Origin of the sequence: Pseudomonas mandelii (assembly GCF_006438925.1) — a bacterium.
Taxonomy (GTDB): Bacteria; Pseudomonadota; Gammaproteobacteria; order Pseudomonadales; family Pseudomonadaceae; genus Aquipseudomonas; species Aquipseudomonas mandelii_C.
Window position 1 is genome coordinate 1 of sequence record NZ_RCZA01000023.1, and the last position, 44,704, is coordinate 44,704.

The 44,704-nt window shown below is 58.8% G+C and carries 46 protein-coding genes and 4 pseudogenes; 25 read left to right on the top strand and 25 right to left on the bottom strand.

Annotation, left to right across the window (positions count from 1 at the left end; all coding sequences use genetic code 11):
- Positions 1-261, top strand: a 261-nt coding sequence (locus EAH74_RS31235; protein WP_140678765.1) for an integrase core domain-containing protein, incomplete at its 5' end; no start/stop codon positions are given.
- 222 nt (positions 262-483) lie between these two features.
- Here the strand turns inward: EAH74_RS31235 and EAH74_RS31240 are convergent.
- The 5 genes from EAH74_RS31240 to EAH74_RS31260 form a co-directional block, all read right to left on the bottom strand.
- Positions 484-975, bottom strand: a complete 492-nt coding sequence (locus tag EAH74_RS31240; protein ID WP_240050592.1) for an ester cyclase — start codon at positions 973-975, stop codon at positions 484-486.
- A gap of 255 nt (positions 976-1,230) precedes the next feature.
- Positions 1,231-1,443, bottom strand: coding sequence for a nuclear transport factor 2 family protein (locus EAH74_RS33535; protein ID WP_240050593.1), 213 nt, complete (start codon positions 1,441-1,443; stop codon positions 1,231-1,233).
- A gap of 63 nt (positions 1,444-1,506) precedes the next feature.
- Positions 1,507-2,127 (bottom strand): NADPH-dependent F420 reductase, encoded by a 621-nt coding sequence (locus EAH74_RS31250; protein ID WP_140684078.1) that lies wholly within the window; start codon positions 2,125-2,127, stop codon positions 1,507-1,509.
- A gap of 197 nt (positions 2,128-2,324) precedes the next feature.
- Entirely contained in the window at positions 2,325-3,266 is a 942-nt protein-coding gene (locus EAH74_RS31255) for an SDR family oxidoreductase (RefSeq protein ID WP_140684079.1), read from the bottom strand.
- A gap of 52 nt (positions 3,267-3,318) precedes the next feature.
- A complete protein-coding gene (locus EAH74_RS31260; RefSeq protein WP_140684081.1) occupies positions 3,319-3,954 on the bottom strand; it encodes an NADPH-dependent F420 reductase in 636 nt (211 codons plus the stop codon).
- 160 nt (positions 3,955-4,114) lie between these two features.
- On the opposite strand from EAH74_RS31260, the gene EAH74_RS31265 reads away from it, so the two are divergent.
- Positions 4,115-4,567 (top strand): winged helix-turn-helix transcriptional regulator, encoded by a 453-nt coding sequence (locus EAH74_RS31265; protein WP_140684083.1) that lies wholly within the window; start codon positions 4,115-4,117, stop codon positions 4,565-4,567.
- 60 nt (positions 4,568-4,627) lie between these two features.
- Here the strand turns inward: EAH74_RS31265 and EAH74_RS31270 are convergent, their stop codons facing one another.
- The 4 genes from EAH74_RS31270 to EAH74_RS31285 all read right to left on the bottom strand — a co-directional run bounded on the left by EAH74_RS31270 (position 4,628) and on the right by EAH74_RS31285 (position 7,008).
- Positions 4,628-5,041 (bottom strand): nuclear transport factor 2 family protein, encoded by a 414-nt coding sequence (locus EAH74_RS31270; protein ID WP_140684085.1) that lies wholly within the window; start codon positions 5,039-5,041, stop codon positions 4,628-4,630.
- A gap of 47 nt (positions 5,042-5,088) precedes the next feature.
- Positions 5,089-5,520 carry a nuclear transport factor 2 family protein gene (locus EAH74_RS31275; protein ID WP_240050594.1) on the bottom strand — a complete coding sequence of 144 codons (432 nt, stop codon included), beginning with the start codon at positions 5,518-5,520 and terminating at the stop codon, positions 5,089-5,091.
- 81 nt (positions 5,521-5,601) lie between these two features.
- A complete protein-coding gene (locus EAH74_RS31280; RefSeq protein ID WP_140684087.1) occupies positions 5,602-6,201 on the bottom strand; it encodes an NADPH-dependent F420 reductase in 600 nt (199 codons plus the stop codon).
- Positions 6,202-6,273: 72 nt separating this feature from the next.
- Entirely contained in the window at positions 6,274-7,008 is a 735-nt protein-coding gene (locus EAH74_RS31285; RefSeq protein ID WP_140684089.1) for an SDR family NAD(P)-dependent oxidoreductase, read from the bottom strand.
- Between the two features lie 112 nt (positions 7,009-7,120).
- Between EAH74_RS31285 and EAH74_RS31290 the strand changes: the two genes are divergently transcribed.
- From EAH74_RS31290 to EAH74_RS31320, 7 genes and pseudogenes are all read left to right on the top strand, one after another.
- Positions 7,121-7,483 (top strand): winged helix-turn-helix transcriptional regulator, encoded by a 363-nt coding sequence (locus EAH74_RS31290; protein WP_140684091.1) that lies wholly within the window; start codon positions 7,121-7,123, stop codon positions 7,481-7,483.
- 125 nt (positions 7,484-7,608) lie between these two features.
- A pseudogene (locus tag EAH74_RS31295) lies at positions 7,609-8,746 on the top strand (IS1182 family transposase); the annotation flags it as partial.
- Positions 8,747-9,273: 527 nt separating this feature from the next.
- Positions 9,274-10,125 (top strand): sugar phosphate isomerase/epimerase family protein, encoded by an 852-nt coding sequence (locus tag EAH74_RS31300; protein ID WP_140684093.1) that lies wholly within the window; start codon positions 9,274-9,276, stop codon positions 10,123-10,125.
- Between the two features lie 14 nt (positions 10,126-10,139).
- Positions 10,140-11,210, top strand: a complete 1,071-nt coding sequence (locus EAH74_RS31305) for an isopenicillin N synthase family dioxygenase (protein ID WP_140684095.1) — start codon at positions 10,140-10,142, stop codon at positions 11,208-11,210.
- A 45-nt stretch (positions 11,211-11,255) separates the two neighbouring features.
- Positions 11,256-12,050, top strand: coding sequence for an ABC transporter substrate-binding protein (locus tag EAH74_RS31310; protein WP_140684097.1), 795 nt, complete (start codon positions 11,256-11,258; stop codon positions 12,048-12,050).
- Between the two features lie 64 nt (positions 12,051-12,114).
- Positions 12,115-13,662, top strand: a complete 1,548-nt coding sequence (locus EAH74_RS31315) for an amino acid ABC transporter permease/ATP-binding protein (RefSeq protein WP_140684099.1) — start codon at positions 12,115-12,117, stop codon at positions 13,660-13,662.
- Between the two features lie 59 nt (positions 13,663-13,721).
- Positions 13,722-14,510: an SDR family oxidoreductase gene (locus EAH74_RS31320; RefSeq protein WP_140684101.1), complete on the top strand. Its 789-nt coding sequence runs from the start codon at positions 13,722-13,724 to the stop codon at positions 14,508-14,510.
- A 78-nt stretch (positions 14,511-14,588) separates the two neighbouring features.
- Here the strand turns inward: EAH74_RS31320 and EAH74_RS33540 are convergent.
- The 11 genes and pseudogenes from EAH74_RS33540 to EAH74_RS31375 form a co-directional block, all read right to left on the bottom strand.
- Positions 14,589-14,695 (bottom strand): annotated as a pseudogene (locus EAH74_RS33540) (Na+/H+ antiporter NhaA); the annotation flags it as partial.
- Positions 14,696-14,749: 54 nt separating this feature from the next.
- A complete protein-coding gene (arsJ, locus tag EAH74_RS31330; protein WP_140684103.1) occupies positions 14,750-15,976 on the bottom strand; it encodes an organoarsenical effux MFS transporter ArsJ in 1,227 nt (408 codons plus the stop codon).
- A gap of 9 nt (positions 15,977-15,985) precedes the next feature.
- Positions 15,986-16,990: an ArsJ-associated glyceraldehyde-3-phosphate dehydrogenase gene (locus tag EAH74_RS31335; RefSeq protein WP_140684105.1), complete on the bottom strand. Its 1,005-nt coding sequence runs from the start codon at positions 16,988-16,990 to the stop codon at positions 15,986-15,988.
- A gap of 235 nt (positions 16,991-17,225) precedes the next feature.
- Positions 17,226-17,921 (bottom strand): annotated as a pseudogene (locus EAH74_RS31345) (MBL fold metallo-hydrolase RNA specificity domain-containing protein); the annotation flags it as partial.
- Positions 17,922-17,947: 26 nt separating this feature from the next.
- The gene (locus EAH74_RS33190; RefSeq protein WP_193560163.1) at positions 17,948-18,061 is read right to left on the bottom strand and encodes a PAAR domain-containing protein; all 114 of its coding nucleotides are present in this window, start codon (positions 18,059-18,061) and stop codon (positions 17,948-17,950) included.
- A gap of 72 nt (positions 18,062-18,133) precedes the next feature.
- Positions 18,134-19,465 carry a dicarboxylate/amino acid:cation symporter gene (locus EAH74_RS31350; protein ID WP_140684107.1) on the bottom strand — a complete coding sequence of 444 codons (1,332 nt, stop codon included), beginning with the start codon at positions 19,463-19,465 and terminating at the stop codon, positions 18,134-18,136.
- A 96-nt stretch (positions 19,466-19,561) separates the two neighbouring features.
- On the bottom strand, positions 19,562-19,702 hold the full coding sequence (locus tag EAH74_RS33545) for a hypothetical protein (protein ID WP_240050595.1): 141 nt from the start codon (positions 19,700-19,702) through the stop codon (positions 19,562-19,564).
- Positions 19,703-19,733: 31 nt separating this feature from the next.
- The gene (locus EAH74_RS31360; protein WP_140684109.1) at positions 19,734-20,675 is read right to left on the bottom strand and encodes a D-2-hydroxyacid dehydrogenase; all 942 of its coding nucleotides are present in this window, start codon (positions 20,673-20,675) and stop codon (positions 19,734-19,736) included.
- On the bottom strand, positions 20,672-21,067 hold the full coding sequence (locus EAH74_RS31365) for a VOC family protein (protein WP_140684111.1): 396 nt from the start codon (positions 21,065-21,067) through the stop codon (positions 20,672-20,674). The genes EAH74_RS31360 and EAH74_RS31365 overlap by 4 nt, the downstream gene beginning before the upstream one ends.
- The gene (locus tag EAH74_RS31370; protein ID WP_140684113.1) at positions 21,064-22,032 is read right to left on the bottom strand and encodes a hydroxymethylglutaryl-CoA lyase; all 969 of its coding nucleotides are present in this window, start codon (positions 22,030-22,032) and stop codon (positions 21,064-21,066) included. The genes EAH74_RS31365 and EAH74_RS31370 overlap by 4 nt, the downstream gene beginning before the upstream one ends.
- Before the next feature lie 14 nt (positions 22,033-22,046).
- Positions 22,047-23,237 (bottom strand): CaiB/BaiF CoA transferase family protein, encoded by a 1,191-nt coding sequence (locus EAH74_RS31375; RefSeq protein ID WP_140684115.1) that lies wholly within the window; start codon positions 23,235-23,237, stop codon positions 22,047-22,049.
- Positions 23,238-23,354: 117 nt separating this feature from the next.
- Between EAH74_RS31375 and EAH74_RS31380 the strand changes: the two genes are divergently transcribed.
- Positions 23,355-24,257: a LysR family transcriptional regulator gene (locus tag EAH74_RS31380; protein ID WP_140684117.1), complete on the top strand. Its 903-nt coding sequence runs from the start codon at positions 23,355-23,357 to the stop codon at positions 24,255-24,257.
- Between the two features lie 28 nt (positions 24,258-24,285).
- Here EAH74_RS31380 and EAH74_RS31385 read toward each other — a convergent pair whose 3' ends face one another.
- Together EAH74_RS31385 and EAH74_RS31390 are read right to left on the bottom strand one after the other, a co-directional pair.
- Positions 24,286-25,395, bottom strand: coding sequence for an MFS transporter (locus EAH74_RS31385; RefSeq protein WP_140684119.1), 1,110 nt, complete (start codon positions 25,393-25,395; stop codon positions 24,286-24,288).
- A gap of 136 nt (positions 25,396-25,531) precedes the next feature.
- Positions 25,532-26,473 (bottom strand): LysR family transcriptional regulator, encoded by a 942-nt coding sequence (locus EAH74_RS31390; protein WP_193560164.1) that lies wholly within the window; start codon positions 26,471-26,473, stop codon positions 25,532-25,534.
- A 497-nt stretch (positions 26,474-26,970) separates the two neighbouring features.
- Between EAH74_RS31390 and EAH74_RS31395 the strand changes: the two genes are divergently transcribed.
- Complete coding sequence (locus tag EAH74_RS31395; RefSeq protein WP_140684121.1) at positions 26,971-28,347, top strand: MFS family transporter; 1,377 nt, start codon at positions 26,971-26,973, stop codon at positions 28,345-28,347.
- A gap of 47 nt (positions 28,348-28,394) precedes the next feature.
- Here the strand turns inward: EAH74_RS31395 and EAH74_RS31400 are convergent.
- Both EAH74_RS31400 and EAH74_RS31405 read right to left on the bottom strand, forming a co-directional pair.
- A pseudogene (locus EAH74_RS31400) lies at positions 28,395-29,208 on the bottom strand (alpha/beta fold hydrolase).
- Positions 29,209-29,314: 106 nt separating this feature from the next.
- Positions 29,315-30,208 carry a LysR family transcriptional regulator gene (locus EAH74_RS31405; protein ID WP_140684123.1) on the bottom strand — a complete coding sequence of 298 codons (894 nt, stop codon included), beginning with the start codon at positions 30,206-30,208 and terminating at the stop codon, positions 29,315-29,317.
- A 105-nt stretch (positions 30,209-30,313) separates the two neighbouring features.
- On the opposite strand from EAH74_RS31405, the gene EAH74_RS31410 reads away from it, so the two are divergent.
- The 8 genes from EAH74_RS31410 to EAH74_RS31445 all read left to right on the top strand — a co-directional run bounded on the left by EAH74_RS31410 (position 30,314) and on the right by EAH74_RS31445 (position 37,597).
- On the top strand, positions 30,314-30,979 hold the full coding sequence (locus EAH74_RS31410) for an RraA family protein (protein ID WP_140684125.1): 666 nt from the start codon (positions 30,314-30,316) through the stop codon (positions 30,977-30,979).
- Positions 30,979-31,656, top strand: a complete 678-nt coding sequence (locus EAH74_RS31415) for an RraA family protein (RefSeq protein WP_140684127.1) — start codon at positions 30,979-30,981, stop codon at positions 31,654-31,656. Before EAH74_RS31410 ends, EAH74_RS31415 begins: the two co-directional genes overlap by 1 nt.
- Entirely contained in the window at positions 31,656-32,300 is a 645-nt protein-coding gene (locus EAH74_RS31420; protein WP_140684129.1) for an RraA family protein, read from the top strand. The genes EAH74_RS31415 and EAH74_RS31420 overlap by 1 nt, the downstream gene beginning before the upstream one ends.
- Positions 32,297-33,511 (top strand): pyridoxal phosphate-dependent aminotransferase, encoded by a 1,215-nt coding sequence (locus EAH74_RS31425; RefSeq protein ID WP_140684131.1) that lies wholly within the window; start codon positions 32,297-32,299, stop codon positions 33,509-33,511. Before EAH74_RS31420 ends, EAH74_RS31425 begins: the two co-directional genes overlap by 4 nt.
- Positions 33,512-33,623: 112 nt before the next feature.
- Positions 33,624-34,520 (top strand): LysR family transcriptional regulator, encoded by an 897-nt coding sequence (locus tag EAH74_RS31430; protein WP_140684133.1) that lies wholly within the window; start codon positions 33,624-33,626, stop codon positions 34,518-34,520.
- 120 nt (positions 34,521-34,640) lie between these two features.
- Positions 34,641-35,306: an RraA family protein gene (locus EAH74_RS31435; RefSeq protein ID WP_046048618.1), complete on the top strand. Its 666-nt coding sequence runs from the start codon at positions 34,641-34,643 to the stop codon at positions 35,304-35,306.
- 200 nt (positions 35,307-35,506) lie between these two features.
- On the top strand, positions 35,507-36,853 hold the full coding sequence (locus tag EAH74_RS31440; RefSeq protein WP_240050596.1) for an MFS transporter: 1,347 nt from the start codon (positions 35,507-35,509) through the stop codon (positions 36,851-36,853).
- 81 nt (positions 36,854-36,934) lie between these two features.
- A complete protein-coding gene (locus EAH74_RS31445; protein ID WP_140684135.1) occupies positions 36,935-37,597 on the top strand; it encodes an RraA family protein in 663 nt (220 codons plus the stop codon).
- Between the two features lie 168 nt (positions 37,598-37,765).
- Here EAH74_RS31445 and EAH74_RS31450 read toward each other — a convergent pair whose 3' ends face one another.
- Entirely contained in the window at positions 37,766-39,070 is a 1,305-nt protein-coding gene (locus EAH74_RS31450) for a dicarboxylate/amino acid:cation symporter (RefSeq protein ID WP_140684137.1), read from the bottom strand.
- Positions 39,071-39,635: 565 nt separating this feature from the next.
- Here EAH74_RS31450 and EAH74_RS31455 point away from each other — a divergent pair.
- The 6 genes from EAH74_RS31455 to EAH74_RS31480 form a co-directional block, all read left to right on the top strand.
- Positions 39,636-40,175, top strand: coding sequence for a thiamine pyrophosphate-binding protein (locus tag EAH74_RS31455; RefSeq protein WP_046048622.1), 540 nt, complete (start codon positions 39,636-39,638; stop codon positions 40,173-40,175).
- Positions 40,163-40,759 carry a thiamine pyrophosphate-dependent enzyme gene (locus tag EAH74_RS31460; protein ID WP_140684139.1) on the top strand — a complete coding sequence of 199 codons (597 nt, stop codon included), beginning with the start codon at positions 40,163-40,165 and terminating at the stop codon, positions 40,757-40,759. The genes EAH74_RS31455 and EAH74_RS31460 overlap by 13 nt, the downstream gene beginning before the upstream one ends.
- Before the next feature lie 66 nt (positions 40,760-40,825).
- The gene (locus EAH74_RS31465; RefSeq protein WP_140684141.1) at positions 40,826-41,989 is read left to right on the top strand and encodes an acyl-CoA dehydrogenase family protein; all 1,164 of its coding nucleotides are present in this window, start codon (positions 40,826-40,828) and stop codon (positions 41,987-41,989) included.
- Between the two features lie 19 nt (positions 41,990-42,008).
- On the top strand, positions 42,009-43,211 hold the full coding sequence (locus EAH74_RS31470) for a CaiB/BaiF CoA transferase family protein (protein ID WP_140684143.1): 1,203 nt from the start codon (positions 42,009-42,011) through the stop codon (positions 43,209-43,211).
- Positions 43,212-43,248: 37 nt separating this feature from the next.
- Positions 43,249-43,998: an electron transfer flavoprotein subunit beta/FixA family protein gene (locus tag EAH74_RS31475; RefSeq protein WP_140684145.1), complete on the top strand. Its 750-nt coding sequence runs from the start codon at positions 43,249-43,251 to the stop codon at positions 43,996-43,998.
- Positions 43,999-44,704, top strand: a 706-nt coding sequence (locus EAH74_RS31480) for an electron transfer flavoprotein subunit alpha/FixB family protein (protein ID WP_140684147.1), incomplete at its 3' end; no start/stop codon positions are given.

A 44,704-nucleotide genomic window follows, 5' to 3' on the forward strand; every position in this document is an offset into this window, starting at 1 on the left:
CAGACACGCCTGTTTGCTCGGCAGATCGGTTTGCAGCCGGTAACCACACCTGTGCGCAGCCCGCAGAGCAACGGCATGGCCGAGAGCTTTGTGAAGACGATCAAGCGTGATTACGTGGCGCACATGCCTAAGCCGGATCGCGAAACGGCACTGCGCAACTTGGCCATTGCCTTCGAGCATTACAACGAGCAGCATCCGCACAGCGCCTTGAACTATCGCTCACCGAGGGAGTTCAGGCGCTTGGCGGCAGCATCAATTTAACGGGGAGTTGGTGTCCGGTTTGGTAGGGGCAAGTCCACAGGCGGATGGAGACATCGACCAATCACACGGCCATATGAAGCCGCCGATTGCCATCCCCCACCAAAGATCCATAGTTCGCAGATGACCACGCTGCATGCGCTTCCTTGGCGAAGCCCTTCAACGTGTTGATGACGGTGGCGACATAGGTGAGGAAGAGCTTGATGCAGTCCCCAGCGCCGCTCATCAGCTGCTGGCAAGGCCAAGTTGCTGCTGCATTACGGAAGCCGCGTTGTAGCAATTAAAGGATATGACCTTGCCACGCTCCAGGTGAAAAACGTCACAGCACGGAACATCTATTGCCTTGCCCGTTGGAGCGACAGTCCCTGAGGCAAGTGTCAGCTCACCTTTATGCGTCCCCCGAATTGCGAGCTCGACGACTACGACATTCTCCGCGACATAGATGTTGAATAGCTCGCGGTGAACATCAGGAAATGCACTTGCGAAGGCGTCGATAGCGTCGCCAATAGCCTGCCCATGCAATTTCAATCCGGTAGGAATGTCGCACATATATCCTTCTTCCGAGAAGAAGGAGACAAACTTCGCGATGTCTTTCCCGCTTCCCTCCCCGGCGGCGTACAGTTCTCTGACGATTTCTTTATTGTTAAGCATCATCAATCCTCCGCGTAGTTGGTTACCGACTATTTGGCGCATCGGCAAGGCTTTGTCGCTGTTCAAACGTATTCGCTGACTTTGTGAATAGTTTCGTGTGTTATCGATCTCGATGGGTCAGGGCCTGGAGCCCGCGTCCATCTCGCAGGCCCGCGCCAGTGCTTGCGTATCGATATGCTCTCGGATGTTCGTCGCCTTTCCATTTCGCACAGTAATGGCGAAGACCCAATCGTCCTCCCACGTCCTGTTCGTAGCTTTAATTCTCCCCCTGGCGAAGCCGACGACCAGAACCCGGTCTCCCTGCGCTACGAATTCGCGGGGTTACATGAGTGAAGTTTCCATCGTTTCGGATTGCGTCTGAAACAAATCCGCCAATCCTGCGTGCCCGCGGCGTGTGCCGGCCAGCGGCCATTTCTCGCCCGGAATGATCCACTCGATATCTTCGGCAGACAACGCCAGCAGACCTTGCATATCGCCGCGGCCGATTGCTGCAAACGCATCCTTCACAATCTGGACATTCTCTTGCGCGTTCATCGAAATCTCTCCGTTTCTCTCATTTCTGATCGCGACGCTATGGTCCTGACGGGTATCGGCGATTCAGCCGATATCGACGTTCAGGGCGATGTCCCAAGTGCCGGCGCCGTTTTTCGCCAGGCCGATCATCATCAGGCCGAGCGCCTCGAGCGTCTGGGCCATGTGCAGGCCGCCGACATCCAACGGGCGCAGCCCGAGACTCTCGATGAACGTCGAGACGCGCGCCTTGGCCTCCGGATCGTCGGCGGCGATGAACGCGTCGAGGCGCCCACCCTTGGCAAGGACGTGGCCGAAGAGGGTGTTGAACGCCTTCACGATATGCGCGCTGGCGGGGGCGATCTTGGCGATCTCCTGCGCGCCAGAACTTCCGGCGGGAGAGACGAGGCCCGTGAGGTCCGGAGAGGCCGTATTGGTGATGTCGATGATCACCTTGCCGTCAAGCGCGTCCCCGTAATCGGCCACCACCGACGCCGCACCGGTGTACGGCACGGCGAGGATGACGATGTCGCCGGCCGGCGCGGCCCCGTACGTCCCTGTGGTCGCTCCGGATGCGAGCTTGTCGGCCAACGCCTGCGCCTTGGCGGGGTCGCGGCTGATCACCTCAACGGTATGTCCAGCTTTGGCGGTACGACCGGCGATCGCTGCGGCCATGCCTCCTGAACCGATGATGCTGATAGTACTCATGTGCAGTTTCCTCGTGAATTAGGGTATTTTTCGTTGCTTCAACGGGCATCCCACGGTCATATCGCGTGAGTGCCGGGCCGCGTGCGTCATCCCTCATGCCATCTCTGAATCGGCAGAATCTTTACCCGAACGGATCACGCATCGCGACATTGCTGTCCGCCGGGCTCGTTGCGCCCCGGCGCCCTCCTCAACTCAACTCAGCCGGCAGGGAAGTAATGGCCGTTGTCCAGGTCCTCGAGCAGGCCGGGCTGAGCAGGCTCCCAGCCGAGGGTCTGGCGGGTGATCAGGTTGGACGCCGGGAGGTCCAGCGTGACCAGATTCGCGAGGAACCCAAAGTATCCCGGCAGCATCAGTACGTCCGCGGGAATGCTCACGGCCGGCAGGCCCAGACGACTGCCAATGGCCTCAGCGATCTCGCGGAACGAAATAGCCTCGTCGGCAACCGCGTGCCAATTTTTGCCGGCAGGGCCCTTCTCCAGTGCCAGACGGAACACGGCGGCGAGGTCGCGGGCGTGTACGGCCGACCAGTTGTTCTTGCCGTCACCGGGATAGCCTACGACGCCTTTCTCCTTCGCAAGTCCGATCAGCAGCGGGAGGAAGCCGGCGTTGTCGGTCGTGCTGTGCATGATGGTAGGAATCCGCACGACCGAGGACCGCACGCCTTGCTTGGCGAGACCGAGTACGGTCGTTTCCACGATGTTACGAACTCGCAAGGTGCCCTTGAACTTCTCGCCGCCAGAGAGGGGGGGATCCTCCTCGGTTGCTGGACGGCCGAGATGTTCCCAGCCCGGCGAGCCGATGCTCCCAGACGTGACCAGCGGCTTTCCGGTCCCCTTCAGTGCCTCGCCGTATGCGAGCATGATCGCCTGCTCCGCGGCAGCCACCGCGTCGAGGCCTCCGGTGGGAAGCAGGTCTTGCCTGTGCGCGACGTGAATGACACCGTCGGAATCCGCCGCCGCCGCTTTTAGCCCGTCGAGATCATCGAGGTCGCCGCGACGCACCTTGGCGCCAAGCGCAGACACCGCCTCTGCGGACTTGTCCGACCGGGCAAGCGCAGTGACCTCGTGACCGGCTGCAATGAGGTCGGAAATGATATATGGACCGGAATGGCCGGTCCCTCCAGTGACGAAAACGTGCATGTTAATGCTCCTTGTGAGTGATGTGATGCGAGAAGTGGTACTACGGGAACGCTCAGCCGAGATGGCTGACGCCGATTGAGAAGTTGGTGTGCTTGACGGAGTGGGCGATCAGGCCCAGCGACAGCAGGCAGACGTGCTCCAGCGTCCGGGCCATGAGCAGCGGCCCCGAGTCCATCGGGCGCAGGCCGAGGCTCTCGATGAACGCCGAGACGCGTTCTTTCGCCAGCGCGTCGTCCCCGGCGATGAACACGTCCAACGGGTGCCCCTCGACTGAACCGGCAGCCAGGACGTGGGAGAAGTGGGTGTTGAACGCCTTGACGACTTCGGCGTCGGCAGGGGCGGCTTTGGCGATCTCCTGTGCGCCGAAACTGTCCTCAGGGGTCACAAAGCTCGTGAAGTCGGGGGCGACGGGGTTGGTGATGTCGACAAGAAGCTTGCCGGCCAGTGCTTCGCCGTACTGCTTCACCACGTCGAGAACGGCGGAGTAGGGAACCGCCAGGATGACAATGCCCCCAGCCGGGGCGGCGCCGAAAGTTCCTGTCGTGGCGCCGGCTCCGACCTGCTCGGCCAGCGCCCGCGCCTTGACGGCATCGCGACTCATCAACTCGACGGTGTATCCGGCCTTGGCGGCAAGGCCGCCGATCGCTGCGGCCATGTCACCTGAGCCGATAATGCTGATAGTGCTCATGCGCAGTGTCCTTGCAGGTATGGGGTTGATCATTCCAAGGCTGCTGGTGCGATCCGGCGAACTTATTCAACGTACGATCCATGCTGGACGCATCACTTGCAAAACGCAAGTGATCTATAGGTTTTTACTTGCGTCATGCAAGCGATGCTAAGATCCAGCCATGAAGACAACTTTTAAAGAAGACTTTCGGTCCCATTGCGCGGTGAACTACGGCGTGGAGATTTTCGGCGACCGGTGGTCGCTCTTGATCATTCGCGACATCGTTTTTGTTGGAAAGAAGACGTATGGCGATTTCCTGAAATCGGAAGAGGGAATCGCGACCAATGTCCTTGCTTCCCGACTGGCCTTTCTTGAGAAGCAAGGCGTTCTCTCGAAGGCGCCCAGCCCCGACGACAGGCGCAAGGACTTCTACACCTTGACCGAGAAGGGTCTGGACCTCATTCCTATTGTGATCAACATTGTGCTCTGGAGCGCGAAGCATGATTCGGAGTCGTACGTGCGGCGCCACGAGGATTTGGTTGCTCGATTCAGTCAAAACCCCATGCAGGCGAGCGAGGAAGTGAGGGCGCTGGTCCGCAATGGCGGTTGCCTCTTTCCTGAGAGTGGGAGATGAACAAGGCGGCGAACGCGCCTTTTCACGGCGCGCAAATGAGTTGGTATCGGTCCTGATGACTCAGGACCTTGGGCTCGCGACCCTTTCTGAGGCCCGCGCCAATGCTTGAGTGTCGACATACTCGCGGATGTTCGTCAGCTTGCCATTGCGAACAGTGATGGCGAAGACAAAATAGTCCTCAAACGTCCGGTTCGTGGCTTTTACTTTCCCCGTCGCAAAGCCAACGACCAGAACCCGGTCGCCCTGCGCTACAAACTCGGGGGGCTCCATGGATGTTTCCAGTTCTGCGGAAGCCTTCTGAAGCACGTCCGCCAATCCCGCGTGCCCGCGGTGCTTGCCAGCCAGCGGCCAATCCTCCCCCGGAATGATCCACTCGAAATCTTCGGCACACAACGCCAGCAGACCTTGCCTATCGCCGCCGCCCATTGCTGCAAAAAAGTCCTTCACAACCTGGATATTCTCTTGAATGCTCATAAAGACGTCTCCATTGCGCTTGCATCGGATCGCGTGGTGTCGGTCATTCAGCCGGGGACGAGGCCAAGTTGTTGCTGCATCGCGGAAGCCTCGTTGTAGCAATGGAAAGAGATGACCTTCCCGCCTTCGAGGTGGAAAACATCGCATGACGGAACATCTATCTTCTTGCCCGTGGGAGCCAGCGTCCCTGAAGGAAGAGGCAGATCACCTTTGTGCGTGCCGCGAATCGCGAGTTCGACAACGACGACGTCTCCCGCGACATGGATGTTAAATATCTCACGGTGGACGTCGGGGAACGCACTGACCATACCCGCGATAGACTCACCAATGGCATTCCCGCGAAACTTCATGCCGGATGCCATATCCCACATGTACCCTTCCTCAGAGAACATGGAAACAAACTTCTCGATATCCGTTCCTTGCCCCTCCGCGGCGGCGCAGAGCTCTCTGACTATTTTTTCATTATCAAGCATCATCATTCCTCTCCTTCATTATTGAGCACTTACCTGGTCACATAAGTTGTGGCCAGGACCGCCCTCAAAATTAGCGATCGAGATTTATCAGTCGAACTTGACCAAGTCCTTGAAGATCAGTTGACCCCAGCTATTTCCGCGCGCCTGCACCAGCAGTCCACCTTCCGAAAGCCCGCCCAGTTTGATCGGCGAGAAACCGAGATTTTCCGCAAGCGCACCGATCTCCGCTGCGGCGCCGTCATCATCGCTCGCCAGGAAAACGACTCTCCTGCCACCCTTTACGGCCGGGTCCTGGCCAAGGACGGCAGCGCCCAAATGGTTGAAGCCCTTGACCAGTCGTCCACCAGTAAAGGCCTGCGCAACGACTCTGGAAGAAGGCTCTCCTCCCAGTTCCTCAGGGGACACGCCGTAGGCATTGGTCACATCGATCATGGTCTTCCCCTTCCAGGTCGGCAACGCCTTCGCGACGTCCGGGTACGACTCGAAACGGACAGCCAGAAAGACGATGTCCGCCTTGACCGCGTCCGCCAGTGTTTTGGGAATGATCTGAGGTCCGATCGCTGCTGCGGCGGATGCAAAGCTTTCTGGGTCGCGCGTGGTTGCAACGGATACTTCGATGCCGTTGCGGGCAAACGCCTTGGCCAAGGCCTGACCGATATTGCCGAAGCCGATAATTGCGTAGCTCATATATTCTCCTGAGGTTTACCGAGTTCTACGGCGCTCCTAACGATCGAATGGAGCGCCGTAGGGCGTAGCGCATCAGATTTGCGCTAGGCCGCCGTCGACGGCGACCTCGCTGGCGGTCATGAAGCTGCTGTCCTGCGACGCGAGAAAGGCAGCCACCGCTCCGATCTCCGTCGGATCGGCCATGCGCTGGAGCGGATTCATCGAGGCGAAGACCTTCATGCCCTCCTCGCCTAGCGCTGCCTTCGCGAGTTCAGTCGCCGTCGGCCCGGGCGACAGCACGTTTACCCGGATGCCGGTGCCCTTCAGGTCCTCCGCCCAGGTCCGCGCGAGGTTGCGCACTGCCGCCTTGCTCGCGCTGTAGACGCTGAATGCCGGGGCGCCCGTGGTGCCGGCGCTCGATCCGGTCAGGATGATCGAACCGCCCTGCCCCATCAGCGGCAGCGCCTTCTGGACTGTGAAGATCGTACCCTTCACATTGGTGTCGAAGGTTTCGTCAATGTGCTCGGCGGTGATCTTGCCGAGCGCAAGCGGGCCTCCCGCCCCGGCATTGGCGAAAACGATGTCGAGGGTTCCGCGCTCGGCCTTCACCGCCGCGTAGAGTCGGTCGAGGTCGGCCAGATCGGAGACAGAGCCCTTCACCGCGCGGGCATTGGGCCCGAGTTCGGCTACAGCGGCATCGAGCGCTTCCTGCCGGCGGCCGAAGATGAAGACGAAGGCGCCCTCCTCGATGAAGCGCTTTGCAGCGGCGAGGCCGATGCCCGTAGCGCCGCCGGTGATCACGGCGGTTTTTCCATTCAGTCTGGTCATGGCGTTCATTTTTCCTTGGAGTGCACGGAAGCAGGGAACTGCTTGCTTGAGACCAAGGATGCGGGCCTAATAACCTAAGGACAAGTATGCACTTTTAGGTAAGTATCAAAAAATGACGACGACTTCTGAAATCTGCGGCACCGGCTGCGGGCTCAACGCCACGCTGCGCATCATCTCGGGCAAGTGGAAACCGCTGGTCCTGTTTTTCCTGCGCGACGGCCCGAAGCGCTACGGCGAACTCAAGCGCTTGGTCCAAGGCGTCAGTGACAAGGTGCTGATCCAGCAATTGAAGGATTTGGAGGCCGATCACGTGCTGGCGCGGACCGACTACAAGGAAGTGCCGCCGCGCGTGGACTACGCGCTGACCCCGCTCGGCCGCAGCCTGGCTGACGCGATCGTCCCGCTGTGCACCTGGGGAACCGAGAACGCGGCGGAAATGGCAAGCATCTTCGCCAAGCGCGACACGTTGCCCTAGCGGGATGCTGAAGAACCGATGCGTCGGACGACCCTGCGCGTTGGTTGGAGGGCGGCAAGTCGAATTCCTCCGATCAGACCGTCAGGATGCGCGGTTGGGCGCTCTGGCCCATGTTTGTGGTGAAACGAGAACGGCGGTTGGGCGAAGAGGCCCATTTGAACCTGGCGTATCGCTGGTTCTGCCGGTTGAGCCTTGAAGATGAAGTCCCCAACCACTCGACCTTTTCCAAAAATCGACACGGCCGTTTTCGGGACAGTGATCTATTTCGTTGGTTGTTCAATGAAGTGCTGCGTCACTGCATGGACGCAGGTCTGGTTAAAGGCGAAGGATTTGCCGTGGGCGCCAGCATCATCAAAGCGGATGCGAGTCGGCAGCGCGGCGTACCGGGTGATGAACCGGTCAACTGGAGCGATCCGTCCCTGAGCACCCGCGCCGTGCGTGAGTACCTTGAGGCACTCGATGAAGAGGCTCTGGCCGAAACGCTACCGAAGCGCCTGTCGCTACCGGATCCTCAAGCCCGCTGGACCGCTGCTCCAGGCGGCCGAGCTTTCTACGCTTACTCCACGGATTATCTGATCGATACCGAGCACAGCGTGATCATGGATGTGGAACCCACCCAGGCTCATCGAACCGCAGAAGTAGAGAGCACCAAGACGATGATCAATCGGGTCGAAGCGCAGTTCGACATCAAGCCAGAGCGCCTCATTGGCGACACCGCTTACGGCACAGCGCCGATGCTGGCCTGGATGGTGGAGGAAAAAGACATCGAACCGCATGTGCCGGTGTGGGACAAAACTGAGCGCAAGAACGACAGCTTTTCGAGTAACGATTTCCACTGGAATGAAGAGGCTGAGGAATACCGCTGCCCAGCCGGCAATGTATTACGCAGCGAATGGCGAGCGTTCGCACGTCACAAAAGCCAACACCATCATCTTCCGATCCAGACAGACCGACTGCGCGACATGTCCGATGAAAGCCAAGTGCTGCCCGAACACTGCGATTCGCAAGATCGTCCGCAGCGTCCATGAAGCCGCTCGTGATGTGGCTCGACGCATCGCGGCGACGCCGGAGTACGTGCGCTCTCGCCACGAACGTAAGAAGGTCGAAATGTTGTTTGCCCACCTCAAGCGCATCCTGAAACTGGATCGCTTGCGACTACGTGGCCTGAGTGGCGCGTCCGATGAGTTCACGCTGGCGGCCGCGGTACAGAACCTGCGACGTCTGGCCAAACTTGCATTTCAAGGGCCACCTTCTACGGGATAGGTGCGCCTGCACGAAGCAAAAAACCTCAAACTAACCCATTAACAGAGCAGCAAAGGTCAACGAAGGGCCGAGAAACCACTCAATGTGGTGAGTAGGTTCTCCGGTGGTGGTCGCGCCTGAGTTCAGGCGAGCTGAAAATCCGACTTTTTCAACAGAATCGGCCAGAAGCAAACCATCAACGCCCCCGTATCGCTTGGGACTCTTCAAAATGATGCCGTAACAATGGCACCCCTCGCTAATAGCCAGCGTAGACACCTACTCGCCCATAAAACCCTTCTTCAAAACCGCGATAAATAGCTAGCTATTTGTTGACAAAAGTCTGAAGTATTCATTTGAACTTTCAGATTCTTTCACCCCGCCGCCTATGCCTAACATCGGCCCCACAGCGAACTAGCCACGGCAGCGCTTAGTGGGACCATCAGGCAGAGCCCCGGCTCAAAAATCCTCTGTCGTTGCTGGCCCTTGATCGCCGACTGGTTTTGTCGAAGTGCTTTTGCAGTAGGCCTAAGGATTTTTGAGGATCACCGATGAAGCTGGAAATTTTCCGCACGCTGTGGGGTTACACCGCCAGCAAGGCCCAGGCGCTTGAAGAGCTGCTGCAGGCGGGCTTTGATGGAATGGAAGCACGTTTGCCGCTGGACGCCCGTGAACGGGCTGAGTTTGCCGCCTTTCTCCAGGCTAATCGCCTGGGTTATATCAGCACAGTCTTCACGGCGTACGATGTGCTGCCGGAGCAGTCGGCGACCCCTGCCGTTCACCTCAATGACCTCAATCAGAAACTTGCGTGGGCCGGCGAGCTCGGCCCACGTTTCGTCAACGTGCTGGCGGGCAATGATCGCTGGTCCTTGCCACAACAAGTGGAGTTCTTCGGTCAGGCACTGGAGCTGGCGCGCAAGCACGGCCAGGTCTGCAGTTTCGAAACTCACCGCTCGCGTTCACTGTTCAACCCCTGGGTGACCCTGGAGTTGATCCGTCAACTGCCCGATCTGTTGTTCACCAGTGACATCAGCCATTGGGTCGTAACCTGCGAGCGTCTGTTGAATGATCCGGCCGATGATCTGAGCGCTTTCAACGAGCGGGTTCACCATATCCAGGCACGGGTCGGTTACGACCAGGGCCCGCAGGTTCCGCACCCGGCGGCTCCCGAATATGCAAAAGAACTGGCTTTCCATCAGCAGCACTGGGAAAGCATCTGGCGCTCGCAGCAAGCCCGCGGTTACCAGGTCAGCACCCTGACCCCGGAATTCGGCGCCGACGGCTACCTGCATCATTTGCCCTTCACTAACGTCCCGGTCGCCGACCTATGGTCATTGAACGTGTGGATGGGCCAGACCGAGCGCGAACACTTCGAGCGTTTCCACCACTCAAACAATCCTTAGGGAGCCGATGCGTCATGCCTGACAATAAAAACAACAGCGCCAGCACGGACACACACAAAGCCAACTTCAATAGCATCCCGGTGGTCAACATCGCCGGTCTGTTCAGCTTCGAACTGGAACACCGCCTGGCCGTGGCCGAACAATTGGGGCGTGCCGCCAGCGAAGTCGGGTTCCTCTACATCACCGATCACGGTATCGACCCGCAACTGATCGTCAACCTGCGCAAGGCTGCCAAGGACTTTTTCGACCAGCCCCTCGACACCAAGATGCGGCACTACATCGGCACCTCGCAAACCCACAAGGGCTTTGTACCCGAAGGCGAAGAGGTCTATTCCAAAGGCAAGCCGGACCACAAGGAAGCCTTCGACGTCGGCTTCGAAGTCCCGGCCGATGACCCGCTGGTGCTGGCCAATACCCCGTTGCTGGGGCCCAACGACTGGCCGCAGCTGCAGGGTTTCAAGGCGTCGGTGCAGGCTTACTATGAAGCGATCTTCGCCTTGGGCCGGCGCCTGTTCGGCGGCTTTGCCCTGACCCTGGGCCTGGAAGAAAACTATTTCGACAGCCTGGTCACCCGCCCGCCGTCAAAGCTGCGCCTGATCCACTACCCCTTCGACGGTGCCGCCCATGACGCACCGGGTCTTGGCGCCCATACTGATTATGAGTGCTTCACCATCCTCCTGGCCGACAAACCAGGCCTTGAGGTGATGAACAACCTTGGACAATGGATCGATGCACCACCGATTGCCGATGCCTTTGTGGTCAACATCGGCGACATGCTGGAAGTGATGACGGCAGGCGCATTCGTTGCCACTGCGCACCGGGTGCGGAGCGTGAAGGAAGAGCGTTATTCCTTTCCACTGTTTTATGCCTGCGACTATCACACCCAGATCAAACCGCTGCCCGGGTTCGCCCAGGGAGGCAACGACTACGAAGAAATCACGATCGGCGAACACATGTATGGCCAGGCGCTGCAGACCTATCAGTATCTGCGCCAGAGGGTGGCCAATGGGGACGTTCAACTGCCAGGCAAGGCACGTAAGCCCGCCAGTTTCGGACATTTGAAAAATCAGGCTCAACCGTCCTGATTGAAGTTTTCAGTTACCCCTTACCTACGCCGGAGTCAGTAAAAAATGAAAAACAATAAAAAACACCTGTTGAGCTTGGCTGTATTGGCAGCCGGTATGCTCGGTGCCTCGTTGAGCATGGCCGCATCAGACACGTTCAAGGTCGGCATGGAAGTCACCTACCCGCCCTTCGAGTCCTATGACAAGGACAAAAACGTGGTGGGCTCGGACCCGGAACTGGCAACAGCCCTGGCCAAGCACATGAACGCCAAGGTGGAGTTCGTCGACACCAAGTTCCCGAGCCTGATCCTGGGCCTGAACTCCGCCAAATACGACGCGGTCATTTCCGGCATGTACATCACACCGGAGCGCCAGACTCAGGCCCAAACCATCGCCTATGCCAACACCGGTGCCGCGGTCATGGTGCCCAAGGGCAGCGAGATCAATGCGAAAAAACCTGAAGACCTGTGCGGCTTGAAACTGGGCCTGGAACAGGGCACCACCTGGGTCAAGGAATTCAAGAAGCTCTCCGATGACTACTGCGTGCCGAACAACAAAGGCGCCATCACCGTCAGCGAGTACCCCTCTGCACCCGAAGTGACCCAGGCCCTGTTGTCCAAAAACATTCAGGCCCAGGTTGAAATCGCTGGCGCTGCAAAAATGATCGCGGAAAAGACCAATGGCCGGGTAGTGATCACCACCGAACACCCGATCTATCAGCAAACCCTGGGTATCTTCGTCAAGAAAGGTAACGACGAAACATTCCAGGCGGTGCAAAAAGCCTTCGAGGAGACCAAAAAGAGCGGTGAATACGCCGCTATTCTTAAGAAATATGGCTTGGAAGAACCGACTGCCCACTAAGAACGTGTCCTTGTAGTCTGGTCATCTGCCGCCCCTGCACCGGGTCGGCAGATCGAGGTGCCCTATGCAATTCGATTGGTCGTATTTCTTCTCCCTGTTCTCCCTGCCGGACTTCTGGAAGGCCTGCGTCACCGTGGTCCAGCTCAGTGCCCTGGCCTGGTTCCTCGGCATGCTGCTGGGTTTTGGCCTGGCCACGGCCAAGCTGTCCCAGTCGCCCTTACTGCGCATTCCCGCGGCGGTCTACATCTGGTTCTTCCGCAGCATCCCGTTGCTGGTGCTGGTGGTCTTCGTCTACAACTTGCCCCAATTGTTTCCCGGTAGCGGACCCATTCTGTCAAACCCCTTCTACTCCGGCTTGCTGGCCCTGGTGGTCACGGAAGCGGCTTACATGGCAGAGATCCACCGTGGTGGCCTGATCTCCGTGGCCAAGGGCCAGAAGGAAGCAGGCCGCGCGTTGGGTGTCGGCCTGTTCGGCATGCAGCGCTTGATCGTGATCCCCCAGGCATTCCGTATCTCGCTGCCTACGTTGATCAATGAATACATCACGGTGGTCAAGCTGACGTCGTTGGTCTCGGTCATCTCCCTGACCGAAATCCTCACGGTCGGCCAACGCCTCTATGCCACCAACTTTCTGGTCATGGAAACCCTGGCGGCAGTGGGCGTGTACTACGTACTGATCGTCACCGTGTTCGGCTATTTCCTGCAGCGTCTGGAGCGCTACCTGGACCTGAACTTCCGCAAGCCGCATACACTCGATGCCGCCGCCGTGGTCAAGCTCAAGGCCTGCGCCGAAGCCTTGCCCGACAATGCGCGTAAAGCCGCGGGCAGCAACACGACGCCAATTCTGCAACTGAAGAACATCCAGAAGAGCTATGGCACGCACCAAGTGCTGATGGGTATCGATCTGAATGTCGAATACGGCCAGGTGATCTCGATCATTGGCCCCTCCGGTTCCGGCAAAACGTCGCTGATCCGCACGGTCAACGGTCTGGAAAGCATCGATACAGGCGACATTCTGTTGTTCGGTGAAAAATTCATCGAAGCGTCGGACAAACCCAACAGCGCCCGTCTGCGCAAAGGCGTACGGCACATTGGCATGGTGTTCCAGAACTTCAACCTGTTCCCGCACCGCACCATTCTCGACAACGTCACGCTGGCGCCGCGTTACCACGGCATCCCGGGCGAGCTGAGTGAACATCGTGCTTATGCGCTGCTGGACAAGGTCGGCCTGCTCGCCCACGCCCACAAGTACCCGCACCAGCTTTCCGGCGGACAGCAACAGCGCGTGGCGATCGCGCGTGCGTTGGCCATGGAACCGGACATCATGCTGTTCGACGAGCCTACGTCAGCACTCGATCCAGAGCTGGTGGGCGATGTGCTGAACGTCATACGCGACCTTGCCAGTGAAGGCATGACCATGATTATTGTCACCCACGAAATGGACTTTGCCATGTCGATATCCGACAGGGTCGTCTTCATGGAGAACGGTAATATCCAACTGGATGCTGCGCCTGAAACCATACGCTGCGATGCCGAAGGAGAGAGAGTGCGGCGCTTTATGGGTATCAGTACTCGATCGCCAAACCTGCCTATAACTGCGAATCATGCGTGAGCAGGGTGCTGCAGTAGGCAAGCACTTTCTTTGAACTTACTTCTTTCAGGAAAACACGCATGAATCTTGGAATAGCAGGACGCTGGGCGCTAGTGTGCGCGGCCAGCAAAGGCCTGGGTAAAGCCTGCGCACAGGCACTCGTCAGCGAAGGTGTGAACGTGGTGATCACCGCCCGAGGCGAACAGACGCTGAATGAAACGGCCCGTCAGCTCAGAGCGATAAATCCTGAAGTGACTGTCATCGCCGTCGCCGGAGACATTTCGACGCCTGAGGGTCGCGCGGCAGCCCTCATGGCCCATGAGCATTTCGATATTTTGATCAACAACGCTGGAGGCCCTCCTCCCGGGGACTTCCGCGAATGGAACCGCGACGCCTGGCTCAAGGCGCTGGATACCAACATGCTCACCCCTATCGAGTTGATCAAGGCAACGGTAGACGGTATGGCGACCCGCGGATTTGGCCGAATCATCAACATCACCTCGAGTGCCGTGAAGTCCCCGATCGAAAGCCTGGGTCTGTCCAATGGCGCGCGCAGTGGTCTGACTGGATTTATCGCAGGGCTTGCCCGGCAAGAAAACATTGCCAGCCGGAATGTGACGATCAACAACCTGCAACCGGGCTCATTCGACACCGATCGACTGCGTGACAACCTGGTCGCTGCCGCCGAAGAGTCAGGGCAAGACAGTGAGGCATTCCTCGGCGAATGCCGTAGCGAAATTCCGGCTAAACGCTTCGGCTCACCCGAGGAGTTCGGCGCTCTGTGCGCTTTCGTTTGCAGCAGTCATGCGGGCTACCTGACGGGGCAGAACCTGTTGATTGATGGAGGGGCCATTCGCTCCAGCCAATAAAGACGGCAGGCGCAAGTGGAGCGGATGGCATGGCAGACTCAACGCATCACAAGCCGCGCTGATCAGACGATAGCCATTCGCCAACCTGGCATGGACACCCGACTGCAACACGAAGAGCCACAACACGCCCCGACCAGGAGATACGGCAGCACTCGTCTTACACCCAGTCGATTCATTGCGATAAGAATGACCAAGATTGCAAGCGAGGCCTGCCACTTCCGCATGGATGTCCGCGTAGCTCATGTTTGTATCGAATTGACATGCCGAGGTAAAGCGATAGAAATCAGGGCGGCCAGCGACACGAATGCGCTCGCAATCCACAAACACGCGCCCAGCCCATACACCTGATAAACCCAGCCGGAGAGTACCGTTCCTATCAGTCGTCCCATAGCATTCGACATGTAATAAAAACCCACATCCAGTGACACGCCGTCTTCCTTGGCGTAGGAGACGATCAGGTAGCTGTGCAATGAAGAGTTCACCGCGAATAGCACACCAAACACCATCAATCCGCCGAGCAGCACAACTTGTTGTGACAATCCGGTGTTCAGACCGAGAGCGATTGCCGCAGGCAAACCCGCCAATGCAAGGGCCCACATAAACGCCGCTCGACCATCCGGTACGTGCCCACGTTTCTTTCCGGTGATATTGGGTGCGAAGGACTGCACGATGCCGTAGCCAATCACCCATGTTGCAAGGAAGCCGCCAACCTTCCAGAAATCCCAGCCGAACACGCTGCTCAGGTACACCGGCAGGGCCACCACAAACCAGACATCGCGGGCACCGAACAGGAACAACCGTGCAGCCGAGAGGATATTGATCGCCCGGCTCTTGGACAGGATCTCGCGAAACTTTGGTTTGGCTTTGGCTTTGCCCAAGTCCTTCTTCAACAGGATCAAGCTGCTGATCCAGATCAGCGCCAGGATACCCGCCATGCTCAGCAACGCGCCTTTGAAGCCGATCAATGCCAGCAAGGCTCCGCCAAGAAAGAAGCCGACACCCTTGAGTGCGTTCTTCGAGCCGGTGAGGATCGCCACCCACTTGTAGAGCTTGCCCTGCTGCCCATCAGGAACCAAAAGCTTGATGGAGCTTTTGGCACTCATCTTGTTCAGGTCTTTGGCAATTCCTGACAGAGCCTGGGCCCCCATTACCCAAGGGATGGTCAGCCAGGCTACCGGAACCGTCAGCATCAGCAGCGCCGCGACCTGGATACCCAGCCCGATGTTCATGGTTCGGTTCAGCCCCAGCCGGGCGCCGAGGTAGCCACCCACCAGGTTTGTGATCACGCCAAAAAGCTCGTAGAACAGAAACAACGCGGCGATTTGAAGTGGGCTGTAGCCTAACGCGTGAAAGTGGAGCACCACCAACATGCGCAACGCGCCATCGGTAAGTGTGAAGGCCCAGTAGTTACCCGTGACGAGCAGGTACTGCCGCACTTGCGGAGCGAGGGCTGACAACGCTTTCATGACCGCTCCTTAGACTGCCAGACCGACCATTCTGGCCAGTTCGACGGTACGGTTGGCGTAGCCCCATTCGTTGTCGTACCAGGCATAGAGTTTGACTTGGCTGCCGTTGATGACCATGGTCGACAGCGCATCGATGATCGATGAGCGAGGGTCGGTACGGTAGTCGATGGACACCAGCGGGCGCTCCTCGAAGCCGAGGATGTCTTTCAGCTCATGCTCGGAAGCGTCCTTAAGGAGTTGATTCACCTCTTCGACAGTGGTGGCCCGCTCGACCTCGAAGACACAGTCTGTCAGCGAAGCGTTCGCGAGCGGTACGCGTACGGCGTGACCATTCAGGCGCCCACGCAGCTCTGGGAAGATTTCGGCAATGGCGGTGGCCGAGCCGGTGCTCGTCGGAATCAAACTCATCCCGGATGCACGCGCACGACGCAGATCCTTGTGCGGCTGATCGAGGATGCTTTGGGTGTTGGTCAGGTCGTGGATGGTGGTGATCGAGCCGTGACGAATGCCCAGCTTTTCGTGGATCACTTTGACTACTGGAGCGAGGCAATTGGTGGTGCATGATGCCGCCGTGACGATGCGATGTTCAGCCGGTTTGAACAGCTGATGATTGACGCCCATGACGATGTTGAGCGCGCCTTTTTCCTTCACCGGGGCGCTGACCACCACTCGCTTCACACCTTGGTCGAGGTAAGCCTGAAGTACCGCGACGGTCTTCATCTTACCGCTGGCTTCAATCACCAGATCGCAGCCCGACCAATCGGTATCAGCAATCGCCTTGTTGGCCGTCACCTTGATTCGTTTGCCATCGATGACGATGCTGTCGCCCTCGGAGTCGGCCTGGTAATTCCAACGACCATGCACCGAGTCAAAGTTCAGCAGGTGTGCATGAGTCGCCGCATCCCCTGCTGGATCATTGATCTGCACGAATTCGAACTCTGGCCAGCTCCAGGCTGCTCGCAGAGCGAGGCGACCGATCCGACCAAAACCATTGATGCCAACTTTGATTGTCATGTTGTTGTGCTCTGTATCTGTTGTCAGTGGGAGTTCGACTGGGTGTCGAACTGGCCAATGTACTCGATATGGGCAGGATGCTGAATGCCACACCGCTTTCGATCAACAGCTGAGCGGCAACCAAACCCATTTGGCGATTGAACTGTGCCAGGGGCAGTACGTGCTTCCACCGACCTCACTTGTGGATTCCGAGGGGCGCAAGCCGATGAGGGAACTCTCATCAGCGTAGTGAAGTTCAAGTCTGATCAACGCGGGTTAGTTCAACGCTATCGCGATACTCCGGCACCGACACCGACCAGCCTAATTCCAGGCTGATACGTCGACGCAGCACATCCGACGCATTGGGTTCTCCGTGTACCACATAGGTGTGTTTCGGCGGCCGCTTGAACCCGCGCAACCACTGAATGATTTCATCGGCATCAGCGTGTGCGGACAAGGTTTCCATCGGCACCACTTCGGCCCGAATCGGCACGTCTTTACCGTGGATACGCACCGATGGGGCACCGGCGATAATCTGCGCACCACGAGTGCCTCCTGCCTGGAAGCCCGGTACCAGCAGTGTATTCAAAGGATTGGGCGCCAGCGCTTTGAGGTGATGAAGCACCCGTCCGCCAGTCGCCATCCCGCTGGCGGCGATGATCACCGCCGGGGTACGTTGCTGATCCAGCTCGATTGAGTCTCGGGTCGAACGCACAAAGTGCGTGCCCTGGCACATGCCTTCGCATTCCTCCAGCGACAACCAGTGTTCACTGCGAAAGCGCTGGTACAGGCGCGTGACATCTGTCGCCATGGGGCTGTTGAGGTAGATCGGCAAGTCGGGAATGGCCCCTTTTTGTTTCAGCCGATACAAGTGATACATCAACAACTGCGCGCGCCCTACCGCGAATGAAGGCACCAGGATAATGCCATGGCGTAGCGCGGTGCGGGTGATGGAGAGTTATCCAAATGAGTGGGGAATTAGCTGGCGATCAGGTTGGCACCCCAAGCGGTTTTCATGCCATGCAGTGCATTGGGGGTTCCATCGACGGTGTAGGTGCTACTGCCCTCGGCGATGGGAAAGATCCAAACCATCCGATTTAGAAACCCAAAACCACTCAGCTTTCGTGGACTGAGCAGTCTTGGGGCTGTCTTGCGACAACTCGTTCAGGGCTGTGCTTCTAACTCACGGGCACACCCCTTGTGCAATTCGGCCGCTAGCTTCTCTTCGTCCAGCGCCCCTTCCCACTTGGCAATGAACAGGGTGGCGACACCGTTGCCGATGACATTGATCAACGCCCCGCCCTCGGAAATAAACCGGTAGACCCCAAGCACCAGCACCAGCCCCGCCGCCGGAATCACATCCAGGCTGCCGAGGGTCGCCGCGAGGGTAATGAATGCACCGCCGGTGACACTGGCCGCGCCTTTGGAGGTCAGCAGCAGAATCAACAACAAGGTGACCTGGTGCCACAGGTCGAGGGGGATATCCAGCGCCTGCGCGATGAAAATCGCCAGTACCGTCATGTTGATGCAGCTGCCATCGAGGTTGAAACAGTAACCCGAAGGCACCACCAGCCCCACCACCGACTTCTCGCATCCCAGGCGCTCAAGCTTGCCCATCAACCGAGGCAAAGCCGACTCCGAAGATGAGGTACCCAATACCAGAAACAGCTCATCGCGGATGTACTTGAGAAACTGCCACAGGCTGAAACCGGCCAGGCGCGCGACCAGGTTGAGAATCACGAACACAAAAAACAGCGCCGTGACGTAGTAGCAAATCAGCAAGTTGCCATACGCCCCCAACGAGCCCACGCCGTACTTGCCGATGGTAAAGGCCATGCCCCCGAAGGCCCCGAGCGGCGAGACATACATTACGATCTTGACCATCCGGAAAAACGCCTGGGCCACCAGGTCGATCAAGTTCAGCAACGGTTTGCCGGCGGCACCGAGCATCTGCAAGGCGAAGGCAAACAGGATGGAAATGAACAGCACCTGAAGGATATCGCCCTCGGCAAAGGCGCCAAACACGGTACTGGGCACGATATGGGTGAGAAAACCCACCACACTCTGTTCATGGGCCAGCTTGCTGTAACTGTCGATGGCATGGCCGTCGAGGGTCGCCGGGTTGATGTGCATCCCCGTACCCGGCTGCATCAGGTTGACCCCGACCAGCCCGATCACCAGCGCCAGAGTAGTCAGCACTTCGAAGTACAGCAGCGACTTGAAGCCGACCCGGCCGATGCGCTTGAGGCTCTGCATACTGGCAATGCCACTGACCACGGTGCAGAAGATGATCGGGGCAATCAGCATCTTGATCAGCTTGATGAACGTATCGCCCAGAGGCTTCATTTCCTCGCCGAGGCTGGGGTAGAAATGGCCGAAGATGATGCCCAGCACAATCGCCAGTAGCACCTGCACATACAGATGGCGGAACACGCGGCGCAGTCGAGATTGGCTCGGTGGTTTTTCGGCAATCGAGGGTGTAATTGTTGTTGTCATGATGGTTTCCTCGCAGGCGTGATGCGTTTCCCCAGGCAGCCGATCGCCCTACCGGTGCGCGATCGATCGCCAGGGAAAGATTGTTCAGGGGGATGGTTACTTCCGGATGTACTCGGAAATCTCGATCAGGTTGAGATCGGGATCACGCAGGTACACCGAGCGAATGGGCCCCGGGGGAAACGCGGCAATGAACAACGAGACAAGCTGACGGACCGGTTTGATTGTTATTGTTTTCATGAGTGGACCTTCTTGTTGGGTGCTGAAGCATTTACGACACGACGTTGATCAAGTTCCCCGAGTGGTAGCCCTGCAGGTTGCCAAGGATGCCGTCGGCCAGCCGTTGCAGGCTGCTCTGGCTGGCCCAGGCCACATGGGGAGTGACGATCAGGTTGGCATGGCGGCTGTTGAGTAAGGGGTGGTCGGCCGGAGGTGGTTCCTGGCACAACACATCGAGCGCCGCGCCACCGAGGTGGCCGCTGTCCAGTGCATCGAGCACTGCGGCCTCATCTACCAACGGTCCGCGAGCGGTATTGATCAGCAAGGCGCCGGGTTTCATCTGTGCCAGTTCCGGGGCCCCGATCAGGTGTCGGGTATGCTCGGTCAGCGGACAGTGCAGAGAAATCACGTCGCTTTGCGCCAACACCGTTTCAAAGGCCTGGTAACCCTTGCGCACCGGGACCACGCCACGGTGTTCGGCAAAGAGCAACTGCATGCCCAGGGCGCTCGCCAGACGCGCCGTGGCCAGGCCGATACCGCCCCGGCCGACGATGCCCAGCACGCTGCCCTGAACATCCTGAATCGGCGTGCGATGCACGCAAAAATGCTGTGAGTCCGGCCAGTCCCGCAGCGCGGCAGCCTGATAGACGAACAACTGTCGACGCAGGGCGAAGATTGACGCGATCACCGACTCGGCGACGCTTTGCGCCGAGTAGGCCGGGACGTTACACACCGTCAGGGCAAAATCGCGGCAGGCCGCCAGATCGATGCAGTCGTAACCGGTGGCGGCAACGCAGATGAATCGCAGGTTCGGCAGTTGCTCAAGTTCGGCCCGGCCAATGCGTACCTTGTTGGTGATCACGGCATCGGCATCCCGGGCGGCGTCCACCACTTGGTCCGGCGTCGTGTCGGGGCGGTCCTGCCAGTCCGTGACCCAGGCCGGGCGAGCAATGCTCACGGGCAGGCTGTCGCTGTCGAGAAACACTACGTTCATGCTGCACGCTCCGGCAGGACGGGTTCGGAAATCTCGATCAGGTTCAGGTCCGGATCACGTACATACACCGAACGGATCGGCCCGGCTGCACCGGTGCGCAACACCGGGCCTTCGATGATTGGCCAGTCGGCACGGGCCAGGTGGGCAATCACTTGATCCAGGGGGAACGAGGCGATAAAGCACAGGTCCAGCGCTCCCGGCACCGGTAAGTGCGCCTTGGGTTCGAACTCGTGGCCACGCACGTGCAGGTTGATTTTCTGCTGACCGAAAGCGAACGCCTTGCGCCCACCGGCGAAGGTTTGTACCTGCATGCCCATGACCCGCACGTAAAAATCCTCGGCAGCCACAGGGTCGATGGTGGTCAGCACCAAATGGTCGAGATGATTGATCATGGGTGCAGCGCCTGGGTGCGGGCCGACGGCACCTGTTTTTCCAGGCTGGCGACATGGGCGGGTATCGGGTGCAGGTCCAGGCGTTTACCGGCCTTGAGGATCTGGCTGGGAATCTCGTGGCCGATCAGACCCGGCAACTGCGCGGCGACCGCCAGCACTCGATCCAGATCAACCCCGGTGTTGAAACCCATCAACTGCAGCATGTGCAACAGGTCTTCGGTGCACACATTGCCGCTGGCCCCCGGCGCATAAGGGCAACCGCCCAGGCCGCCAAGAGACGAATCGAAACGATCGACCCCGGCCTCGATGGCCGCCAGCGCATTGGCCAGGGCCATGCCGCGGGTATTGTGGAAATGCAGGGTCAGTTGCAGCGCCGGAAAACGCTCACGGACTGCCCGGGACAGCGCCTCGACCTGGCTCGGGTACGCCATGCCAGTGGTGTCGCACAGCGTCACGCCGCGAGCACCCAGGCCGGCAAAGCGCTCGACCCAGTGCAACACCTCCCCCACCGGCACATCGCCCTGCATCGGGCAACCGAACACCGTCGACAACGACACATTGATCGCCACCGGCCCCTGACCGATGACGCTGACCACTTCGCTGAGCTGGGCAAACGACTGCTCGCGGCTCATCCGCAGATTGGAACGGTTGTGCGGTTCGCTGACCGACATCACCAGGTTGGCTTCGTCGATGTTGCACGCCAGCGCCCGTTCGGCGCCGCGCACATTAGGCACCAGCACGGTGTATTCCCCCGCCGGGTTGCGCCGGATGCCCTGCATCACCGCCTCGGCGTCCCGCAGCGCAGTAATGGCCTTGGGCGATGTGAACGAGGTGACCTCGATCTTGGCGAAACCACATTGGCTGAGGGCGTCGATCATGGCGATCTTGTCGACGGTTTCGATAAAACGCGCTTCATTCTGGAAACCGTCACGGGTGGCGACCTCCTGCAAGAAAAGACGTTGCATGTTCATTCTCCGGTTCAAATGATGCCGCGTTGGCGCCAGTCGGCTTGCTGCGCAGCATCGATACCGAGCTCACCAAGAATCTCGGCGGTATGCTGGCCAAGGGTCGGCGCCGAGCGACTCACGCTGCCAGGCGTGGTGCCAAGCTTGGGGACGATGCCGGGCAAGGTCACGGGCGTGCCATCGTCCAACAGGCTGTCGAGCAACATGTCGCGCGCTCGGTAATGCGGGTCCTGGGCAATGTCGGCGGCGTTGTAAATCTTGCCGGCCGGAATGCGCGCCTCGGTCAGGATCGACAAGACTTCGTCGAGGCTCAGCCGCGCGGTCCATTCAGAGATGGCGGCATCGATGCGTTCAACCTGCAACACTCGGCCGTGGTTCTGCGCAAGATCGGGATCGGCCCCCAGATCACGGCGACCAATCACTTCCATCAGGCGCTGATAGATGCTGTCGCCATTGCCGGCGATCAAGGCAAAACCACCGTCACGGCAGCGATAGGCATTGGTCGGCGCGATCCCCGGCAAACTGCTGCCGGCGGGCTCTCGAACGACGTTGAACACCGAGTATTCGGGCAGCAAGCTTTCCATCATGTTGAACACCGACTCGTACAGCGCCACGTCGATCTGCTGGCCGTCTCCACCGTTTTGCTCGCGATGACGCAGGGCAAGCAAAATGCCGATCACACCGTGCAAGGCCGATAACGAGTCGCCAATGGAAACGCCCACCCTGACCGGCGTGCGCCCTGGCTCGCCGGAAAGATGCCGCAGCCCGCCCATCGCTTCACCGATCACGCCAAATCCGGGACGGTCACGGTAGGGCCCGGTCTGGCCGTAGCCGGAGACCCGGAGCATGATCAGTTTTGGATTCAGGGCGTGCAGCGTGTCCCAGCCGAGCTCCCAGCTTTCCAGGGTCCCTGGGCGAAAATTCTCGATCAGCACATCCGCGTCGGCCAGCAACTGGCGTACGACCTGCTGGGCTTCACTCTGGCGTAAATCGAGGGTTAGCGAGCGTTTGTTACGAGATTGCGCGGCCCACCAGACGGAAGTACCGTCGTGCAGCAAGCGCCATTTGCGCAATGGGTCACCGGTGACCGGCGGTTCGATCTTGATCACGTCGGCGCCAAATTCACCGAGCATTTTCGCCGCAAATGGCCCGGCAATCAGTTGACCGAGCTCCACGACCTTGACACCTTGCAGAGGTAACCTCATGACGTTTCCCGTTCTTGTTGAGTACTTGTGGCATGGATCATCGACACAAATTCGGCAGATGAAAATTTCATATTTCGCCACTACTCTTTCCAAAATGGAAAACCTTGGATCCCCTTGATGATTAATCCCCTGCATTTCGATCTGCTGTCCTTACGCCTGCTGATCTTCGCCGCCGAATCCGGCAACCTGACCCGTGCCGCCGAAAAGGCCAACATGACGGTCTCGGCGGCCAGCAAACGTCTGGCCGAGCTGGAGCGAACGACCCAGTGCCCACTGTTCGTGCGCTTGCCAAGGGGGCTCGAATTGACCGCGGCGGGACAAGGGATCGTTGAACACGCCAGAACGATTCTGGAAGGCGTGAACCGGATGGCGTGCGACGCCAGTGATTACGCGGTCGGTGTGCGCGGGCATGTGCGGTTGTTCGCCAACACGTCCGCCGTCGTCCAGTTCCTGCCGGATGACCTCGCGTCGTTCCTGCGGGCAAACCCGAACGTGCGTATCGGACTGGAAGAAGCACTCAGTGAACCGATTATTCAAGCCGTGGAAAACGGGCGTGCCGACATCGGCATTTTTGCCGATAACGTACCGGCTGAGGGTCTGTACAAACTGCCCTACCGTGATGACCGACTCGTGCTACTTGTGCCCGTCGGCCATGAACTGGCCAATGAACGCCGCGTTTCCTTTGCCGATACGCTTGGCTTTGATTATGTGGGGCTCAACCAAGGCAGCTCGTTGCTGCGCAGAATCACCGATGCCGCCGTCAGTGCGGGCAAGATCCTCAAAGTCCGGATCCAGGTCAGCAGCTTCGACGGCATCTGTCGCATGATCGAAGCAGGCTTGGGTATCGGGATTTTGCCGCTGTCATCCGTGCGTGCCGAACTGCTCGGTACCCGCCTGATGGCTGTCGACTTGAGTGATGACTGGGCTCATCGCACCTTGTTCGTAGGGGTTGCGAGTCAAACGCAACTTGCGCCGGAGGCGGCCAAGTTGTTTGAGTATCTGAGCAGCGTGCATGGCTGACCCTGTCGCTGGTTCAGCGCTGTTCTTTTCACACCAGCCGAATGAGCAGCATGACCAAAAGCACATTCAATACGGCCAGCGAACTCAGGCCCGCAAGCACACCGCCAGCCCCCCAGGTCTGTAAAAGGTAACCGCCCGCGAGAGGGGTCAAGGCCTGGCCGATGAGCGAAGGCCGAGCCATGCGCCCCATCAGCAAAACATAATGGGTGGGCGACATCAGGGCCAGCGGCAGTAGTCCTCGAACGATCGCCCGCAAACCATTACCCGCGCCGTAGATCACCAGCCCCAGCGCGGTCATTGCCGGCGCGATGGTCACCAACAGCAGACCGATTGCCACGAATACCACGGAGATCAACGTCGTCCAGATCGGGTGTCGCTTTCGCGAAAACACCTGTAGAACACGTGAACCTACCTGGCTCGGCCCCAGTAAAGCGCTCAGCCCGATGGCGGCTGCAAGCGAGTAGCCCTGCCCCTGCAACAATGAAATCAGCTGGACAGACATCGCCGTCATGATCACTGCACCCAGCGCAAAAATCAGCGTGAGCAGCAGGTAGATCCGCCGATCGATTGAGAGGCTTTCATCACTCATGGCATGGCTTTTTGCGAGTGGCTCCGCGCCCCGCGCCAGCACCCAGAGATAAAGCGGTGCCACGGCAATGACCAATAACACCCCATAAGCCACGCACGTCATGCGCCAGCCAACGTGCTCGATGACCAGCGCAACCGCAGGCCACGACAGTGTTGTCGCAAACCCTGAAATAAGCGTGATCCCGGTTATCGCACTGCCCGCCCGCTCCCCGTACAGAGAACCCAAAGCGGCGAATAGTGCTTCATACAGCCCCAGCGCCATACCGACGCCAATCACTGCCCAAGACAAAAGAAACATCGACAACGAGGTCGAACTGGCCATCAGAAACAACCCGATGGCGACGCCCAGGCCGCTACTGGCCAGGATGGGGCGGCCGCCGTAGCGGGCGATAAGCCGGCTGGTCAATGGCGCCAGCACCGCGGAAACCAGAATGCTCAGCGACAGCGCGCCATACACCCATTGGCTGGCCCAACCGGTCTCTCTCATGATCGGATCGGCCATGACGGCCATGAGGAAGAACGAACCTCCCCAGACCAGAACTTGCAGCATCCCCAATATAAAAATGCCGAATACGCCAGGCAGTCGCGTTTGATGGTTCAAGGCAATGTCATCAGTGGTGAGAAAAGGCGGATGGGCGGCTAGTGCACAGGGGCGGGGCACACGGGCTAACAGATAGGCCGTTGGCTCAAAGCATGTGTCCGGCCCAGATCTTGCGATTAACCAGATCAGCGGCAATCTCGATGAACGCATCACCGACAAATTTAGCGGCCGGACTGACACGCCTGTCGGCAGGAAAAACCTGAACCAGTTTGCGCATGGGAACGGGGTCGACCAAGGGTGCGGCACTGAGCACGCCAGCTTCGATTTGCGCGTAAATCGATGCCAAAGGCAAAGCGGTCAAACCGAAGCCATTGCAGACCAAGGCAATCATCGCGCCGAAGGAGTCGGCTTCAACGCTGGTCTTGAGCTTGATCCCGACTTCACGCGCACAATCATCCAGAATCACGCGAAGGCTATGTCGAGCGCTTGGCAATACCAATTGCTGCTCAGCCAAAGACTCGAATGACACCGGCGTATCAAGACGCAAGTTGGCGCTGGCGGGGCCGACCAACAGCAGATTTTCCATCATCACCGGCACGATACGCAGCGTATGCAGGGGTTGGGGATCGTAAGAAATCGCCAGTTCCAATTCGCCACGCTGAACCCAATCCAGCAGATATCCGCTGAAGGCCGAGGAAAACCTGACAGCAAGATTCGGATGCGCTTCTTTGATCTTGCGCACCAGTGGGACGGTGACAATTTCCGCTACCGTCGGCGTTGTACCGATGACGACCGTTCCCCGAAAGGAAGTCTTCCCGCCCACTACCGAACTTCGAATGGACTCCATTTCTTCCATGATTCGGGTGGCATGCGCCAGCACTTCGCGGCCGGCATCGGTAATCTCCATGCCTCGCCCATGTCGATCAAACAGGTAGGTGCCAAGCTCTTTTTCCAACAATCGAATTTGTCGGCTAAGTGCCGGTTGTGCGATGTGTAGCCGGTCGGAGGCCTTACTGAGACTGCCCAGCTCGGCCACATGAATCAGGGTTTTGAGTTGAACGACATCCATTACCAGGCCAGTCAGCATCGGGCTCGGCGCGATATGCGTCGAAAGTGCTGTGAGTGTAATCGCATTTGCGCACCTTGGAATGCCCCGCAAACCGCGCGTCGCGAGGCCTGAAGACTTTCGCGCCGGCTGTAGGCCCCGGCCCGCCGGGGCTGCACGCCAAGCTATAGAATTTAGGTATATCAGTTAGGCCCGCCTGACGGCTTATTACCCTCCTGACTCTGCGGTAGCGTGCAATCAACGTCGGCGCCAAAGAGCGCTCGACTCACTACAAGAATAAGATTCGAGGGCTCGCGCCATGATGTTCAATGCTTCGTCTTACCTGACCTGTCCGATGTTCCCGGGCCACGTACAACTTGCCACGCTCGTGCATCCTCCCTCCCCCTCCCCTTCAGAAAACCCGGCCGTGATCGGGTTCACACCTCTTCGTTAAGCCCAACAACCCATCGAGCCATTCACGTCGGACACGCATCAGCGTGCTCCTCGTGTCGCCTCGCCTTGAAGAAAGGGTGAATAACATGTCCGCATCAATCACAGACGCCAAAGACCACGTGGCCGAAGTCGCTCCGATGGGAGCGCCGAACCGAGTCAAAGCCATCATGGGTGCCTGTTCGGGCAATCTGGTGGAGTGGTACGACTTTTTCATTTACGCCTACACCGCCATCTACTTTGCCGCTTCGTTTTTCCCCAAGGGGGACACTACTAGCCAGCTACTGGCGACCGCAGGCGTCTTCGCCGTCGGCTTTTTCATGCGCCCGCTCGGCGGCTGGATATTCGGCTGGATCGCTGACACTCGCGGCCGCAAGGTCTCGATGATTATCTCGGTGTTCATGATGTGCGCCGGCTCGCTGCTGATCGCCGTCATGCCCACCTACGCAACCATAGGGGTCGCGGCACCGATTCTGCTCGTGGTTGCCAGGCTGATTCAGGGCCTGTCCGTCGGTGCGGAATACGGCACCGGCGCAACCTACATCAGCGAAATCGCGACACCGGGCCGTCGCTGTTTCTATGGATCGTTTCAGTACTTCACCATCATTGCCGGTCAACTGTTGGCTTTGATGACCGTGGTCATTCTCCAGCAAACCCTGACGGGTGATGAGTTGCGCGAATGGGGCTGGAGGATTCCGTTCTTCATCGGCGCCTTGAGTTCGATCGTGGTGGTGTATCTGCGGCGCGCCATGCATGAAACCGCCACCAAGAAAGACATGAACCGCAAAGACGCCGGCTCTCTGCGCGGTATGTTCAAACACAAGCGGGCCGTTGCCCTGGTGGTGGCGTTCACCATCGGCGGTTCGCTGTATTTCTATACCTTCACCACCTACATGCAGAAGTTTCTGGTGATCTCCGCCGGTTTCAGCCCGGAAACGGTCAGCTTCATCATGACGGCGGCCCTGGTCGGCTTCATGCTCTGCCAGCCACTGTTTGGCTTGCTCGCTGACCGTATCGGGATCAAGACGCACATGCTGATGTTTTCCGGGTTGGCCATGGTGCTGGTGATCCCCCTGCTCTACTCGCTGCAGTCGGTCAGCAACCCGTTTACGGCATTCCTGCTGGTGTTTGGCGGCCTGGTCATTGCGTCGCTCTACACCCCGGTTGCCGGTATTGTCAAAGCTGAACTGTTCCCGCCTGCGGTGCGTGCGCTGGGCGTGGGCTTTCCGTACGCCGTCGGCAACGCGGCATTCGGTGGCACTGCCGAGTACGTGGCCTTGTCACTCCGATCACAAGGCATCGAGGAGTACTTTTTCTTCTACGTCGCGGCGGTAGTGACCATCACCTTCATCGCTGCGATGTTGATGCCGAACCTGTCTCGCTATGGGTACATCAGCGGTTCCGGTGAGATCGAAGAGCGCACCGGGCTCAAGGGTTGTTCAAAACCGAGCGCTGCCAGAGTCTGACCATTACAACGGCACGATTAAGAAGGGCCCGTTGGGCCCTTTTTGCATCATTGCGCAGTGCTTTTCTGAAAGTCGGCGATTTGCAGCCACATCACAATCGGGTTGGAGTACATCGGGAAGTGCCCGCACGTAGGAATTTGCGCCAACCGCACACCTTCGGCCTGAATATGCGGCAGATAGGACAGTGACGCGTTCTGCTCGCCGTACATGAACATGCGCGGGCATTTCAATCCGAGGAACTTGCCCATCAAGTCGGCGTTATCGGAGAGATCGACCATCGACTGGAATATCCCTCGCACCGCACCGGCACGCACCTTGTGCTTCAAACTCGCGGCATAGAGAGCACTGGCATAGGCTGGCGCATGCCGCGTGCGCTCTATGAAGGCGGCAAAAAATGCTTCGCCATCCGCGGCAGGATAGTCGACCACCTAACGACTGAGGAAGCAGTCTTCCGGGGCGATATTGCCCTCGATATCGACGAAGCTGAGCACTCTGTTCGGGAACTGATAAGCGAGCACCAATGCGGTCAGTCCGCCCATGGAGTGACCGACCAAATGAAAGCGCTCAATGCCAAAGTGCTCGAGCACCTGCAGTGCCGTCCTCATCAAAAATTCAATGGAGATTTTGGAAAGGTCACTGCACTGGCTTTCCCCGCAACCTGGCGCATCGTAGGCGACGAAAGGATGCCCGGCGAATGCGGCTCGCTGCACGATGTCGGCATAGTCTTCCTGGTCGAGCCAAAACCATGCAAGAACACGATGGGCGCCAGGGTTCCAGCGCGGTGAATGGCGGGATGTCCAGTTGGACACCCTCCACTATTAGAGGGAGTTGCGTTTGAATGAAGGGCTCTTGCGAGGACACGAGGGTGACTCCTTGAACGAATGGATTGCCGCATGGCGCACAATTTCAAGGGTATCGCGCCTACTGTAAATGACTGATTGGGGAGCGCTTTGATACGTCAAACCTATCAGGACTGGGTTCGAAACCGAGCGACCAACTCTTCCACCAGCGGATTGGCCCTGTCCGTATTCCAGGCCACGGCGGTAGTCACGACATTCAGTGGTTTGCTCAGCGGTCGTAACACCACATTATCGGGTGCGAGTTTTTTCAGTGAGGCTGGGACCAGGGCGATGCCTTGCCCATAGCTGACAAACGCGATTTGGGAAGCCACAGAGCGCACTTCATGCAGCACTCGAGGGGAAAAGCCGCTTGCCCGACAGGTCGCGATCAGGTTGTCGAAGTAGACCGGGCTGACCTTTCGGGAAAACATCACCAAGGACTCGTTGGACAAACTGGACAGGCTGATTCGCTTGCGCGAAGCCAGCGGATGATCAATGGGCAAGGCCACGACCAGCCGATCCTCGGTTAACGGTAACGACTTGATCGAGGTCCCGAGGTCACCGTCCAGCCGGGCGAAAGCCAGGTCGATGTCTCCGGCCTCTAGCGCAGGAACCGCTTCGACGCTGTCGATCTCCCGTACAGAAACAGTGAGATGCGGGTAATCGCTCTTCAGTTGCTCGATCAAGCGCGGCAACACATCAAACATGGCCGTGGAAATTGCGCCAATGGTCAACATCCCTGACTGCCCCGCCACCGCCTCTTCCACCGCCAGCTCCAGGCGCTCCAGTTGCTCGGCGAATTTGCGCACCGCTGGCAGGATCGCCGCACCGACTGGGGTCAGTTTCGCCCCGCGTCGCGAACGGTCGAACAGTTTGACCTTGAGCGCCTGCTCCAGCACCTGGATCTGCTCGCTCAGGGGTGGCTGGGACATTCCCAGGCGCTTGGCGGCGCGACCAAAATTCTGTTCTTCGGCGACCGCCAGGAACAACCAGAGGTGACGAATCAGGCGGAAATTGATCATGATCATTCCATAGGTTTAACGTATCTAATGTTTCTGTGATTAGTAATATACCTATCAAACTGCCTCGTTGACACTGGGCGCCTCCGTCACCACAGGGGCTCTCCCATGACTAACAAGAGTTTGCTGGATCGCTTGGAGGCGTTGGACACCAACACGGTGTCCGATGCGCTCGATTTCCTCGGCCTGCCGGGTGCCACCGTGGGGCTGCGCCCGCTGTGGAACTGCCCGAAAATCGTCGGCCGCGCCAGTACGGTCCTGCTCGCCCCAAAATTCGACAGCGCACCCACGGTGCACCTGATCACGCCAGTGATTGAACAGATTGCCAGCAACGATCGTGTGTTGGTGATCGCCGGCGGTATCGAAGGTATTTCCTGCTGGGGCGATATCCTCGCCAACGCCGCGACCGGCAAGCAGGTACGCGGCACAGTGATCGACGGTTTCAGCCGCGACATCGACGGTAGCGAAGCGATTGGCTACCCGGTCTACGGCCGCGGCGTGACGATGATCAGCGCGCGCAATCGGGTAGTGCAGATCGATGCAGGCGTAACGATCGCCGTGGCCGGTGTCGACGTCCGTGAGGATGACTATTTGATCGCCGATACCTGCGGGACGGTGTTTATACCCCAGGCTGAAATCGAGAAGGTACTCGACCTCGGCGAGCGGATCGCCCGCCGTCAGGACGGCATGGTGGAAGCTGTTCGCAGCGGTCGCTCGGTGGCCGAGGTGATGCATGACACCCAGTTCGAAGCGATCCGCGTGGAGCACGCCTGATGAATCTTGAAGACAAAGCTCTTGAAAACAAAGCACTGGTCGCCTTGTTTGAAGGTCTGGACACCTCTGGTGTGTCCGATGCAATGGACAAACTCGGGCTGCCCGGCCAATGCCTCGGCGTGGCGCCACTGGACAATTACAGCCAGGTCGTCGTCGGACCTGCGTTCACCGTGCAGTACGTCTCGGCCAGCGTTCCTCCTGGCACCGTGGGTGATTTCATCGAAGACGTAGCGCCGGGCGACGTGGTGGTTATCGACAACGGCGGCCGCACCGACTGCACCGTATGGGGCGACATCATGACCCAATACGCCGGCACTCGGCAGATCGCCGCCACCGTCATCGATGGCGTATGCAGGGATGTCAACAAAGCACTGGGCGACGGTTACCCGATCTTCAGCAAGGGCCGCTTCATGCGCACCGGCAAAGACCGCGTGCAAGTTCAATCGGTCAACCAGCCGGTGTCCATCGGCACGGCGCGGGTCTGCTCCCGCGACATCGTCGTCGCCGACGCCAACGGTGTGGTGATCGTCCCACGAGCCCGCGCCCGTGAAGTCGCGACGGTTGCCCGTCAGATCGAATCGGTCGAAGCCGACATTCGCGCCCGGATCGCTCAAGGCAAATCCCTAAAAGAAGCCCGGGCCGCATTGGGCTACCACAGCCTGCAGAGGAAAGTCTGATGAGCCAGTCCACACTCCCACTCCCCCTAAACTTCCCAGAGCGGGCAAAAGTACTTGGCAGCTCGACATTGTATGAGGCTTCCCATCTGCCTTGCGCCGTCGACAGTGCCATCCGCCCGATGTGGGACGGTGCATTTATCGCTGGCCCCGCTTACCCCCTGGAGTGCGCGCCGGGCGACAATTTGGCTCTGCACCTGGCCATGGAGCGTGTGCCGCGTGGCAGCGTGCTGGTCGTGGGTACGGGAAGCTTCATTGCCGGTTACTGGGGCGAGGTGCTCACCGTGGCGGCCGAAGCGGCGGGCGTCGTCGGCCTGGTCATCGATGGCGGCGTACGCGATATCGCCGCCATGAAGAAACGTCAGTTCCCGGTATTTGCCCGTGGCATCTCGGTAAAAGGCACCGTCAAGGCCAGTGCACCCTCGGTGGGTCAACCATTCAATTTCAACGGTGCTTTCGTGGCCCCGGGCGATCTGGTGGTGGCCGACGACGACGGTGTGATCATCATTCCCAAAGCCGATGCGGCACGTACCCTGGCCGAAGGCGAAGCACGCGCGAACAAAGAAGCGCAGATGATGCAGGCGTTGACCGAAGGCCGCTCGACCCTGGAACTGATGAACCTGACTGAGTGGAGAACCCGCGCATGAGCACCGATATCCAACGGCTCAACCAGCACCTGGCCAGCGCGCAGCCTTCCGCGACCTACCGAATCATGGACCGTGTGGCTGAACGCCGGGCGCAAGGCGCGAAGATTATTTCGCTGTGCGCAGGCGAGCCTGATTTCGATACCCCCAAACATGTACGTGAGGCTGCAATTCACGCCATTGAGCATGGCCACACCCGCTACACCCAGGTCGCCGGCGTACGTTCACTGCGAGAAGCGGTGGCCGCCAAGTTCCGCCGTGAGAACGGCCTGGACGTTACCTGGCAAGACACCCTTGTCTGCAACGGTGGCAAGCAGGTGATCTACAACGCCCTGGCCGCGACCCTCAATGAAGGTAACGAAGTCATCGTGCCGGCGCCGTACTGGGTCAGTTACCCGGAGATGGTTCAATTGTGCGGTGGTGAAGCCCGAATCGTTACCTGCGATGCCGACACCGGTTTCAAGCTGACGCCCTCGGCGCTGGCCGCAGCGATCACCCCACAGACCCGATGGTTGATCCTCAACTCGCCGTCCAACCCGACGGGGGCGGTGTACAGCCGGGATGAGCTTCACGCCTTGGCGCAGGTGTTGTTGGCACATCCTCATGTGTTGATTCTGGCCGATGACATCTACGAGCATCTGATTTTCGACGATCAAGCGTTCTACACCCTGGCCCAGATTGAACCACGACTGGCACCGCGCACCCTGACCATGAACGGGGTGTCCAAGGCCTATGCCATGACCGGCTGGCGCATCGGTTTTGCCACAGGGCCGCGCTGGTTGCTGGACGCCATGGAGAAGCTGCAAGGTCAGCAAACCTCTGGCGCCAGTTCGATTTCGCAGCAAGCCGCACTCGCCGCGCTGGAGGGGCCCAAGGACTTCATCCGCGAAAGCCGCGCCGCGTTCCAGGGGCGTCGCAATTTGATGGTGGAGCTTTTGAACACCACACCGGGTCTTGAATGCGTCAGCCCTGCGGGGGCGTTTTACGCGTTTGCCTCCTGTGCCGGGCTGATCGGTCGTACCTCGCCTGGAGGTCGAGTGCTCCAAACTGACGAAGATGTTGCCCACGCGCTGCTCGACGAAGCGAATGTGGCCGTGGTGCATGGCAGCGCTTTTGGCCTTGGCCCCTACATTCGCATTGCCTACGCCCTGGATGACGTTTCATTGCGCAAGGCCTGCGAGGCCATCCGCTCGTTCTGTACCAGCCTGCGTTAATCCGTCGCTGAAAAATCAACCCGGCCAAGGCCGGGTTTTGCTGTTTATTAGCGGCGTTAACTCGATGCTTCTGGTAAATAATGGAACACTTTTTTTCAACCGAGCCTGAGCCATGATCACGTTCAAGCAACTGGAAGCCATCTACTGGATTGTGGAACTGGGTAGCTTCGAATCCGCAGCCATGAAACTGAACATGTCCCAGTCGGCCATCTCCAAGCGTATTCAGGAGCTGGAAGATGCCTTCGACATGCCGATTTTTGATCGATCCAAACGCAGTGCGCGTCTGACGGAAAAAGGCACGGAGTTGTTCGAGCAGGCCACGGAGATTCTGCGCCAACGCGATTACCTGCTTGAACGCATAAGCTCCAAGGAAGTGCTGGTCAGGCGCTTTCGCATCGGCGTCACCGAGCTGACCGCCATGACTTGGCTGCCGGCGCTGGTCGAGGGTATTCGCAGTGCTTATCCCAAAGTGGTACTCGAACCCTCGGTCGAGCTCAGCACCGAACTGGTGGCTAAACTGGAGAACGATCAGCTCGACCTGATCATCGTTCCCGACATCTTTGCCGATGCGCGTTTCGTCAGCACCCCGCTGAGTTCGGTGGAGAACGCCTGGATGTGCGCACCCTCGCTGCATCAGGGTAACGAGATCATGAACATGCAGGCCATTTCCTCGTACACCGTCCTGACTCAGGGCGGCGGCTCCGGCACCGGGTTGATCTATGAGCGCTGGTTTGCCCAGAATGACGTCCGGGTCAACCGTACGATCAAAAGCAACTACCTGATCGCCCAGTTGGGCCTGACCCTGTCCGGTGTCGGTATCAGCTACCTGCCTCGCCAGTGTCTCTCGCCGTTGGTGGACCAGGGCCGGCTGCTGGTCATCGAAACCGAGCCTGCGCTGCCTCCCATCCACTACATCGCAGTGCACCGCGCCGATCGTCTTCAGGGCCTCAGTGTCGAAGTTGCACGTCTGGCGGCAGATTGCTGTGATTTCAGCCGCATGGTGATCTAGCTCTTGAAACAAGAAAAAAAGCGATGCTTTTGCATAGATAAATATCGCTAATAGTGCCGTGCGACCTTTCTTACTATGAACGCATAGCCCACAAGGGTTCAGTCGTTCATGGAGGTCGCTATGTCATTGCCCGGTTCACGCATCTACCCTTCTCCGCCCCAGGCGCCACGCTCGCTGCTGGACGCTTTTCAGAGCGTCGTCACGCCGCATATCAGTGATAACCTCGGGCGTCACATCGGTGCCCGGGGGCTGACGCGCTATAACCACACCGGCAAACTGGTGGGCACCGCCCTGACGGTGAAGACTCGCCCCGGCGACAACCTTTACATCTACAAGGCCCTGACGCTGATCGAACCGGGGCATGTGTTGGTGATCGACGCCCAGGGTGACGCGACCAACGCGGTCATCGGTGAGCTGATCAAGCTCTATGCCCAGCAACGCGGCTGTGTCGGCTTCGTCGTCGACGGCGCCATCCGCGATGTCGCCAGTTTTGAAGCCACACCGTGTTATGCCCGCAGCGTGGTGCATTGCGGCCCCTACAAAAGCGGCCCAGGGGAAATCAACGTCCCGGTGTCAATCGGCGGGATGATCATCAATCCGGGCGACATCATTGTCGGTGACGAGGATGGGCTGGTTGCCTTCTCGCCCGACCATGCCGAGCAGGTGTTGGTCAAGGCGCGAGAGCATGACGCACATGAACAGCAGGTCAAAGCCGAAATCGCCACTGGCGCCATCGATCAGTCATGGCTGGACAAGGTGTTGGAAAAGGCTGGCCTGGCGAACTGAAAAACACTGCGTAATCGCCTTGCTGCAGGGACCTCGCAACGCCATCCAACCGGGCATCCAGCCCGGTTTTTTTATGCCTGCGTCTCAAACCTTTTCATCAATAAAAGTGATCTGTTGAGAGGAGTATTTGTCGCTTTTTTTGCAGATTCACAATCATTACTTTGGCCGGACAACACCAACAGAAAAATAAGGTCCGCCCCATGTCTATGCCTGAAGTCATAAAACCCGCCGTGCGCAGCAATTACCGCTGGGTGGTCGCGGCCCTGATCTTTCTGATTTACACCATTGCTGCCGCCGACCGGGCCAACCTGGGTGTCGCTCTACCGTTTATTCGTAAAGAGTTCGAAATGAGTAATGCCGAGGCCGGAGGCTTGATGAGCCTGTTTCTGCTGGCCTATGCCTTGGTACAGATTCCTTCCGGCTTTGCCTTCGGCCGTTTCGGTGTCAGCCGGATCTTGCCCGGCGCCATGGTGCTGACCTCAATGCTGACGGGCCTGGTGGGTACAGCCAGTTCGTTGCTGGCACTTAAACTGTATCGCCTGGGCCTTGGCGTTGCTGAAGGTCCACTGCCGATCAGCATGACCACGACCATCAACAACTGGTTTCCTGCACGGGAAAAAGGCACCGCGTCAGGGATCTTTCTGTCCGCCGTCAAGTTCGGACCGGTGATCGTGCCCCCACTGTGTGCCGTGATCATTTCGGTATGGGGCTGGCGAGAAATCTTCTACTTTTTCGCCGTACCCGGCATCGCACTGGCAGTCGTCTGGTATTTCATGGTCACCGACCATCCCTCCCGTAGCCGGTTCGTCAACGCAGCCGAGCTCAACTACATCATCGAAGAAGCCGGCAGCACTGAAGCGACTCAACAAACCCGTCCCCAGCAGACTCCTGCCTGGGTGAGCAAACTCGATCGAGTCATACGTGCCCGCCATGAAACGCCTCTGGAGACCAACCGGCAGGTGTTCAAGTCCTGGAACATTTGGGGCTGCGCCACCAGCTATTGCTTCCAACTGGGCGTATCGAGCGTACTGTTGGCCTGGATTCCAACCTACCTGATGACCGTCAAACAGTTCTCGATCATGAACATGGGGCTGGTGTCGGCTGCGCCATGGGTGGGCGCCGTACTCGGCAACCTGCTGGGTGGTTTCTGCTCGGATCGACTGATGGGCGGGCGGCGCAAACCCGGCATGCTGCTGTCTGCGCTGGGTACGTCACTGATGATGTACCTGCTGATCAACTCGCCTGCCGAACCGATTCCCTACGGTTTGCTGCTGTTGTTGACCGGTGCCGTTCTCAGCCTGGGTTTCTCTTCCTACATGGTTTACCCGATGGGGCTGACCACCAAAAAAACGTTCCCCATCTCCAACGCCGTTGTGAACATGGTCGGTCAACTGGGCGCGGCGGCGACGCCGTTCATTACTGGGTTGCTGCTGGATAACTATGGCTGGAACTATGTGTTTGCCTGGCTGGCGATCGGATCGTTCATGAGTTTCATCCTCTTGCTGACCATTTCCGAGCCAAGAGCGAGATTGAGCACCCCTGGTTGAAGCGCATTCCGAACAAAACCGGGCCGCTTGTTTGAGCGGCTTCTGTCTGAACGATTCTGTCATCACTGCGAGGTGTTACACATGTCCCCCCAAGACAAAGAATTGGTTGCCCTGTTTGAAGGCCTGGATACGCCGGGTGTTTCCGATGCCCTGGATAAACTGGGTCTGCCTGGCCAGTGCCTGGGCGTCATGCCCCTGGACAACTATCGGCAAGTGGTGGTCGGGCCGGCCTACACCGTGCGCTACGTCACCGCCAGTTACCCGCCGGGAACGGTCGGCGATTTCATTGATGATGTGGCAGAAGGCGACGTGGTGGTGATCGACAACGACGGGCGCACCGATTGCACCGTTTGGGGCGACATCATGACCCAATATGCCGGAAGCAAACGGATTGCCGCGACGGTTATCGATGGCGTCTGCCGGGATGTCAGCAAGGCACTCGGAGACGGCTACCCACTGTTCAGCAAAGGCCGGTTCATGCGTACCGGGAAGGACCGGGTCGAAGTAGCGTCCGTCAATCAGCCGGTGTCCATCGGCCAGGCCCGCGTGTGCGCCAGGGACATCGTGATCGCCGATGCCAACGGCGTGGTGATCGTGCCCCGGGATCGAGCCCATGAAGTGGCATCCTGCGCCCGCTCAATCGAAGAGGTGGAATCGCGTATTCGTGCCTTGATCGCTGAAGGCAAATCCCTCAAGGAAGCCAGGACAGCGCTGGGTTACCACACCCTGCAACGCAAGTCCTGACCCTCGCCTGACAACCCCTTCCCTTTTTGCCCTCACAGCCTGCCCACGACAGCGCAATGTGAGGGCTTTTTTTTGCTTGTGCGTCCAGAGTCTTGGCGAACGACAAAGGGTGAGCAGCCACGTCTGTGAATGCTAACCCTTTGATCTTGAAGATTTGCCGATAACAGGTCAGACCGTCAGCGGTTTTCCTCCTGTGTCACCCTGAACATCCAGCACAGCCGCATGACGCTCAGCCTCGCCCTCACTCATCAACTCGCCCTCCCATTTCGCCACGACCGCCGTGGCGATGGAGTTACCCACTGCGTTGGTGGCCGAGCGGCCCATGTCGAGGAAGGTGTCGATCCCCAGAATCAGCAACAGACCGGCTTCGGGGATATCGAACTGGGTCAGGGTCGCGGCAATCACCACCAGCGAAGCGCGCGGCACGCCGGCCATACCTTTGGAGGTCAGCATCAACGTCAACAACATGGTGATCTGCGTGCCGATCGACATCTCGATGCCATAAGCCTGAGCGATGAACAGCACGGCAAACGTGCAGTACATCATCGAGCCGTCGAGGTTGAAGGAGTAACCCATGGGCATGACGAAACTGGAGATCCTGCGCCTGACCCCGAAACGATCCAGTGCATGAAGAATCTTCGGGTAAGCCGACTCGGAACTGGCCGTGGCGAAAGACAAGAGGAAAGCCTCCCTGATCAGCACCACCAGTTTGAATACACGCCGCCCCAGGAACATCCAACCGGCAAAGATCAGCATCGCCCAGAGCACGATCAGCCCGAAATAGAAGTCGCGCATGAACACCGCAAATTTCACCAGAATATAGAGCCCGTTGACCGCCACGGTCGCGGCCATGGCCGCCATCACCGCCAGCGGCGCGAGTTTCATCACATAACCGGTGACTTTCAACATCGCCTGGGACAGCTCCTCGATGACATTGATCAGCCCCTGGGCCTTCTTGCCCAGAGAAGCCAACGCCACGCCGAAAAACAGCGAGAACACCACGATCTGCAGAATTTCGTTCGTGGCCATGGCCTCGGCGAAAGACCTGGGCACCAAATGCGTGGCGAAATCCTTGAGGGTGAACACCGACGTTTGCAGGTTGGTCGCACTGGTCACCTCTGGCAATGGCAAGCCCAGGTTGTGCCCCGGTTGCAGCACGTTGGCCATGACCAACCCCACCGCCAGTGAAATCAACGACGCGGTGACGAACCAGCCCAGCGCCTTGCAAAAGACCCGGCCCACAGCGCTTGCGTCGCCCATGTGGGCGATGCCCACCACCAACGTCGAAAACACCAAAGGGCCGATGAGCATTTTGATCAGGCGTAGAAAAATGTCGGAGATGATCGAGATGTAACCGGCGACTCGGGTCGCCGCCGCTTTGTCCGGGAAGTTCAGGAAAATCATGTAGCCGATAAGGATCCCCAGCAGCATGGCGATCAGAATGCCTGCCGCAGCCGGTAGCCTGTTTTTCATAACGCACCTGTTGTCGTATTTTCTGGAAAGTAGCTTGGGCAAACGCCGCGTAATCACGCGATAGCGTTGAAAAGCGCAAGGGCCGCCGCAGTGCTACGGAATGAAAAAGGCAAGTGCAAAGTGCCTGTATCGGCAGGCCGAGGATGGATGCGGGCGGAACAGGTCATGGACAGAGGACAGGACGGGGCAAGCCAACTGCAGGAGGCTGTCATACATAGGTGCAACCCTCGGATCTTATAGTTGTGGTTGCGTCGGTTACGCACTGTAACGACGTAGCCGGAAAACTACGCTAGTCCTCCTCCCCCAATAAGAGCCGATCGCGCTCTACCAGATATGCCCAAATGCTATGGCGGCGCGCTCAATCTCAGCGTTTTCGCGAATAGCAATTTCTCGGTTTCCCCCTTCCCATAATTCGCGGTTATCGCCGTTCACTGCTGCGCCACGCATTCACCGCCCAGCTATACAAAACGGGCATATCTCAAAGACAAAAACGGTAGTCGTTGTTCTCCTTCAGCGCTCCCAGAATGTGTGAAAACACAAAAGCAGCACTGCTTGGGAGATAGGCATGTCAACAGAAGCTGAACACACCGTGGGACAGGATTGGCAGGAGGACGTGTTTCGCGTACTCAAGGCCCACGACGTCAAACACGTGGTCTTCGTACCGGATGCAGGTCACTCGGCGGCGATCCGTATGTCGTATGCAGACCCGGACATCAAGGCCGTTGTCCTCACCACCGAAGAAGAAGGCATCGGCTACCTCGCCGGCGCCTGGCTGGGCGGTGAGCGCGGCGCCCTCTTGATGCAGTCCAGCGGCGTCGGTAACTGCATCAACACCCTGGCACTTCAAGTCTGTGCCGGCTTCCCACTGCTGATGGTGGTCACCATGCGCGGTGACTGGGCCGAGTTCAACGCGTGGCAGAACCCGATGGGTCAGGCCACAGAAGCCTCCCTGAATCTGATGAAAGTGATGACCTGGCGTGCGGACGTCCCTACAGATGTCGCACCGCTGCTGCACGGCGCCGCGACCATGGCCTTCAACGGTGATTCGTCCACTGCCCTGCTGCTCGGTCAGCGTCTGATTGGAGAAAAGAAATGGGTCAAGTAAGCGCAAACCACACCCTGTGCCGCCGCGAAGTGGTCAAGGCCTTGCTGGCCGACCGCAAAGACGTGCTGGTCGTGACCGGCCTGGGTTCAGCGTCCTATGACGTTATGGCTGCCGGTGACAACGATCTGAATTATTACCTCTGGGCCGCCATGGGCAGCGCCATCACCGTCGGGCTGGGTCTCGCCAACGCGCAGCCGAACAAGTCCGTCGTGGTGGTCACCGGTGACGGTGAGTTGCTCATGGGCTTCGGCGCACTGGCCACGGTAGCACTGCAAAAGCCCGCCAACCTGACCATCGCCGTGCTGGATAACGGTCACTTTGGCGAAACCGGCATGCAAGTCAGTCATGCAGGGTTCGGTATTTCCCTGGACCAGGTGGCGAAGACCTGCGGCTTCAGCTGGACCGATGAAATCCGCGACATGGAAGGCGTGCATGACCTGCGCGAGCGCTTTGCGACCCGCGACGGCGTCAAGCTCGCGACGATCAAGATCAAAGCAGAAAACCCGCCACGGGTGCTGCCTCCGCGCGATGGTCATTACATCAAGAATCGCTTTCGTGCGGCCTTGGGTTTCAACCCGATCTGATTGCTCTTTGCCCGGACCCGGTCACGCAGGGCAGATGCCGTGCGTGACACGCTGAGGAGAATAATAATGACCGACCGCAACTCTGAAGAACTCAATGCCATCCGCGAGGGCGTACGCGCTCTGTGCGCTGAATTCGATGCCGCTTACTGGCGCAAAATCGACGAAGAAAAAGGTTTTCCGGAAACCTTCGTCAAGGCCCTGACCGACGCTGGTTGGCTGGCTGCGATGATTCCTGTCGAATATGGCGGCTCCGGCCTTGGGCTGGCCGAGGCGTCGGTAATCCTGGAAGAAGTGAATCGCTGCGGCGGCAACTCCGGCACCGTTCACGGACAGATGTACAACATGTTCACCCTGCTGCGTAACGGCAGTGAGGCGCAGAAAAGCTATTACCTGCCGAAACTGGCCAGCGGTGAATTGCGCCTGCAATCGATGGCAGTGACCGAGCCTACCACCGGCACCGACACCACCAAGATCAAGACCACCGCCGTGCGCAAAGGCGACAAATACGTGATCAACGGGCAGAAGGTATGGATTTCGCGCGTCCAGCATTCCGACCTGATGATCCTGCTGGCGCGGACCACACCGTTGGCCGACGTGAAGAAAAAATCCGAAGGCATGTCAATCTTCCTTGTGGACCTACGTGAGGCCATCGGCAACGGCCTGACCGTGCAGCCGATCGCGAACATGGTCAACCACGAGACCAACGAGTTGTTCTTCGACAACCTGGAAATTCCCGCTGACAGTTTGATCGGCGAGGAAGGCAAAGGCTTTCGGTACATCCTCGACGGCCTGAATGCCGAACGCACTCTGATCGCCGCCGAATGCATCGGCGACGGTCGCTGGTTTATCGAAAAGGCCAGCGCTTATGCCCGCGACCGTGTGGTGTTTGGTCGTCCGATCGGGCAAAACCAGGGCGTGCAGTTCCCCATCGCTGAAGCGCACATCGAGATCGAAGCCGCCGACTTGATGCGCTGGCGCGCCTGCGAGGAATACGACAGCGGCATCAACGCCGGGGCGAGCGCCAACATGGCCAAGTACCTGGCGGCGAAAGCCTCCTGGGAAGCCGCCAACGCTTGCTTGCAGACCCACGGCGGATTCGGCTTTGCCTGCGAATACGACGTCGAGCGCAAATTCCGTGAAACCCGTCTGTATCAGGTAGCGCCCATCTCCACCAACCTGATCCTGTCGTACGTCGCCGAACACCTGCTCGAGCTGCCGCGCTCTTTCTAAAAACAAGAGAGAAAAAATCATGAGCCAGCCCAACGGCCTCCGTCCGCTCGATGGCATTACCGTCGTCAGCCTGGAGCATGCCATTGCAGCGCCCTTCTGCACCCGACAACTGGCCGACCTTGGCGCCCGCGTGATCAAGGTCGAGCGTCCCGGTACAGGTGACTTCGCCAGAGGTTATGACCAACGCGTCAACGGTCTGGCCTCGCACTTCGTCTGGACCAATCGCTCGAAAGAAAGCCTGACCCTCGACTTGAAGCAGGATTCGGCCACCGAGGTGCTGGACAGTTTGCTGTCCAGCACCGATGTGCTCGTGCAGAACCTGGCACCCGGTGCCGCAGCTCGAATGGGGCTGTCATTTGAGGTCTTGCATCAGCGTTTTCCGCGCCTGATTGTCTGTGACATTTCAGGCTATGGCGCCGGTGGCCCCTATGAAAAGAAAAAAGCCTACGACCTGTTGATCCAGAGCGAAGGCGGATTTCTGTCGGTCACCGGCGGCCCGGGCGATGAAGAAATGGCCAAGGCCGGATGTTCAATCGCTGACATCGCGGCCGGCATGTACGCCTACACCGGCATTCTTTCTGCACTGCTGTTGCGTGGACGCACCGGTGAAGGCAGCCACCTCGATGTGTCGATGCTGGAAAGCCTGGTCGAGTGGATGAACTATCCGATGTATTACGCCTACGACGGCGCGCCTCCGCCACCTCGCGCCGGTGCCGCGCATGCCACCATTTACCCCTACGGCCCCTTCCCCATCGGTGACGGCACCACCGTGATGCTGGGTTTGCAGAACGAGCGTGAGTGGCAGTTGTTTTGCGAGAAGGTGCTGCTGATGCCCGAACTGGCGAAAGACGAGCGCTTCTCGGCCAACTTCAAGCGCGTCGAAAACCGTCATGCGTTGCGCGCGCTGATCGTTGAATCGTTCTCCACGCTCAATTTCGATGCTGTGTTAGATCGGCTGGAGCATGCGCAGATCGCCAATGCCCGGGTCAATGACATGCAAGGCGTCTGGGATCATCCGCAACTGAAGGCCCGGGATCGCTGGCGGGAAGTCGAGACCTCTGCCGGCACAGTCCCGAGCCTGATACCGCCAGGCAGCAACAGCGCTTTCGAACCGCGCATGGACGCCGTGCCGGGTCTTGGACAGCACACTGAACAGGTGCTCAGACAGCTGGGGCTGTCTGCGAATCGCATCGAAGAAATGCGCGCCGCCGGGGCCATCTGACTGCAACGAACAACTATTTTGGAGTGAACACTGCCCCATGAAGATCCTGGTAGCTGTGAAACGCGTCGTCGATTACAACGTGAAAGTTCGCGTCAAGGCGGACAATTCCGGCGTCGACCTCGCCAACGTCAAGATGTCGATGAACCCGTTCTGCGAAATCGCCGTGGAAGAAGCCGTACGCCTGAAAGAGCAAGGTGTTGCGACTGAAATCGTCGTCGTCTCCATCGGCCCGTCTACCGCTCAAGAGCAACTGCGCACCGCGCTGGCTCTGGGTGCCGACCGCGCCATCCTCGTCGAATCCGCTGAAGACCTGACTTCGCTGGCCGTGGCCAAGCTGCTCAAGGCTGTGGTCGACAAGGAACAGCCTCAGCTGGTGATCCTTGGCAAACAAGCCATCGACAGCGACAACAACCAGACCGGCCAGATGCTTGCCGCATTGAGCGGTTACGGTCAGGGCACCTTCGCGTCCAAAGTCGAAATCAGCGGCGACAGCGTTGCCGTGACTCGCGAAGTCGACGGCGGCGCGCAGACGGTTTCCCTGAAACTGCCGGCCATCGTCACCACTGACCTGCGTTTGAACGAGCCGCGTTACGCGTCCCTGCCAAACATCATGAAAGCCAAGAAGAAGCCTCTCGAAGTCGTGACTGCGGACGCTTTGGGCGTTTCCATCGCCTCCACCAACACAACCTTGAAAGTCGAAGCGCCGGCTGCACGCAGCGCGGGTATCAAGGTCAAGTCGGTGGCTGAACTGGTCGAGAAACTGAAAAACGAAGCGAAGGTRATCTAAATGACTATCTTGGTTATTGCTGAACACGACAACAAAGTGCTGGCCCCGGCCACGCTGAACACCGTGGCTGCCGCCGTCAAAATCGGTGGTGACATCCACGTGCTGGTTGCAGGCCAAGGCGCTGGCGTCGTGGCTGAAGCCGCGGCGAAAATCGCTGGTGTGAGCAAAGTCCTGAACGCTGACAATGCCGCTTACGCGCATCAGCTGCCGGAAAACGTCGCTCCACTGGTCGCCGAACTGGGCAAGGGCTACAGCCACATCCTGGCTGCTGCCACTTCCAATGGCAAAAACATCCTGCCGCGCGTTGCCGCTCAGCTGGACGTTGACCAGATCTCCGAGATCATCTCGGTCGAAAGCGCTGACACCTTCAAGCGTCCGATCTACGCCGGTAACGCCATCGCSACCGTKCAATCGAACGCTGCAGTAAAAGTGATCACCGTGCGTGCCACCGGTTTCGACCCGGTTGCTGCTGAAGGTGGATCTGCTTCGGTTGAAGCCGTTGGCGCTGCACACGACGCTGGCATCTCCAGCTTCGTCGGTGAAGAACTGGCCAAGTCCGATCGTCCGGAACTGACCGCTGCCAAGATCGTCGTTTCCGGCGGCCGTGGCATGCAGAACGGCGACAACTTCAAACACCTGTACGCCCTGGCTGACAAGCTGGGCGCTGCTGTCGGTGCTTCCCGCGCCGCGGTCGACGCCGGTTTTG

Bases quoted from the DNA above. Each gene is read 5' to 3' on its own strand.
- EAH74_RS33535 (WP_240050593.1), bottom strand. From the start codon at position 1,443: ATGAACGCGCAAGAGAATGTCCAGATTGTGAAGGATGCGTTTGCAGCA.
- EAH74_RS31250 (WP_140684078.1), bottom strand. From the start codon at position 2,127: ATGAGTACTATCAGCATCATCGGTTCAGGAGGCATGGCCGCAGCGATC.
- EAH74_RS31255 (WP_140684079.1), bottom strand. From the start codon at position 3,266: ATGCACGTTTTCGTCACTGGAGGGACCGGCCATTCCGGTCCATATATC.
- EAH74_RS31260 (WP_140684081.1), bottom strand. From the start codon at position 3,954: ATGAGCACTATCAGCATTATCGGCTCAGGTGACATGGCCGCAGCGATC.
- EAH74_RS31265 (WP_140684083.1), top strand. From the start codon at position 4,115: ATGAAGACAACTTTTAAAGAAGACTTTCGGTCCCATTGCGCGGTGAAC.
- EAH74_RS31270 (WP_140684085.1), bottom strand. From the start codon at position 5,041: ATGAGCATTCAAGAGAATATCCAGGTTGTGAAGGACTTTTTTGCAGCA.
- EAH74_RS31275 (WP_240050594.1), bottom strand. From the start codon at position 5,520: ATGATGATGCTTGATAATGAAAAAATAGTCAGAGAGCTCTGCGCCGCC.
- EAH74_RS31280 (WP_140684087.1), bottom strand. From the start codon at position 6,201: ATGAGCTACGCAATTATCGGCTTCGGCAATATCGGTCAGGCCTTGGCC.
- EAH74_RS31285 (WP_140684089.1), bottom strand. From the start codon at position 7,008: ATGACCAGACTGAATGGAAAAACCGCCGTGATCACCGGCGGCGCTACG.
- EAH74_RS31290 (WP_140684091.1), top strand. From the start codon at position 7,121: ATGACGACGACTTCTGAAATCTGCGGCACCGGCTGCGGGCTCAACGCC.
- EAH74_RS31300 (WP_140684093.1), top strand. From the start codon at position 9,274: ATGAAGCTGGAAATTTTCCGCACGCTGTGGGGTTACACCGCCAGCAAG.
- EAH74_RS31305 (WP_140684095.1), top strand. From the start codon at position 10,140: ATGCCTGACAATAAAAACAACAGCGCCAGCACGGACACACACAAAGCC.
- EAH74_RS31310 (WP_140684097.1), top strand. From the start codon at position 11,256: ATGAAAAACAATAAAAAACACCTGTTGAGCTTGGCTGTATTGGCAGCC.
- EAH74_RS31315 (WP_140684099.1), top strand. From the start codon at position 12,115: ATGCAATTCGATTGGTCGTATTTCTTCTCCCTGTTCTCCCTGCCGGAC.
- EAH74_RS31320 (WP_140684101.1), top strand. From the start codon at position 13,722: ATGAATCTTGGAATAGCAGGACGCTGGGCGCTAGTGTGCGCGGCCAGC.
- arsJ (WP_140684103.1), bottom strand. From the start codon at position 15,976: ATGAAAGCGTTGTCAGCCCTCGCTCCGCAAGTGCGGCAGTACCTGCTC.
- EAH74_RS31335 (WP_140684105.1), bottom strand. From the start codon at position 16,990: ATGACAATCAAAGTTGGCATCAATGGTTTTGGTCGGATCGGTCGCCTC.
- EAH74_RS33190 (WP_193560163.1), bottom strand. From the start codon at position 18,061: ATGGTTTGGATCTTTCCCATCGCCGAGGGCAGTAGCACCTACACCGTC.
- EAH74_RS31350 (WP_140684107.1), bottom strand. From the start codon at position 19,465: ATGACAACAACAATTACACCCTCGATTGCCGAAAAACCACCGAGCCAA.
- EAH74_RS33545 (WP_240050595.1), bottom strand. From the start codon at position 19,702: ATGAAAACAATAACAATCAAACCGGTCCGTCAGCTTGTCTCGTTGTTC.
- EAH74_RS31360 (WP_140684109.1), bottom strand. From the start codon at position 20,675: ATGAACGTAGTGTTTCTCGACAGCGACAGCCTGCCCGTGAGCATTGCT.
- EAH74_RS31365 (WP_140684111.1), bottom strand. From the start codon at position 21,067: ATGATCAATCATCTCGACCATTTGGTGCTGACCACCATCGACCCTGTG.
- EAH74_RS31370 (WP_140684113.1), bottom strand. From the start codon at position 22,032: ATGCAACGTCTTTTCTTGCAGGAGGTCGCCACCCGTGACGGTTTCCAG.
- EAH74_RS31375 (WP_140684115.1), bottom strand. From the start codon at position 23,237: ATGAGGTTACCTCTGCAAGGTGTCAAGGTCGTGGAGCTCGGTCAACTG.
- EAH74_RS31380 (WP_140684117.1), top strand. From the start codon at position 23,355: ATGATTAATCCCCTGCATTTCGATCTGCTGTCCTTACGCCTGCTGATC.
- EAH74_RS31385 (WP_140684119.1), bottom strand. From the start codon at position 25,395: ATGCTGCAAGTTCTGGTCTGGGGAGGTTCGTTCTTCCTCATGGCCGTC.
- EAH74_RS31390 (WP_193560164.1), bottom strand. From the start codon at position 26,473: ATGCTGACTGGCCTGGTAATGGATGTCGTTCAACTCAAAACCCTGATT.
- EAH74_RS31395 (WP_140684121.1), top strand. From the start codon at position 26,971: ATGTCCGCATCAATCACAGACGCCAAAGACCACGTGGCCGAAGTCGCT.
- EAH74_RS31405 (WP_140684123.1), bottom strand. From the start codon at position 30,208: ATGATCAATTTCCGCCTGATTCGTCACCTCTGGTTGTTCCTGGCGGTC.
- EAH74_RS31410 (WP_140684125.1), top strand. From the start codon at position 30,314: ATGACTAACAAGAGTTTGCTGGATCGCTTGGAGGCGTTGGACACCAAC.
- EAH74_RS31415 (WP_140684127.1), top strand. From the start codon at position 30,979: ATGAATCTTGAAGACAAAGCTCTTGAAAACAAAGCACTGGTCGCCTTG.
- EAH74_RS31420 (WP_140684129.1), top strand. From the start codon at position 31,656: ATGAGCCAGTCCACACTCCCACTCCCCCTAAACTTCCCAGAGCGGGCA.
- EAH74_RS31425 (WP_140684131.1), top strand. From the start codon at position 32,297: ATGAGCACCGATATCCAACGGCTCAACCAGCACCTGGCCAGCGCGCAG.
- EAH74_RS31430 (WP_140684133.1), top strand. From the start codon at position 33,624: ATGATCACGTTCAAGCAACTGGAAGCCATCTACTGGATTGTGGAACTG.
- EAH74_RS31435 (WP_046048618.1), top strand. From the start codon at position 34,641: ATGTCATTGCCCGGTTCACGCATCTACCCTTCTCCGCCCCAGGCGCCA.
- EAH74_RS31440 (WP_240050596.1), top strand. From the start codon at position 35,507: ATGTCTATGCCTGAAGTCATAAAACCCGCCGTGCGCAGCAATTACCGC.
- EAH74_RS31445 (WP_140684135.1), top strand. From the start codon at position 36,935: ATGTCCCCCCAAGACAAAGAATTGGTTGCCCTGTTTGAAGGCCTGGAT.
- EAH74_RS31450 (WP_140684137.1), bottom strand. From the start codon at position 39,070: ATGAAAAACAGGCTACCGGCTGCGGCAGGCATTCTGATCGCCATGCTG.
- EAH74_RS31455 (WP_046048622.1), top strand. From the start codon at position 39,636: ATGTCAACAGAAGCTGAACACACCGTGGGACAGGATTGGCAGGAGGAC.
- EAH74_RS31460 (WP_140684139.1), top strand. From the start codon at position 40,163: ATGGGTCAAGTAAGCGCAAACCACACCCTGTGCCGCCGCGAAGTGGTC.
- EAH74_RS31465 (WP_140684141.1), top strand. From the start codon at position 40,826: ATGACCGACCGCAACTCTGAAGAACTCAATGCCATCCGCGAGGGCGTA.
- EAH74_RS31470 (WP_140684143.1), top strand. From the start codon at position 42,009: ATGAGCCAGCCCAACGGCCTCCGTCCGCTCGATGGCATTACCGTCGTC.